This is a genomic window from Amycolatopsis sp. NPDC104587 (assembly GCF_055583645.1).
On record NZ_JBVJNO010000008.1, the window covers coordinates 1 to 56,361 of the forward strand.

Genomic DNA, 56,361 nt, shown 5'->3' on the forward strand with positions numbered 1-56,361 from the left:
CCCCCCCCCCCCCCCCCCCCCCCCCCCCCCCCCCCCCCCCCCCCCCCCCCCCCCCCCCCCCCCCCCCCCCCCCCCCCCCCCCCCCCCCCCCCACGACCGGGACCTAGAGGTGCAGCCAGAGGCCGAGGTGCAGGCCCAGGATGTGGATGTGCCCGTGGTGATGGTGGTGGCCGACGCACAGCACGCAGTGGCGAGCCTGGCTCGCCGCGTCGGAGGACGGCGCGGCCGACGCGGTGCCCACCGCGGGGCCGGCCAGCAGCAGTCCGAGTGCCACCGGGAACGCGGCCAGCGCGGCCCGTCGCCTGGAGGTAGTCATCCCATGATCCCTTCTCCGCACTTCGACGCCGGAATGGCGTCGTGAAAAGTATTCGGTGCGGAGTGGGGAAAACGGCAGGCTGATCACCCGTGATCCGCCCGACCGGATCATGGGAATCATTTTCGGTACTGTTTCCGTGGTACCCGGATGGCCGCAGGAACCCGTCGATCCGGTGAATTCCGGGAAAGGCGGGGGACACGACGTCCCCCGCCCCGTGTCACGCCGGCAGCGCGGCTTCGATGGCCTTGACGACCGCGTCGTCCTCCGGCTCGGTACGAGGCCGGAACCGGGCCAGAACCGCACCGTCGGCGCCGATCAGGAACTTCTCGAAGTTCCACTGGACGTCGCCGGACTCGCCGTCGGCGTCCGAGGTCTTGGTCAGCTCGGCGTAGAGCGGGTGCCGGTCCTCGCCGTTGACGTCGATCTTCTCGAACAGCGGAAACGTGACGCCGTAGGTCGTCGAGCAGAACGTCTGGATCTCCTCCGCACTGCCCGGCTCCTGGCCGGCGAACTGGTTGCACGGAAAACCGACCACGGAGAAGCCCTGGCCGCCGAAGCGTTCCTGGAGCCGTTCCAAGCCGGAGTACTGCGGGGTCAGGCCGCACTTCGACGCGACGTTGACCACGAGCAGCGCCTTGCCGGTCAGCGCGCCCAGCGAGCTGACCTGGCCGTCAAGGGTCTTGAGCGGAATTTCGTGGATCCCCATCCGGTGAGTCCCTTTCAATCGTGCTTCAGCGCCCGGGCGTCGAGGTGCCCGAACGGTCCGTCGTCGGAGCGGTAGGCGGCCGCCAGCTCCTCGGCCCGTGCGCGGTCGCCGCGTCGCAGCAAATCGGCCAAGGCGTCGAAACGCTCGGTGTGCACCGTCGCGCGGCGCTGCGCGTAGTCGGCGGCGGAGTCCTTGGTGACCATGAACGCCCAGTCGCTCTCGAGCGCCAGCATCGCCTCGGCGACGGCCTGGTCGGCGACGGTGTCGCGAGCCGTGGTCGCCAAACCGGCAACGAGGTCGAGCAGCCGCCGCTGCAGGGCGGTGTTCGCGGCCACCATGTCCTTGACCTGCTCGCCGTCCCAGACGCGCCAGTCCTTGCCCGACCCCCACGACGACGCCGGGAGGTCGATCGGCTCGTCGACGTGCCCGGCTTCGGCCGCGCCCTTCAGCGTCGTCACCCGGACCCCGGCCTCGGGCAGCGCGCGCAGCACGCCCTCCAGCCAGGCCGGTCCTTCGTGCCACCAGTGCCCGAACAGCTCCGTGTCGTAAGCGGCGACCACGAGCGCCTCGCGCCCGTGTTGTTTTTTGAGCGAACGGAGCCGCGTCACGACGGTGTCGACGAAGTCCTTGACGTGCAGCCCCAGGATGTCCGCGGCCAGCGACGGGTCGTACGGCGCCTTGTCCGCGGGCTCGACCGTCTTGCCGGTGACGCGCGACGCCTTGAGCCCGACCTCGTGCGCCCACGTGTGGAAGTCGCGGTACGCGGCGTGGCCGGGGTACCCGGCCTTCGGCGACCAGACCCGGTACGTGACCTCGAGGTCCCGGCCGAACGCGAGGACGTCGGTGTCGCCGACCGGGCGCGCGGCGAAGGTCTCGCCGCGCAGCGAGGGGCCGTCGACCAGGAAGCGCCGGACGCCCGCGGCCGCGTAGTCGTTTTCCATACCAGGCGCGTAGCCGCACTCCGGCGCCCAGATTCCCTCGGGCCGCGACCCGAGCCGCAGCGCCGTGTCGGCGAGACCGGCGTTCAGCGCGAACTCGCGCACCCGCGGGTCGAGCAGGGGCTGGAACGGGTGGGCCAGCGGCCCGCCGAGGAGTTCGATCGTCGAATTTTCGACCAACGACCGCAGGACGGGGGAGAAGCCGTGGCGCCAGCGCGTGCCGAGCTCGTCGGCCGCACGGACCGCGGTCCGGTACTCGGCCGCCGCGAGCTCGCGCAACAGCGGGTCGCCTCGCCACAGCGTCGACGCATGTTGGGCGCGCAGCTGCCAGTCGCCGAGCCAGTCATGGCAGGCGCGGATGCTGTACGGGTCGTCGAGCTGCGCGGCGAGCACCGGCGTCACACCCAGGGTCAGCACCTCGCGGCGGCCTTCGGCGGCGAAGCGCTCCAGCAGGTCGACCATCGGCAGGTAGGAGTGCGCCCAGGCCTGGTACAGCCATTCCTCGCCGACCGGCCAGCTCCCGTGGTGCGGCAGCCACGGCAGGTGGCTGTGCACGACCAGGCAAAAGGTGCCTTCGCTCATCGGCGCACCGCCACGGCGACCAGGTCGAGGCTCGCGTCGAGGTCTTCGCCGTGAATGGTGAAGCCCGTCGCCTCGATCGCGGCGACGTCGGCGAGCAGCGCCGCCGGCCAGACGGCGTGACCCGGCAGCGAGCCCATGACGACGTCGAGCTGGGCGTCGATGATCGAACCGCCGTACCGCTCGTCGAGCGCGCGCACGGCCTCGCCGTGATGCAGGCCGTGCAGGGTCTCGACCTCGAAACCCGCGTCGGTGAGGAGCCCGGCCAGCTCCGTCGGCGCTAGCTCGCGAGTGTGGAACGGGTTCAGCGGTGTGTCGCTGTCCGGGGTGAAAGTCAGCCGGTTCGGGGTCGTGACCAGCAGTTTTCCGCCCGGTTTGAGCACGCGCCGGCACTCGGCGAGGAACCCGGCCTGGTCCCACAGGTGCTCGATGACCTGAAAATTGGCCACGACGTCGACCACGGCATTCCGCACCGGCAGGAACGCCAGGTTCGCCGCCGCGACGCCGACCTCGGGATAGCGGCAGGCGACGTGCTCGGTGGTCGGTACGTCGTAGTCCAGCGCGAGCACCCGGCGGGCCGTCGCGGCGATGAGCCCGGCGCCGTAACCCTCACCACAGCCGGCTTCGAGCACCGTCGCGTTCTCGCAAAAAGGGACGAGAGCGGCGTACGCGGCTTCGTGGCGCCTGAACCAGTAATTTTCCTCGGGGATGCCGGGGACGGTCCGTTCGCCGGTCAGGTGCAGCGCCTCGGCCCGGGTGGCTGGGGTGGTCACCTCCGCGACCCTAGCGGTTGTCACGTCCGGCCCGGCCGTGTCGTTCCGTGGTCATGCAAAAGACAATCACCCGTGTTCTGCTCGTCCTCTTCGGCCTCGTCGAGGTCCCGATCGGGTTGTGGCCATTGATCACACCAACCGGCTTCTACCAGGACTTTCCCGGCGTCCGGACGGGCTGGGTCTCGATGGACGGCCCGTTCAACGAGCACCTGCTGCGCGACTTCGGCGGACTCAACCTGGCGCTCGCGGCGACGCTGATCGGCGCCGCCGTGATCGGCACCACAGCCGCGGCCCGGCTGGCTTCGGTCGCGGCACTGCTCTACTGCGTGCCGCACTTCTTCTACCACCTCGGGCACGTGTGGCATTTCGAGACGATCGACCAGGTGCTCATCATCGCGCTGACGGGGCTGACCGTGCTGGTGCCGCTCGTCCTCCTGGTGGTCCCCGGACGCCGGGTCAGTACACCGGCGACACCGTGATGCCGAGCGCGCCGGGGCCCAGGTGCGCGCCGATGACCGTGCTCGCTTCGACGACCATGCTCTCGGCCATCGCGGGCACCCGGCGTTCGATCTGCCGGCCGATCTCGAGCTCGTGGTCGCTCGCGCCGAACCGGGTCACGGCGATGTCGGCGCGGAAACCGCCGGACTTCTTGACCGCGAGGTCGACCATCTTGGCCAGGGCCCGCCGTGTGCCGGGGACGCGGGCCAGCGGCGCGACCTCGCCGTCCGTGACCGTGAGCAGCGGCTTGATCGAGAGCGCGGTGCCGACCATGGCCTGTGCGGCGCCGATCCGCCCGCCCCGGCGGAGGTACTCCAGCGTGTCGACGTAGATGAACTCGGTGCTGGTGAAGCACCGGCGTTCGGCGGCTTCGATGACGCGGTCGGCGTCCGCGCCGGCCGCGGCCGCCCGGGCCGCCGAGACGGCGGCGAAGCCGAGGCTCATGCCGGTGGTGCGGCTGTCGAGGACGTGCACGGGGATGCGGACCTGCTGGGCGGCCTCCCGGGCCGCGCGGACGGTGTCGGACATGCGGCCGGAGATGTGGACGCTGACCATCGCGGTCGCGCCCGAGGCGGCCGCTTCCTGGTAGGTCCAGAAGAACGCCCCCGGGTCCGGGGGCGAGGTGGTGATCATCTGCCCGGCTCTCATCGCGTCGATGACCTCGCCGCGTTCGAAGCGGTTTTCGTCGTCGAAATGACCACCCACGTTCAGCTGGATCTGGACGACCCCGATGGCCCAGCGGGAGGCGACGAGGTCGGGGAGGCAGGAGCTGGAGTCGGTGATGACGGCGATGCGCGCGGGCATGGTGCCGGAGGTTAACCCCTAACGACCTACTGCGAGTAGGCCGTAGTTGGTCCGATCGGACGAACGGCGGTTCGGGTGGGGTAACCGGTCGACTACCGGGACGATGGTCCCACTAGATTGCGCATCCAGGTGAATGGCGTCACCTCGGCGGGTCCTGGCGGCCGAATGCCCCTAATCTACCGGCCAGTAGAGCACTGACCCGTGGTGCTTCCGCGGGCCACAACCGGGAGGTCGAAGAAGACCCATGACCAACATCGTCGTCCTGGTCAAGCAGGTACCGGACACCTACTCGGAGCGGAAGCTCAACGGGTCCGACCACACCCTTGACCGCGAATCCGCCGACGCCGTCCTCGATGAGATCAACGAGAAGGCCGTCGAAGAAGCGCTGAAGATCAAGGAAGCCGGCGAGGGCGAGGTCACCGTGATCTCGGTGGGCCCCGACCGCGCGACCGACGCCATCCGCAAGGCGCTGTCCATGGGCGCCGACAAGGCCATCCACGTCTCCGACGAGGCGCTGCACGGCTCCGACGCCATCGCCACCGCGAAGGTCATCGCCGCCGCGATCGGCAAAGTCGAAGGCTACGACCTGATCATCGCCGGCAACGAGTCCTCCGACGGCCGCGGTGGCGCCGTCCCGGCGATCCTCGCCGAGCTGCTGGGCCTGCCGCAGGTCACCTACGCCCGCGAGGTCACGGTCGACGGCTCGACCGTCAAGGCGACCCGCGAGACCGAGGACGGCCTCACCCACCTCGAGGCGAACCTGCCCGCGGTGGTCAGCGTCGGCGAAAAGATCAACGAGCCGCGCTACCCGTCCTTCAAGGGCATCATGGCCGCGAAGAAGAAGCCGGTCGAGACGTTCACCATCGCCGACCTGGGTGTCGACGCGGGTGAGGTCGGCCTGGCCAACGCGTGGTCCACGGTGACCGAGTCCTCGCCGAAGCCGCCGCGCACCGCCGGCGAGAAGGTCGAGGACGAGGGTGACGGCGGCACGAAGGTCGCCGAGTACCTGGTCGGCCAGAAGCTCATCTGACAACGGCTCTTCGAGGAGGATCCAAGAACATGGCTGAAGTACTCGTCCTCGTCGACCACGTCGACGGTGAGGTCAAGAAGGTCACGCTCGAGCTGCTGACCGCCGCCCGCGCGCTCGGTGAGCCGTCGGCCGTCGTCGTCGGCCCGACCGGGACCGCCGCCAAGGCGAAGCAGGCGCTGGCGTCGCACGGCGCCGCGAAGGTGTATGTCGCGGAAGGCGACGACGCCGCGAACTACCTGGTCACACCCAAGGTGGACGTGCTCGCCGCGCTCGCGCAGCAGGCGTCCCCGGCCGCCGTGCTCGTCACCGCCAGCGGTGAGGGCAAGGAGGTCGCCGCGCGGCTGGCCGTGCGCCTGGGCTCCGGCCTGATCTACGACGCCGTGGGCGTCAACGGCGACGGCGTCATCGACCAGTCCATCTTCGGTGGCGCGTTCTCGGTCAAGTCGAAGGCCGCGAAGGGCACTCCGGTCGTCTCCATCCGCCCGGGTGCGGTCGAGGCCGAGCCCGCCGAGGGCGCGGCGGCCGAGGAGACCGTCGAGGTCCCCGCGATCGACGCGGCGAAGTCCACCAAGGTCACCGGCGTCGAGCCGGTGACCGGCGGTGACCGGCCGGAGCTGACCGAGGCCTCGATCGTGGTCTCCGGTGGCCGTGGTGTCGGCTCGGCGGAGAAGTTCGACGTCGTCGAGAAGCTGGCCGACTCGCTCGGCGCGGCCGTCGGCGCGTCGCGTGCCGCCGTCGACTCCGGTTACTACCCGGCGCAGTTCCAGGTGGGCCAGACCGGCAAGACCGTGTCGCCGCAGCTGTACATCGCGCTCGGCATCTCCGGGGCGATCCAGCACCGCGCCGGCATGCAGACGTCGAAGACGATCATTGCCGTCAACAAGGACGCGGAGGCGCCGATCTTTGAGATCGCCGACTTCGGCATCGTCGGCGACCTGTTCAACGTGGCGCCGCAGCTGACCGAAGCGGTCGAGAAGCGCAAGGGCTGATTGTACGTCCGAAGGGCCTTCCGGGTACGCCCGGAAGGCCCTTCGCGCGTCTCTGTGACCTGAGAGAAGCCTGAGAACCCGCAATTAACTGAACGTGCACTAATCGGTCATCGGATGGCACTCTCCGCGGTTTCCTCCGCGCAGGTAAACCTTGACCATGACGACGTCACAGCTTCTCGTCAGCACTGATCAGGCGGGTGCCGAGCTCCCCGCGGACGCCCCCCGGTACTCCCTCCTCGTCGCTCACGCGAACGAAGAAGTGGTCGCGGCGCAGAAGCTGCGTCACCGGGTTTTCGCCGAGGAAATGGGCGCGCGCCTGCACTCCCCGCAGCCCGGGCTCGATGTCGACGAGTTCGACCAGTTCTGCGACCACCTCGTGGTCCGCGACGACAACACGGGCGAGATCGTCGGCTGCTACCGGATGCTCCCGCCGGAGCGCGCCGCCCAGGCGGGAAAGCTGTACGCCGACAGCGAGTTCGACCTGAGCGCGCTCGACAGCCTGCGGCCGCACCTGGTCGAGACCGGCCGGTCGTGCGTGCACCCGGACCACCGCAGCGGCGCCGTCGTCAGCCTGGTCTGGGCCGGCATCGCCCGCTACATGCTGCTTTCCGGCCACCGCTACCTCGCCGGTTGCGCGTCGGTCCCGCTGGTGGACGGCGGTTCGTTCGCCGCCGGCGTCTGGGACGTCCTGCGCACCAAGCACTACTCGGACGAGGCCACGCGCGTCTCGCCGCTGATCCCGTGGGACGCGTCGGGGATCGAACGCCCCGCTCGCTCGATCCTGCCGCCGCTGATCAAGGGCTATGTCCGCCTGGGCGCCAAGGCCTACGGCCCGCCCGCGCTCGACGCCGACTTCGGGGTCGCGGACTTCTTCGTCGTGCTCGACCTGCACAACGTCGACGAGCGGTACCTGAAGTTCTTCCTCGGGGTCCAGGTATGAGCCACGCCTGGATGCCGACGTCGCCCTGCGGCGACGGCTGCCTGACCGGCGGTGACCCGGTCGTCGGCTTCCCGCGACGGGTGCTGCGCTTCACCGCGGCGATCCTGGTCGTGCTCGCGGCGCTGGCGACGGCGCCGCTGCTGCTGGTCTCGTGGGGCCGCGAGTACCGGGTCCGGCTGATCTTCCAGGGCGTGCTGCGGGCGTTCGGCGTCCGCCTGGACATCCGGGGCGGCGCCGACCTCCGCACCGCGCCGGCCGGGCGTGGCGCGCTGGTGGTCAACAACCACATCTCGTGGCTGGACATCGTCGCGATCAACGCGCTGAGGCCGATGCGCGCGCTGGCCAAGAAGGAGATCGCGAGCTGGCCGGTGCTGGGCGTCCTGGTCCGCCGCGGCGGCAGCATCTTCCTCGACCGCGAGCGGTTGAAGACGCTGCCCGCGACGATGACCGAGCTGGCCGAGGCGCTGCGGTCGGGCTCGCTGGTGAGCGTCACCCCGGAGGGGACGACGTGGTGCGGCCTGGCCTCTGGTCGATTTACGACCGCGACGTTCCAGGCGGCCATCGACGGCGGTGTCCCGGTCCGTCCGATCGCGCTGCGCTACCGCCTGGCCGACGGCCGCGAGACGAGCCGTCCGGCGTTCATCGGCCCCGAGTCGCTGATCGCGTCGCTGCGGCGGGTCGCGTCCCTGCGCGGCCTGGTGCTGGAGGTCCACATCTGCCCGGAGATCGCCCCGGGGCGGGCGGAGACCCGCCGCGAACTGGCGGCTCTCGCGGAGTCGGCCGTCCACTCCGCACTGGGCACGGTCCAGATCCCGGCCCAGCAGCGCCGCCGGGCCCCGCGGCCCGCACCCCTGGCTTCGCCTCCCGCGAAGTGATCCGGGCCCGGTCGCCGCGATCCGGCGACGGGCCCGGGTTGCGGTTCTTCTGACGACGACGGGCCTGTCATCGAGGGATGACAGGCCCGTTCGCGCGTGTTGCCGAAATCCGGCGAACGCTCAGCTCACGGCGAGCGTGAGCTTCCCGCCGGGGTGCCCGCCCTGGCTCTCGGTCTGCGCGGCCGCCGCTTCCGCCAGCGGGTAGCTCTTGCCCTGCGCGATGCCGACTCCGCGGTCGGTCACCCAGGTCGCGATCCCGGTGAGCACTTCGCGCGACTGCTCGCCGCCACTGGAGAAGGTGACACCCAGCTCGAACGCGGCGGCGTCGGCGATGGTGATGATCCGGTCTTTGGTGCCCCGCAGCTCGACGGACCCGGGCAGCACCCCGTGCCCGGCGGCGTCGAAAACGGCGTCCACCGGTCCGGCCACGGCTTCGCGGACCCGCTCGACCCAGCCGTCGCCGTACAGCACCGGCACGACCCCGAGCGACTTCAGGTCGTCGAGGCTTCGGCTTCCGCCGGTGCCGATGACGGTCGCTCCCTGGGCGACGGCCACCTGCGCGGCGAACCGGCCCACCGTGCCGCTGGCGCCGTGGATCAGCAGTGTGTCGCCTTCGCGGACCTCGAGCAGTCCGAGGGCGCGAAGCGCGGTCTCGCCGGCGACCGGCAGCGCGGCCGCGTCCGCCCACGACAGGCTCGCGGGCTTCGGCGCGAGCGTCTTCGCCAGCGCGTACTCGGCGTAGGCACCGGTCTCGGACCAGCCGAAGACCTCGTCACCGACGGCGAACTCCGCGCCCTCGCCCGCGGCGTCGACGACCCCGGCCACCTCGAGACCGGGGGTGTGCGGGAAGGAGACGCCGAAGTTCTGCTGCATGGCGCCGCTGCGGATCTTCCAGTCGATCGGGTTGATGCCGGCGGCCCGGATGGCCAGCCGAACCTGGCCCGGACCGGGCTCCGGCACCGGCACCTCGGACAGCTGCAGGACGTCCGGCCCGCCGTAGGCGGAGAAGGTGATCGCTCGCATGGTGTTTCGGCGCTCCTCGTTCGGTGATCTTCGGTGTTCGAATGTCCTCCTCAGCGAGTCAACCCGCCGGGCGGGCCCGCCGAACCACCCGGACGAGCAGTGTTCACTAGCCGGACGAGCAGGCCGTCCCGAGCTGGGTCCGCCTACCTTGGACGGCATGGATGCTCCCTGGTCGGATCCGCGACACGTCTTGGACGTCGTCGAGCGGCTGCTGTCGGCTCCGCGGCCTCAGCTGCTCCACCGGTTCTCCGCCGAGCTGGGCAAGCTGATCCCGCATCACGCGGCCGCCATGCAGACGGGCGACTGTCCCCGCAGCCCGATCAAGGTCGTCGGCGACGAGACGATCGCCCGCGCGGTGACGAGCGTGGAGCTGCAGCGGCTGGTCGAGCGCAGTGAGCCGGGCCGGGCGCTGGTGGTGGACGGCGTCCTCGGAGGCGTCGAACGGCGTCTCGTCCTGCTCTCTTCGATGCCGCCTGTCGGCAAGGGCGCCGTGCTCGCCGTCGTGCCGGAGAGCTCGGAGCTGCCGCCCGCGGAGCTGGAGCTGGCCGGGCAGCTGTGGCACATCCTCAGCACCGACGCGGGCCAGCGCGCGACCGACCCGGGTCCGGACATCCTGGCCAGCAACCTCGCCGCGGCCACCGCACGAGCCCAGGCGATCACCGACCTGGGCCAGACCCACGCGGCGACCCTGACCACGCTCCTGGCGGTCCTCCGCTCGGGACGGCTCTCCGACACCGTCGCCCGTCGCACCGCGGTCGACCTCGCCACCGACGCGCTGCTGGAGCTGAAGGGTGTCGTCGATCGCGACCAAGCGCTGTCCGCGGAGCAGGCGGGCGCGGCCTTCGCGGTGCTCAAGACCCAGCTCGCCGACCTCGTGCGCCACACCGACGTCGACGTCGACCTGGTGGACCCGGTCGGCGACGCGTCCCTCCCGCAGGACATCGCCCACACGGCGCGGACCCTGACCCGCGGCCTGGTGCTCGCGGCTTTGGACCGTTCCGCGACCACGCGCCTCCGGGCGTCCTGGCGGCCGGACGGATCGGTGCTCCGGATCACCGTCCGCGACGACAGTCCCGAGGTCGCCGACGCGGTCCCGGCCCGAGGCCTGACCGAGCGCCTCACGACCCTCGGCGGCCATTGGGAGGTCGACGCCGTGCCCGGCTGGGGCACGACGGTCACCGCGGTCCTCCCGCTCGGCGTCGCCGAACCGCCGGAGCTGCGTCCTCTCGACCGGCTCAACCCGCGCGAGCTCGAGGTGCTGTCCGGAATCTCGCAGGGCCTGCGCAACCGGCAGATCGCCGAACAACTGCAGCTCAGCGAGCACACGGTCAAGTTCCACGTGCGCAACATCCTCGACAAGCTCGACGTCAGCTCTCGCGGCGAGGCTGCCGCGCTCGCCCGTGACCTGCGGCTGGAACCGGTGACGCACCGCTCCGCTTGAACCGGCTTGACCTCCAGCGGGCTGGAGGTTGCACGCTGCGATCATGACCTCGACGATCGACTCGGCCCCTGGTCGCCGAAGTGTGCTGTGGAGCGCGGAACACCGGCTGACGACGATCGCGCTGTTGCTCGTGGTCACCTTGGTCGCATTCGAGAACATGGGCGTCGCGACGGCGATGCCGACGCTGGTCGCCGAGCTCCATGGCCTGTCGCTGTACTCGTGGCCGTTCACGATCTTCCTGATCTCGAGCGTCGTGGCCACGGTGCTTTCGGGCCGGATCGGCGACCGCCGCGGTCCGTCCCCGGCGTTGCTCGCGGGTCCGGTGCTGTTCGCGGCCGGCCTGGTCGTCGCGGGAACGGCGACCGGGATGGCGACGTTCCTCCTCGGCCGCGCACTGCAGGGCTTCGGCTCGGGTCTGCTCCTGGTCTCGGTATCGCTCCTGATCGCGTTGACGTTCACCGACCACGAGCGCCCGGTGATTTACGCGGCGAACGCCGCTGCCTGGGTCCTGCCGGCGGTCATCGGCCCCTCGGTGGCCGGCGTCCTGACAGTGAGCGTCGGCTGGCGCTGGGTCTTCCTCGGCCTGGTCCCGCTCGTGGTCGCCGGCGTGGTCATGCTGGTGGTGGTCGTCCGCCGCCTGCCGTCGCACACGCCCGCCGCCGACGGTCCCCGCGCGAGCGTGCCCCAGGCGATCATCGCCGCACTCGGGGTCGCGGCCCTGACGTGGGCGGCCCAGCACCAGTCGCTGCTCGCGCTCGGCTACGGCCTGGTCGGCCTCGTGGCCTTGGGCTACGCGCTCCGGAAGCTCCTGCCGGTCGGGACGCTGTCTTCGCGCCCCGGCCTGCCGACGGTCGTCGCCTCGCGCGCACTGATCGCCGGCGCGTATGCCGGGATGGAGGCGTACCTGCCCCTGACGATGAGCGCGGTCCACGGCTACAGCCCGGCCCTCGCCGGCCTGCCGCTGACGATCACGGCATTGGGCTGGTCCGCGGCATCGGCGGCCCAGGGCCGGTTCCTCAACTGGTCGCGTGAGGCGTCCTTGCGAACGGGGTTCTGGCTGGTCGCGGCCGGGCTGGTCCTGTTCGGGCTGGTATCGCAGCCCTGGTTTCCCGGCTGGACCGCGTTCGTGGCCTGCGCGGTCGGCGGCGCCGGCATGGGCATCGCGATGCCGGCGATCTCGGTTCTTCTGCTCCGCTACTCACCCGACGGTGAGCGAGGCTTCAACACCTCGGCGATGCAGCTCGCCGACTGGGTGGGCTCGGCGCTGCTCATCGGTCTGGGCGGCGTCCTGCTGGGTGTAGTGGGCTCGGTCTTCGCCCCGTCCCCGGCGATGGCCCTGCTCACGGTGGCCTTGGTGGCACTCGCGCTGCTGGGCGTCCGGCTGACGGGGCGGTGGCCGTCAAAGGTGTGACAGCCCACTTCTCGGGCCAGGGTGGGCTTCGTCACGCGCTGGAGCGGACTACCCTGAAGGGGCGATGACCTATCTCGACCACGCGGCGACCACTCCGATGTTGCCCGACGCCATAGCGGCGATGACTGAGGCGCTGTCCACCGTGGGCAACGCCTCGGCGCTGCATTCTTCAGGCCGCCGAGCCCGCCGCCTGGTCGAAGAGGCCCGCGAAACGATCGCTGAGGCGCTTGGCGCCCGCCCCTCCGAGGTGATCTTCACCGGCGGCGGCACCGAAAGCGACAACCTCGCGGTCAAGGGCATCTACTGGGCTCGCCACGACAAGCAGGAGCAGCGCCGTCGCATCCTGTGCGGTGCTGCGGAGCACCACGCGGTGCTCGACACCGTCGAATGGCTCGAATCCCACTCCGGCGCCGAGGTCACGCTGCTGGAGGTGGACAGCCAGGGCCGAGTCTCACCTGAGGTCCTGCGCGCCGCGATCGCCGCGGACCCCGAAACCGTGGCGCTGGCAACCGTGATGTGGGCCAACAACGAGGTCGGAACGATCAATCCGATCGCCGAACTCGCCGCGGCCTGCGCCGAATTCGGCATTCCGCTCCACACCGACGCAGTCCAGGCCGTTGGCGCGGTTCCAGTCGACTTCGCGGCAAGCGGTGCGGCGGCCCTCACGCTGACCGGACACAAGCTCGGCGGTCCGTTCGGGGTGGGAGCCCTCCTCCTCGGACGCGACGTGACTTGCGTGCCCGTGCTGCACGGCGGGGGCCAGGAGCGGAGCGTCCGCTCAGGAACTCTCGACGTCCCGGCCATCGTCAGTTTTGCCGCTGCGGTCCAAGCCAGTGTCACGACCCAAGCCGAATACGCGAAGCGTCTCGAGGAGCTCCGAGACGGGCTCGTCGAGACCATTCAGCGTGAAGTCCCCGACGCCGTTCTCAACGGCGGATCCGGCGAGCGGCTACCCAGCCACGCCCACTTCACGTTCCCCGGGTGCGCCGGCGACAGCTTGCTGATGTTGCTCGACGCCAAGGGCATCGAATGTTCGACGGGATCGGCATGTACGGCTGGAGTCGCCCAGCCAAGCCACGTGTTACTTGCCATGGGCGCCGACCCGGCAGCGGCTCGTGGTTCTCTCCGTTTTTCTCTCGGCCACACGTCTACCGCCGCGGACATTGATGCAGTGGCGGCCGAGATCGGCGGAGTCGTCACGCGCGCCCGTCAGGCCGGCCTGGCCGGGATGCGCAAGCAGACCCAGAAGCAAGAGGTGTAAGGCAATGCGGGTTTTGGCCGCGATGAGCGGAGGAGTGGATTCGGCGGTCGCCGCGGCACGCGCGGTCGACGCCGGACACGACGTTGTCGGCGTGCACCTGGCGCTGTCGGCCAAACCAGGCACCTTGCGGACCGGATCGCGCGGGTGCTGCACCATCGAGGACTCGCACGACGCCCGGCGAGCCGCCGATATTCTCGGAATCCCTTTCTACATCTGGGATTTCGCCGAGCGGTTCACCGAAGAGGTCGTCGAGACCTTCATCGGCGAATACGCCGCCGGTCGCACGCCGAATCCGTGTGTCACCTGCAACGAGAAGATCAAGTTCGAGGCTCTCCTCGAAAAGGCGATGGCGCTCGGGTTCGACGCGGTCGCGACGGGCCACTACGCGCGCCTTTCGGTCGTGGACGGCGTGCCCGAGCTACGCCGAAGCGTGGACAGTGGCAAGGACCAGTCCTACGTGCTGGCTTCGCTGACCGCGGAGCAGCTCAGCCACGCCATGTTCCCCTTGGGTGACTCGTGGAAGACGGAGGTGCGGGCCGAGGCGGAGCGACGCGGCTTGTCCGTCGCCAACAAGCCGGACAGCCACGACATCTGCTTCATCCCCGACGGTGACACCAAGAAGTTCTTGGAGAACCGCCTTGGACAGCATCCGGGCGAGCTCGTGGACGCCGAAACAGGCGCGGTGCTCGGTCGACACACCGGGGTACACGGCTTCACGGTCGGGCAGCGCAAGGGCCTCGGGATTGAAGCTCCGGCACCGGACGGCCGTCCTCGTTACGTTCTCTCGCTCGAACCGGTCTCCGGCTCCGTCAAGGTCGGCTCCGCAGCTGGGCTTGGCGTCACCGCGATCGAAGCCGATCGCGCGATCTGGCCGAGTGGCCGACCGCTGACCGAGCCGACCGAGTGTGTAGTCCAGGTCAGGGCGCACGGAGGCATCGTCGATGCGGTTGCCGACGTCGACTCCGAAACGATGTCGCTGCACCTGCGTGAGCCGCTGCGCGGAGTCGCGCCTGGCCAGGTCGTCGTTCTCTACCGACCGGACTCCGAAAACGGGGACGTCGTACTCGGCAGCGCGAAGATCTCGAGCACAAGCTGACGCTTGGTCACCTCCGTGGCTTCCTGCGGGCCTTGTGAGCACGCCGTCGGCCGGAGTGCATCGACGGCGGTGTTGTCGAGTGCACTCGGCCGCCTGGTGTCGCGACGTTCACGGTGCCGTCAGGGGCGACTGCGTAGTCCCAGTCAGGCTGGCCCTTGAGCTTGCGATGTCGCGAGCAGTAGGTGACCGGCTGAGCCGCGACCTCGTCTGGCTCACCTTGCGCTCGTGTCGCCTCGATCCCGCAACTCTGTGCGGGACGTGTGCATCCGGGCTGCCGGCACTCCCTGTCCCGAACCCGGATGAACTCGTCGTGCGCCGGAGTGAGCGGGTAGCGCGTGGGCGAAAGCTCCAGCGCCTGGCCGTTGCGCGGGTCGGTCAAGACTCGCCGCAGCGTCGTGTCGGGTCCGCTGATGATGCGGCGAGCCACTGGAGCCGCGATGGGTCCGCGCCCCGCCAGAGCCGCCGGCAACTGGTTCAAGCCAAGGTACGTTGCCAGGTCGATGTGCAGGAACACCTCGGTTCGCTCGCTCGGGCCACCGGTGCCGCTGAGCAACAGGTCGATGGCGACGTCTGCTCGGAGCTGGTCCAGTGTTCGGGACTCGTCCGGCGTCTTCAGCGCCCGCGCGGCCCGGTCGATGCGGGCGTAGGCGGCCGTCGCTTTGTCAGTCGGTGCGTTGTTGACCGACACATGGGTCACGCCGGTGTCCTGATGATGCAGCGCGAGCCGCCGCTCGTTGAGCTTTCGTTCGTTGCGGAGCGCAGCTCCTTCCGGGTCGGCTTTGGCGGCCGCATAAGCCGCGGCTCGGCGAACTTGGGTCGCGTTCCGGCCCGGAACCCGGTCCTCGAGCATCGCGTCGACGGCCCGCAGGTGATCTCCGGACAGCCATGATGTCGCATCGGTGACCTTCATGGCGCGGTAGAGGTCGAGCCTCCCGCTGTCCATGAGGTTCAGCATGCGGGGAAGGCGTGCGATCAGTGCGGTTGCCGCGGAAACGATTGCACTGGCACGGTGTTCCGTGACGGACAACGCGAGAGCCACTTCCGAGGCTGCGCTGGGTGCCCGTCTTCTGCGCACACTCAGGTCCGCGATCGCCCGTAGCTGAAGGGCCTGCAGCTTGGAGATCTCCGCGTCGGTGTCGCGGATGACATCGACGACTTCCTCGTCTTTCATGCGCTGCAACGCATCCGGCTCGGCGCGGACCGATCTCAGTGTGCCCGGAAGCATGTCGTGCGGTTTCTGGGATGCCGTAGGAGGGGTGAGCTTGCGGAGTGGTTGTGAAGGGGCCATGAACGCGACCGTACGGCGATTCGCAAGAAAAGTCACCGAGGTTCGGAAGAAAGGGTGACGGAAGGGAGCGAACGGCCCTTTCGCGCCCTCCGCGACTTGACGTACTCGAATTGATTCGGGATCGTTCGCGGATGCGCGCGAGTGCGCTGCCGATTCCCAGGGAGGCTCGATCCGAGAAATGTCCGATGTAGACAGACGGAAACGTATGGGATATCGAGAATTCAGCTGCTCAGAGCTTGAGCTTGAAGCCGGTGTGGCTCGGTTCGAAACCGAGGCGCTCGTAGAAGCGGTGAGCCTCCGTCCTGGAGACGTCCGACGTGAGCTGCACGAGTGCACATCCGCGGCGTCGAGACTCGTCGATCGCCCACTGCACGAGATCGCCGCCGAGTCCGGAGCCGCGGTGGTCGGAGCGGATCCGCACTGCCTCGACTTGGCCGCGGAGTGCCCCACGCCTGGCCAGGCCGGGAATGATCGTCAGTTGAAGGGTTCCGACAGCTTCGCCGCCGGCTACGACGACCATCAGAAGCTGGTTCGGATCTGCGTTGATCTCCTCGAAGGCTCGCAGGTAGGGAGCAAGGTCTGCGGGATCGTCGCGGGTTTCGCCGAGCTGGTCGTCGGCCAGCATGTGCACGATCGCGCCGATGTCGTCCCGCTCAGCCCTGCGGATGGTGTAGTCGGTCACGGCGCCAGTATCACAGGGCGCGGGTGAACCCTTGATAGCTGTGCGCGAAGCCGAAGCGTGCGTAGAAGTCTCGCAGGTCGGCGCGGGCGAGCCCGGAATCCAGGTGGAGCCGCGTGCAGCCTCGCCGGCGAGCTTCGTCGATTCCCCAAGTCAGGAGAGCGCTGGTGACGCCACGCCGAACAGCGCGGATGCCTTCGAGCAGGCCACGCGTGGCGCCTTCCCAGGCGAGTCCTCGCAGCACGGTCAGTTGAGCCGTCCCGGCGACGCCGTTGTCGTCCTCGGCCACGACGAGCGTGACGTGCGGCGTGGTCATGAGCTCCCGAAGCGTGGCTGCCAGCGGCTCGCCCGGTGCGCCGAACAGGCGCACGAGCGCCTCGATGTCCGTAGCGCGAGCACGTCTGATGACATCCATTTCGCCCAGTATGCAGGAAGCCGGTCGAGAGTGTAACTGCGACGAGTCGGCTACCCGGGGTGGTCGAGTTGCTCAGGGCATCGAGTAGTGCCGAACACCGTCGACGGCTTGCGTGGTCAGTTTGCCCTGGGACACCAGCAGGTCGAGGTGTGCCGCAGTCTCCAGGACGGCGAGCGTCTGGTTGAACGAGTCCATTTCGGACAGTTTGCGGTTGCGGCGAGTCCAGCCGATCCGGTGTGCGGCTTCGAATGCGGTGCTCGCGCCGGCCGCGATCTGCGAGCCCATCGTGTCGAGGCGTTGCCGGTGATGCTCCAGCAGCTCGTCGACCCGCGTGTGCACGCTTTCGGACACGGGACCGTGCGCGGGAAGCATGCGGCGATCCGGCATGGCGCGCACCAGGCGTAGTGAGGCGATGAAGTCGTTGAGCGGCAACTCGGCCGGGACGGGCTGGAAGCCGATCGAGGGTGTGATGTGCGGTAGCACGTGATCACCGGAGAACAGCAGGCCGGCCGTCTCGTCGACAAAAACGACATGCCCGGTGGTGTGTCCTGGAGTGGCGACGACGTCGAACTCGCGTCCGGGCAGGATCGGGCGAGGTCCTGGAGTCAGCCACTCGTCGGGCGCCTCCCAGAGGTCGGCCTCCGTGTGTCGCCGGTTCGTTCCGAAGTCGCGAGCCAACGCGTCGACGACTTCGCCCGCGCCGGCCTGGAACAGGAGATCGATCTGGGCTTCCATCGGAAGCCGGTCGGGATTGCCCGAGACCTTGAGTGACGGCTCTTCGTCTTGGCCGAGGGCGATCTTCGAGCCGAACTCCCGGCGAAGGACGACAGCTTGGGAGTAGTGGTCACGGTGCACGTGGGTGACGAGGAATTCGCTGACGTCGCCGAGCTCGGCGTTGATGCCGGTGAGGGCGTGCGCGAGCTGTTGCCGCGCTTCGGCCAATGCCCAGCCCGAGTCGACGAGAACCAGCTTCTCGCCATCGGTGACCGCGTAGACGTTGACCGCGCGCAGGCCGTCGTTGGGGAGCGGCAACGGGATCCGGTAGACGCCGGCGGAGACCTCGTAGATTCCGGGCTCGGTCCAGTTCCTGTCGCTGCTTTCCGGCAACGGTTCCACGGTGACCTCCGTCCCGGCGAGACTTCGGCGTCCCGGCCTTTCTTCACCCTGAGCCGTGCCGGGCCCGCTGTCCACCTGGAGAAGCTGAGACGCCGGTCACTCGTTCAGTCGGTGTCCTGCTTCAGGGCGGTGTCGATCGTGAGGGCCGCGGCGACCACCATGCTGGCGAGGGGATCCGGCAGCGGGTGGGGGATCTCCACGACATAGTTGTCGGCCGTGGTGAAGGCAGCCTTGACGAAACCGCCCCAGGTCTTGGTCACCCGGGCGACTTCGGTGTCGGCGTGGTCGCGGATCGAGAAGTTCCAGGCGCGCCAGTTCTCCGCGAAGATCCCGCCGACCGGGCGGCCGTCGACGACGAAGCCGAAGCGGATCTTGCCGAAGACGTTCTCCTGGACGATCTCGCCGATCGGGGTTTCGTCGGCCCTGGTGACGAGGAAACGCGACTTGAACACCTTCGCCGGCCGGGTCACCTTGAGCACGGTGCTGTGGTTGGCGTCGCGGACCTCGAACTTGTGGGTCAGGAACTGGTCGTACTTGGTCAGGAGGCGGATCGCCTTCTTCAACGTGCTCTGGCCGACCTCGACGACTCCGCCGAGCCGGTTGCCCTGCTGGTCGAAGACGCCGAACTCGTTGGCCATCTCGATCAGCTTGGCTCGCTGGTTGACCACCAGGATCGGCTCGGTGAACAGCGTCCCGCCACCGGTTCGCCCGCTGCCCCGGCCACGCGTCGCGCGGCCGACCTGGCTTTGGATGCGGGACGGGTCGTGGCCGAGCTCGATGTCGAGCTCGATCGGCGTCGAGTCGCTCGGTGGCGGCGCCTGGTGGGCCGGTCGGGTGTTGGCCGTCCAGGTCTGTCCGTCCCACCAACGGTGCAGACGGGGGTCCCGCGCGTCGGGGTACCAGCCCGGCTGCGGTGGCGAACTCGTCATGGCCGGTCAGCCTATCCGCGTGAACCCGCCGATGGTGCTCGTAGAAGGAAATGCGGCGAATGTCTGCATCGCGGCGGCCCGGTCGGCGCCGTGGACACGTGGTCGACCAGAATCAGTGGTCGTGACTGAGCGACTTTGGCCCATGGGCGCCGCGACGGCGATCGGTTCGATGCCGGGCACAGATGCCGCGGAGGCGGCCGCGGTCGTCTTCGGCGAGTTGCCCGACTTCCCGCACTTGCCGGAACTTCCGGCCCGCGGTGTCGGTGCGGACATACTCGGCCGGACCGCTGCGCTGCTGGTGGACCTGGCCATCGAGGTCGTGCCGAGCGGCTACCGCGTTGCTGCCCGGCCGGGTCACGACCACCGCCGGGCGGTCGACCTGCTGCGCTGGGATCTCGACGCCGTCCAGGAGGCACGGGAGACGGCCGGTGCCACACCGCCGGTCTTCAAGGTCCAGCTGGCCGGTCCGTGGACGCTGGGCGCCGGGATCGAGCTGCCCCGCGGCCACCGGGTCCTCACCGATCGCGGTGCCATGCGGGACTTCACGTCGTCCCTGCTGGACGGACTCGCCGAACACGTCGCGGAGGTCCAGGCCCGGACTGGGGCGCCGGTGGTCGTCCAGTTCGACGAGCCGTCGTTGCCCACGGTGCTGGCCGGGGGACTGTCGACGCCGTCCGGCTACGGGAACGTTTCGGCAGTGCCGGAGCCCGAGGCCCGCGACCTGCTCGCCACGGTGATCGACGGCGCGAAGAAGATCACCGGCGGCCCGGTGATCCTGCACTGCTGCGCCGCGAAACCGCCGCTCGCTCTGCTGCGTGCGGCCGGCGCGGACGCGCTGGCCTTCGACCTCGCCGCCCTCGACGGTGCTTCCGCGGCCTTCCTCGACGAGATCGGCGAAGTCTGGGACGGCGGCGCGACGCTCTTCCTGGGCGCTGTCCCGACCCCGGCGCCGGCGTCCCCGCTCAACCTGAAAGACGTCGGTGAGCCGGCGTTCCGGCTGGCCGACCGGCTCGGCTTCAACCGCAGCGTCCTCGCCGAACGCGCCGTGCCGACCCCGGCCTGCGGCCTCGCCGGCGCGACACCGGACTGGATGCGCCGGGTCCTCGCGTTGACGCGTGACCTCGGCAAGGCTTTCGTGGAGCCGCCGGAAGGCTGGTGACGGAATCCGCGAACTCGCCGACGGGCGCCCACCCCGGCAAGTAGCGTGTCGGGGTAGCCGATCGAACGAGGACCACCGGTAACCATGCGCCTGTTCCGCCGCAAGAACACCGACGCCGATCCGCCCGACCCGCGCACCGCGTGGCCCGAACAGCGCGTGCCCGAGGACCCCACGGCGGCCGCGGAGGCGTTCTGGCACGGTTGGTTCGAGCTGCTTCCGATGGTCAGCGCGGCGCTCGGAGAGGGTGAGCCGCACCGGGTGGAGCACGAGCTCTGTCAGCTTGTCGAGGCGCTGCACCCGCGGCTGCACTTTTCGCTCGAACGTGGTCGCCGGGCGATCTACGCCCTGGTCGTGACCGGTCAGGAAGACCCGGAAGTGCGGCCGTTCACGGATGCCTGGCGCGTCGCCGCGCCGCCCGAGGACGCGATCTGGGAGTACCATGACTCGGTCCCGCCGGTGCCCGATCCGACCGAGGTCACGGTGAACCTCGGCGCGCACCGGATCGCGCTGGTCGACGTCCGGGTGGTCGCGCAGGTCGACGAGGACGAGCACGTCGTCGACGTCGCCGTCTTCCACCCGGGGTTCGGCGATCTCGACGACGCGACGCGGCAGACCATGACCTTCCTGCCCCTCGACGCGACATTGGGTGAACGTCTCGCCGCCGAACGGTTACGGCGCGTCGAGACCGCGGAAGCCGAGCCGGCCGGCGCGATCACCCTTCTGGAGCTCCGTGACCTGGTCCGCGGACTGGCCGGCGGACCGGACGAAAATGTCGGTGCCGCCGACTAGGCTCACCACCCGTGAGCAGCACCGAATCCCCTCAAGACCAGATCACCGCGGAGGACGTCACCGACGTCCCGGCCGACGTGCGCGAGCGGCACGCCGCCTTCGCGGAGGAACTGCGCAACCACCAGTTCCGCTACTACGTCCTGGACTCGCCGATCATCTCCGACGGGCAGTTCGACGAGCTGCTCGGCGAGCTGCAGCAGATCGAGCAGCAGCACCCGGCGCTGGTCACCCCCGATTCGCCGAGCCAGCGAGTCGGTGGCACGTTCTCGACCGAGTTCACCGCGTACGACCATCTCGAGCGCATGCTCAGCCTCGACAACGTCTTCGACGAGGACGAGTTCCTTGCCTGGGTGGAACGCGTCGAGAAGGAGGTCGGGCGCACCGAGTTCCTCGCCGAGCTGAAGATCGACGGCCTGGCGATCAACCTCTTGTACAAAAACGGTCACCTCACCCGGGCGCTCACCCGGGGTGACGGCCGCACAGGCGAAGACGTGACGCTGAACATGCGCACGCTCGACCAGGTGCCGGAGACGCTCACGGGCACCGACAAGTACCCGGTGCCCGCCTTGGTCGAGGTGCGCGGCGAGGTCTACTTCCGCGTCGAAGACTTCCTCGAACTGAACGCGAAGATGGTCGAAGCGGGCAAGCCGCCGTACGCGAACCCGCGTAACACCGCGGCCGGGTCGCTGCGGCAGAAGGACCCGAAGATCACGCGCGAGCGCCGGCTGCGGCTGATCTGCCACGGCCTCGGCAAACGCGAAGGCTTCGAGCCTGCGCGTCAGTCGGAGGCGTACGACGCGCTGGCCGCGTGGGGGCTGCCGGTCTCGCCGCACAGCAAGGTGCTGACGTCGGCCGAGGAACTCACCGGCCACATCACCTACTGGGGTGAACACCGGCACGACGCCGAGCACGAAATCGACGGCGTGGTCATCAAGGTGGACCGGGTGACGCTGCAGCGTCGGCTGGGCACGACGTCGCGCGCGCCGCGGTGGGCGATCGCCTACAAGTACGCGCCCGAAGAAGCGATCACGACGCTGCTGGACATCCAGGTCAACGTCGGGCGGACGGGCCGGGTGACCCCGTTCGCGGTCACCGAGCCGGTCAAGGTCGCTGGGTCGACCGTCGCGCGCGCCACCCTCCACAACCAGGAAGAGGTCAAGCGCAAGGGTGTGCTCATCGGCGACCGGATCGTCATCCGGAAGGCCGGCGACGTCATTCCCGAGGTCCTCGGGCCGGTCGTGGACGCGCGCACCGGCGACGAACGCGAGTTCGTCATGCCCACCCACTGCCCGGAATGCGGCACCGAGCTCGCCTACCAGAAGGAAGGCGACAAGGACATCCGCTGCCCGAACAGCCGGTTCTGCCGCGCGCAGCTGCGCGAGCGCCTCTTCAGCCTGGCGGGGCGCGGCGCCTTCGACATCGAGGTCCTCGGATACGAGGCAGCGGTCGCGTTGCTGGACGCGCAGGTGGTCGCCGACGAGGGCGATGTCTTCGACCTGAACGAGGACAGCCTCGCCGAGGTCGAGTTGTTCCGCACGAAGGCCGGCGAGTTGTCGGCTAACGCGCGAAAGCTGCTCGCCAACCTCGACGTGGCGAAGAACCGGCCGCTGTGGAAGGTGCTGGTCGCTTTGTCGATCCGGCACGTGGGGCCGACGGCGGCGCAGGCGCTGGCTCGCGAGTTCGGTTCGATCGAAGGCATCGAGCAGGCGACCGAGGAGGAGCTGGCGGACGTCGACGGTGTCGGCCCGACCATCGCCCACGCGACGCAGGAGTGGTTCGAGGTGGGGTGGCACCGGGAGATCGTCGAAAAATGGCGACGCGCCGGCGTGCGCATGGAGGAGGAGCGCGACGAGTCGATCCCGCGCAACCTCGAAGGGCTGTCGATCGTGGTGACGGGCTCGCTCGACGGCTTCTCCCGCGACGAGGCCAAAGAGGTAATCATGGCCCGCGGGGGGAAGGCCGCGGGTTCGGTCTCGAAGAAGACCGCGTTCGTCGTCGTCGGGGACTCGCCTGGCACGAAATACGACAAGGCCGTTCAGCTGAAGGTGCCGGTGCTGGACGAAGGCGGCTTCCGCGTCCTGCTGGAGCGGGGGCCCGAAGCGGCGCAGGAGGTGGCGCTGCCGACCGGTGAGGAAACCGCCGAAGACGAGTCTGGGGAGACGGATGGGTGATGTCGAGATCCGGCCGCCGCGGCCGGAGGAGTACGCCGCGGCGGGCGAGGTCACGGTCCGGGCCTACGACGTTGATGGTCACTTGGCCGGCGACGTCGGTTACGACGCGAAGCTGCGTGACGTCGCGAGCCGGGCCGAGCTGGCCGAGGTGCTCGTCGCCGTCGACGCGGCGGGGGAGGTGCTCGGCACCGTGACTGTCGTGCGGCCGGGTTCGCCGTACGCCGAGATCTCACGTCCGGGGGAGCTGGAGTTCCGGATGCTCGCGGTGGCGCCGTCGGCGCGTGGGCGTTGTGTCGGCGAGGCGCTGACGCGCGCCGTTCTCGACCGTGCGCGGGCGCTGGGGCTCGCCAAGGTGGTGCTGAGCAGCCTTGCGGGGATGCACAGCGCGCACCGGCTCTACGAACGTCTCGGGTTCGCGCGGCTGGCCGAGCGGGACTGGCGGCCGTTCCCGCACATCAGCCTGATCGCCTACCAGATCGACGTCTGACCTGGCGTTTGTCGAAAAAGGGACGAGCCCGCGTGGACTCGTCCCCTTTTCGACAACGCGGAGTTAGCCGTCGAGGACGACCGCGACGATCCCGGCGAGGTGGGCCAGCCGGGCGACCTCGGCCGCGCGGAACGCCGGGCCACCTGGGCGGGCGACGAGCAGCGCCTTGCCCGGCTTCCCGAGCGGGGTCGCGGCCAGCTCGGTGCCGAGCTCCTTCCACGTCTCCGGGATCCAGGCTTCTTCTCCGTCGAGCACCGTCGCGCGCTCGAGTGGCAGCCAGGGCAGGTCGGTGATCGGGGTCTCGGGTGCCGCGCTCGACGAGGCCAGCCGGATCGCGCCGGTTTCCGCGTGTTCGACGATCATCGCCCAGCCCGCGCGCACGATGCGGGGGACGCCCTCCGCGAGGATGTCGAGGCCGCTTTTCGGCTGCGCGGCTATCTCTTCGACGAGTTCGAGTTCACGGTGCGTGTCGAGCACGCCCGCGTAGGGGCGGACCGCGTCCACTTCGACGCCGTCGACGCTCTCGGCCGCCGTGATCAACGCATCGGGCAGCCGGCCGGACGGGAGCTCGACCACGAGGTCGTCGACGGCGATGCCCGTGCCGCGTTCTACGACGTCCACGCTGAGGATGTCGGCGCCTACCGTGCCGAGCGCCGTGGCGACCGCGCCGAGGGTCCCCGGGCTGTCCGGAAGGAGGACCCGGATCAGGAACGACACCACGCGCCCCTCTCACCTCTGGCGTCCCAGCCTTGCCGTGGGACGCTCGATGCCGGTCGCCGATTGTGACAGACCCACCCGGCTCGCGGGACCTGCTGTCCGCCGGGCGGGATGCGAGCGTCGCCGGACGGCACTCGGCTTGCGCCGGGCGTAACCCAGTCGAGTCCGCCCGCGCCGCCACCATAGACTTGCAGCTTCCGAGACAACCCGCACAGCACAACCCGGGAGTCACCCGCGTGCCCAACATTTCCCGAGACGAGGTCGCGCACCTCGCGAAGCTGGCCAGGCTGGCCGTGACCGACGACGAAATCGACGTCTTCGCCGGCCAGCTCGACCAGATCCTGGACTCGGTGGCCAAGGTGAGCGAGGTCGCCGCCGAAGACGTGCCGCCGACGTCGCACGCCGTGCCGCTGACGAACGTCTTCCGACAGGACGTCGTCGTTCCCGGGCTCACGCAGCAGCAGGCGCTGGCCGGGGCGCCGGCCGCCGAAGACGGCCGCTTCCGGGTGCCGCGGATTCTGGGGGAAGAGCAGTGACCGAGCTCATCAAACTGACCGCCGCGGAGCTGGCGGGGAAGATCCGTGCGCGCGAGGTGTCGGCCGTCGAGGTGACCCAGGCGCACCTGGACCGGATCGGCGAGGTCGACGACCACATTCACGCGTTCCTGCACGTCGACACCGAGGGCGCGCTGGCCGCGGCCAAGAAGGTCGACGAGGGGCTCGCCGAGGGCCAGGCGCCGGCGTCGGCGCTGGCCGGGGTGCCGCTCGCGCTGAAGGACGTCCTGACCACCGAGGGCGTGCCGACGACCTGTGGTTCGAAAACGCTCGAAGGCTGGATCCCGCCGTACGACGCCACGGTGACGCGCAAGCTGCGCGAGGCCGGTGTCGTGATTCTCGGCAAGACGAACATGGACGAGTTCGCCATGGGGTCGTCGACGGAGAACTCGGCGTACGGCCCGACGCACAACCCGTGGGACCACGCCCGCATCCCGGGCGGGTCGGGCGGTGGCTCGTCGGCGTCGATCGCGGCCTTCGAGGCGGCCCTCGCCATCGGGACGGACACGGGTGGGTCGATCCGGCAGCCCGGCTCCGTGACCGGCACCGTCGGGGTGAAGCCGACCTACGGCGGCGTCTCGCGCTACGGGCTTGTCGCTTTTTCGTCTTCGCTCGACCAGGCCGGGCCGTGTGCCCGGACCGTGCTCGACGCCGCGCTGCTGCACGAGGTCATCGCCGGGTACGACCCGCGGGACTCGACCTCGATCGACGCGCCGGTGCCGCCCGTTGTCGCTGCCGCTCGGCAGGGGATGACCGGTGACCTGAAGGGCGTCAAGGTCGGCGTCGTGAAGGAGTTCGGCGGCGACGGCTACCAGCCCGGTGTGGAGCGGTCGTTCCAGGCCGCGGTCGAGCAGCTGCGGGCGCTCGGCGCCGAGGTCGTCGAGGTGTCTTGTCCTCATTTCGTCTACGCGCTTCCCGCGTACTACCTGATCGCGCCGAGCGAGTGCTCGTCGAACCTCGCGCGGTTCGACGCCATGCGCTATGGCCTGCGCGTCGCCGACGACGGCACGCACAGCGCCGAAGAGGTCATGTCGCTCACCCGCGAGAAGGGCTTCGGCGCCGAGGTCAAGCGGCGGATCATGCTGGGCACGTACGCGTTGTCGTCCGGCTACTACGACGCCTACTACGGCTCGGCGCAGAAGGTGCGCACGCTGATCACGCGTGACTTCGCCGCTGCGTTCGAAAAGGTCGATGTCCTCGTTTCGCCCACGACGCCGACCACGGCGTTCAAGATCGGCGAGCGCGTCGACGACCCGATGGCGATGTACCTCGCCGACCTGTGCACGATCCCGTCGAACCTGGCCGGCAACGCCGCGATGAGCGTGCCGAGCGGGCTGTCCGACGAGGACGGGCTGCCGGTCGGCCTGCAGATCATGGCCCCGGCGCTGGCCGACGACCGGCTCTACCGGGTCGGCGCCGCCTACGAGGCCGCTCGCGACGCCGCCGCCGGTGGAGCGCTCATCCACAAGGTCCCGGAGCTGGGAGGAACGAAGTGACTGCCGTGGCCGAGTTGATGGACTACGCCGACGTCATCGAACGCTTCGACCCGGTGCTCGGGCTCGAAGTGCACGTCGAGCTGAACACGAACACGAAGATGTTCTGCGGCTGCCCGAACGAGTTCGGCGGCGAGCCGAACACGAAGGTCTGCCCGACCTGTCTCGGGCTGCCCGGCGCGCTGCCGGCGGTCAACGGGAAGGCCGTCGAGGGTGCGATCCGGATCGGTCTCGCGCTGAACTGCGAGATCGCCGAGTGGTGCCGGTTCGCCCGGAAGAACTACTTCTACCCGGACATGCCGAAGAACTTCCAGACGTCGCAGTACGACGAGCCGATCGCCTTCAACGGCTACCTCGACGTCACGCTCGACGACGGCGAGGTCGTGCGCGTGGAGATCGAGCGCGCGCACATGGAGGAGGACACCGGCAAGTCACTGCACGTCGGTGGCGCCACCGGCCGGATCCACGGCGCCGAGCACTCGCTGCTCGACTACAACCGGGCCGGCGTGCCGCTGATCGAGATCGTCACCAAGACGATCGAGGGCACCGGCGAGCGGGCTCCCGAGGTGGCGCGGGCGTACGTGTCCGCGCTGCGTGACCTGCTGCGCGCGCTTGACGTGTCGGACGTCCGGATGGACCAGGGCTCGCTGCGGTGCGACGCGAACGTTTCGCTCATGGCGAAGGACGCGACCGAGTTCGGGACGCGCACCGAGACGAAGAACGTCAACTCGCTGCGCAGTGTCGAACGGGCCGTTCGCTACGAAATGACCCGGCAGGCGGCGATCCTGGCCGACGGCGGGTCGATCAAGCAGGAGACCCGGCACTTCCAGGAGGCCGACGGCTCCACGTCGCCCGGCCGGACGAAGGAGACCGCGGAGGACTACCGGTACTTCCCGGAGCCCGACCTCGTCCCGATCGCACCGTCGCGTGAATGGGTCGAGGAGCTGCGCGGGACGCTTCCGGAGATGCCGTCCGAGCGTCGCAAGCGGATCCAGACGGAGTGGTCACTTTCCGACGAAGCCCTGCGTGACCTGCTGAACGTCGGCGCCGTCGACCTGGTCGCGGCCACGGTCGAGGCCGGCGCTTCGCCGGACGAGGCGCGCGGCTGGTGGGTCAACACCCTCGCCCAGGAGGCGAACGCCCGTGAGGTCGAGCTGGCCGATCTGCCGATCGCGCCGAAGCAGGTGGCCGAGGTCATCGGGCTGGTGTCGTCCGGCGAGCTGACGAACAAGCTGGCCAAGGAAGTCGTCCAGGGCGTGCTCGCCGGTGAGGGCGAGCCGCGCGAAGTTGTCGAGAAGCGTGGGCTGAAGGTCGTCTCGGACGACTCGGCGCTGCTCGCCGCGATCGACGAGGCCCTGGCCGGGCAGCCGGACGTCGCGGAGAAGATCCGCGGCGGCAAGGTGGCCGCGGCGGGCGCGATCGTCGGCGCGGTCATGAAGGCGACCAAGGGGCAGGCCGACGCCAAGCGGGTCCGCGAGCTGATCATCGAGCGCGTCGGCTCCTGACGTTGTCGTCGTTTTTCGTCAAAAGCGTCACTTGGCGCGAGTGGCTCGGCTTGGCGGCCGGGCTGCTCGCGCTGGGCTCGACGTTCCTGCCGTGGACCACGCTGAGCACCACCAGACCGGACATCGAAGACGTCCTCGCGCAGCTGCAGCACAGTGACGTCGTCCGCGACGCCTGGCACTCGGGCTTCTTCGCCTGGTGCCCGCCGCTGCCGTTGCTGCTGGCCGGGCTGGTCGTGGTCTTTTTCGGGCGAATCCGGACCATGCGGGTCAGCGGCCTGCCGCACCTGTGGCTGGTGGTCGCCGCGGCGGCGCTGCTGCTGATGGTGCTGGGCTGGGTCACGCTCGACTGGCAGTTCGACGCCGACCAGCGCGGCATCTTCGACGCCGCCGGGATCGCCATCAGTGCGGGCTTCGGGCGGTTCCTCGGCTTGTTCGCCGCGCTTGTCTCGGGTGTGGCTGCTTTTCTGGACATGAGGGCGATGCGGGTGGAGACCCGGCAGCCGCGGAAACGTGAGCCTCGCAGCAAGACCCGCTGATCGCCGGGCGTTGCTGATGCGCCGCTCCGCGATGCCGGCCTGGACCACCCGGCCAAGCCACCCGGTCGAGCCGCCGGGCGGGAGTCCGCCCGAGCATCTCGGCGGGGTCCGCCGCTCCGCGATCCCGGCTGCGGTGGGTGGCTGAGTCGTCCGTTCGGTCGGCCGTCCTGGGTGACAACGTTGACACCTCGGCCCGGGCGTTGCGTGAGAAAGCGCTTTCTGAGACGGTCGAAGTGGCGGTCGCGAGCGTCGGACCCCGTGGGGCGACAGATCCGCGGGATGGGGCGCCGAGATCCGCGGCACGCGGCGGCCGGGTGCGGGCGCGGCGGGAAGGTGCTGGGGAGGAGGTCCGGAGTTGGCTCAGGGAAAGCACTTACGCGTTGCCATCGTCGGGGCGGGAGGCATTGCCGACAGCCATCACGCCGCCTACCGGGCTCATCACGGCGACACAGACCTCGTGGCCGTCGCCGACATCGATGAGAGCCGGGCCGTCGCCTTCTGCGCCGGGACCGAGCACGCCAAGCCTTATCGCGATCTCGGCACTTTGCTCGCCGAGCAGGAACCCGATCTCGTGTCGATCTGCACGCCGCCCGGGCTGCACGTCGGGCAGACCAAGCTGGCGCTGGAGAGCGGCGCCTGGGTCTGGTGTGAGAAGCCGCCGTGCCGGTCGCTCGCCGAGTACGACGAGATGGCCGGGGCCGAGCGGGAGGGCGGGCCGTACGTCTCCTTCGTTTACCAACAGCGCTCCGGCTCGGGCGCCGCGCACTTCCGGGAGCTGCTCTACCAGGGTGCGCTGGGGCGCCCGCTCGTCGCGCACTGCCAGACCACCTGGTACCGCGATGCCGGCTACTACGCCGTGCCGTGGCGGGGGCGGTGGGAGACCGAGGGTGGCGGGCCGGCCATGGGGCACGGCATCCACCAGATGGATCTGCTGCTCCACCTGCTCGGTGACTGGGCCAAGGTGCGGGCCATGGTCGCGCGGCTCGTGCACGACGTCGAGACCGAAGACGTCTCCACCGCGCTCGTCCGGTTCGAGTCGGGGGCGCTGGCGACCGTGGTCAACAGTGTCGTTTCGCCGGACGAGGTGAGCCGGATCCGGATCGACTGTGAGCGGGCCACCGCCGAGCTCACCCACCTCTACGGACACGGCAACGACGACTGGCGCTACACCCCCGACCTCGGCGCGCGGCCGGCCGGCGACGTGCGCAGTTCGCACGCTGCCGCCCTGGCACCGGTTCTTGCCGCTTTTCGGCAACGGCGGCGGCCTCCCTGCAGTGGGGGTGACGGGCGGCGGGTGCTGGAGTTCGTCGCGGCGTTGTACAAGTCCGCGCACACCGGGCTCGGGGTGCGACGCGGGGAGATCGGGGCCGGGGACGTCTTCTACCGGTCGATGGCGGGGGACCCGCGGTGAGCGCGCCCATCACCGTGACGCACCGGCACGGGGACCACGTGAGCGTCGAGGCGGCCGGGGTGCAGCTGATGTCCTATGTGTACAAGCCCGACCCCGTGGCCTACGAGTCCCGCAAGCCCTACACCCACCCGCTGCGCACCCTGCGCGGCCGGCGCGTCAGCGGCTACCGGCCCGCCGACCACCGCTGGCACAAGGGCCTGCAGATGACGGCGAGCCACCTCTCCGGCCAGAACTTCTGGGGTGGCCACACCTACGTCCCCGGTGACTGGTACCAGGACCTGCCCGACCGGATCGGCTCGATGCGGCACGACGACTTCGCCGCCTTCGCCGTCGACGGGGACCGGCTGAGTGTCTCCGAACGGCTCACCTGGATGGCCAACGGCGGTGACGCCTGGGCGCGGGAACGGCGGGACATCGTCGTCCACTCCGTCGAGCCGGACGAAGGCGCGTGGGCCATCGACTGGGCGATCGAGCTGACCAACGTCCGCGACGCGCCGCTGGTGTTCGGCAGCCCGACCACCGCCGGCCGGGAGCTGGCCGGGTACACCGGGCTGCACTGGCGCGGGCCGCGGGACTTCAGCGGTGGGCGCGTCCTCGGGCCCGGTGACCTCGGTGGGGATGCCATGATGGGTGCGCAGGCGCCGTGGCTTGCGTTTGTCGGTGAACACGACGACGTCGACGCGCACTCGACGCTGCTCTTCGCCCACGCGCCCGAGAACGACCGGGCGATCCACGAGTCGCACTGGTTCGTCCGTTCCCAGGGCACGCCGACGGTGGCCATCTCGTGGGCGTTCTTCGAAGAGTTCGCCCTGCCGCCGGGGGAGAGTTTCACTTATCGCTACCGGATCGTCGTCGCCGACGGGGCTTGGGACCGCGACCGGGTGACGCGGTACCTCGAGAGTCACGGATTCTGAAGGGCCGGCCATGGACGAATTCCCTCTACCGGGTGGCATCGGGGTCTCGCACCTGCGGGCCTACGACTGGGAAGCCGAGGACGGCGTCTGCGGCGGCAGCCCGCACCTGCACCTCGCCTGCACCGAGGCCTACGTCGTCACGGGCGGCCAGGGCGCGGTCCAGACGCTGAGCGTCGGCGGTTACGCCGAGACGCCGCTGGAGGCCGGGGTGATCGCGTGGTTCGCGCCGGGGACCGTGCACCGGATGGTGCAGGGCGGCGGCCTGCGGGTAACCGTGCTCATGCAGAACAGCGGGCTGCCCGAGGCCGGGGACGCCGTGTTCACGTTTCCGCCCGAGGTGCTCGCCGATCCCGTCGCCTACGCCGAGGCGGCGGCGTTGCCGAAAACCGACGACGCGGCCCGGCGACGCCGTGACCTGGCAGTTCGTGGCTATCTGCCGTTGCGGGAGGCGCTCCTGGACGGCGACGCCGAGCCGCTGCGGGCGTTCCACCGGGCGGCCGTCGCGCTCGTGTCGCCGAAAATCGGCGACTGGGTTCCGCGCTGGCAGGCCGGGGCGCTCAAGGCTGCTGAGCTGACCGGCGTCCACCTCAAGGCGCTCGCCGACGGCGACGGGAGCCACCTCGAGCAGTCGGGGGTGCGGGTCGCGATGCCGTCGAACCCGGACGGCTTCGGCATGTGCGGACGGCGCGCCGAATACGACATCCACTGAGACAAGTCCTCGACCAGGAAGGCCGGCCATGAACCAGACCAGTATCGGAGTGCTGCTCAACGGGGTCACCGGCCGGATGGGCTACCGGCAGCACCTGCTCCGGTCGGTGCTGGCCATCCGCGACCAGGGCGGGGTCGAGCTGCCCGACGGCAGCCGCGTGCAGCTCGAGCCGATCCTCGCCGGGCGCAACGCCGCGAAGCTCAAGGACCTCGCCGACCGGCACGGGCTCACGGCGTGGACGACCGACGTCGGCTCGGCGCTGGCCGACGTCCAGATCTACTTCGACGCCCAGCTGACGTCGGCGCGTGAGCCGGCCGTGCGTGCCGCGATCGCCGCGGGCAAGCACGTCTACGCCGAGAAGCCGCTGGCCGAGACGCTGACGTCCGCGCTGGAGCTCGCTGGGCTCGCGCGGGACGCCGGGATCTGCCACGGCGTCGTGCACGACAAGCTCTTCCTGCCCGGCCTGCGAAAGCTGCGGCGGCTCGTCGAAGGTGGGTTCTTCGGACGAATCCTCTCGGTGCGCGGCGAGTTCGGGTACTGGGTGTTCGAGGGTGACTGGCAGGAGGCGCAGCGGCCGAGCTGGAACTACCGCGCCGAGGACGGCGGCGGCATCGTGCTCGACATGTTCTGCCACTGGAACTACGTGCTGGAGCACCTCTTCGGCCGCGTTTCGGCCGTGACCGCAAAAGCGACCACGCACATCCCGCGCCGGTGGGACGAGCAGGGTGACGCCTACGCGGCGACGGCGGACGACGCCGCGTACGGGATCTTCGAGCTCGAATCGGGGGCCATCGCGCAGATCAACTCGTCGTGGGCCGTGCGGGTCTTCCGCGACGAGCTCGTCGAGTTCCAGGTCGACGGCACCGAGGGCAGCGCGGTCGCGGGCCTGCGGCGCTGCCGCGTCCAGCACCGGTCCGCGACGCCGAAGCCGGTCTGGAACCCGGACCTCCCGGCCACCGAGCCGTTCCGCGACCAGTGGCAGGAGGTGCCGGACAACGCCGAGTTCGACAACGGCTTCAAGGCGCAGTGGGAGGAGTTCGTCCGGGACGTGGTCGCCGGACGGCAACACCGCTACGACTTCTTCTCGGCCGCGCGCGGGCTGCAGCTGGCGGAAGCCGGGCTGACGTCGTCGGCCGAGGGCCGGCGGGTGGAGCTGAAGCCCTAGTCGGACCCGCGGGAACCGGGGCGCTTCGAGGACGCGGTAGTGGTGGCTGTCGCCACCCCGCGTGGTCGGTCAGGACGCGGAAGCCGGACTCGTGGAGAACGCTGCCCAAGGTCCGGACGATGATCTCGCGGACCGTGTTCGGGAAACAGACCGCTGCGCACGTCTTGGGTCAGGACCGGCTCGGCGAGCTCCCGCCAGCCGGCGACCATGCCGTCCGGGGCTTTGGAGACCGGGCCGTCGTGCAGGTGCTGTTCCCGCTAGAACCGGAAGGGACCGGTCACCGGGTCAGTCCCGGCCGTTTCCGCCGCCGGAGGTCGCCGGGGTGATCAGCACGACGCGGTCGTCGCTCGACACCGGGGCGCCGCCGTCCTTGTTGACCGTGCCCGCCACCGCGAGCTGCGGGTTGATCATGCTCATCCCGGCGAGGCGCCCGTAGGTCACCGGCGGTTTGCCGGTCTTGCCGTCCATGACGACCAGGGGCTTCCCGGTGACCGCGCCTTCCTTCGACACCGGGACGTCCTGCAGGTTGCCCGCCAGCGACGTGGCGACCCCGACGTAGCCGGTCGAGTCGACGAAGTCCGCGCAGCCCGCGACGCCCGGTTTCTCCGTCCACGTCCACGCCGGCACCGTGAGCGGCTGCCCGGCCTGCACCCGGTAGAGGGCGTCCTTGTCGGCGAGCCGGTCGGTGACCCAGATCCGGCCGCCGTCGGCGGACGCGCACAGCCCGCCGGGCGCGTGCAGGCCGGCCGTGAGCACGAGCGAGCCGTTCGGGTTGCCCGCGGCGGCCTTGCCGGACGTGTCGATCCGCAGGATCTTGCCGGCGAGGGAGTTCGGGTCGGCGGCGGCGTTCGGGTTGCCCGCGTCGCCGGTCGCGACCAGCAGCGCGCCCTGGCCGTCGGTGCTGATGGTGCCGCGGTTGCCGGTCGCGCCCTTCGGGATGCCGGTGAGCACCGGCTTCGCCGGCTGGCCCTTCGCGAAGCGCACGACGCGGTTGTCGGCCGCCGTCGTCACATAAGCGAACACGAGCTGGTCCTCGACGTACGACGGCGAGAGCGCGAGCCCGGTCAGGCCGCCGTCACCGGCCGCCTGGACGTCGAGCTTCGCGAAGTCGGTGGCGTCCTTGCCCGCCGTCGCGAGCATCACCCGGCCGCTCTTGCGCTCGCCCGCCAGCGCGCTCGGGGTGGAGCCGTCGCCGGGCAGCCCGGCGACCGCGGCGACGGTGTCCAGGCAGGTCGTGATCACCGCGGGGTCGAAGTCCTTGCAGCCCTGGGGCGGCGGCACGGGGGTGGCCGGCTGGCCGGGACGCGCCTGCTTGCCGTCGCCGCCGGAGTCCGCGCCGGGGCCCTGGACCTCGGGCGGCGACTCGGGGCTGGCGACCGGCGCGGGGCTGAACGTCTGGCCCGCCGCGGTGTCGTCGAACCGCGCGCACCCGGCGGGCAGCAGGGCGCCGCAGGCGAAGATCGCCAGCAGGGCCGTCCGGTAGCGGGTTCGCATGATTCACCAGCCTAGGGCCCGGTGCGTGAACCATGGGTGAGCACTCCTCGATTACGTTGGGGATCATGACGCTGACCGTGCTGGTGCCCGACGACGAGGGCCTGACCGTGCTCGCCGAGGTCCCGCGGGTCCTGCCCGTGCGCTACCAGTGGGGCGAGCCGGTGCCGCCGGAGGCCGCGAAGGCCGAGGTGCTGATCCCCGGCAAGCACCCGCCGGGCGACGAGCTCTGGCGCGCGCTGCCGAACCTGAAGCTGATCCAGCTGCTCGCCGCGGGCGCCGAGGACTGGGTCGGCAAGGTGCCCGACGGTGTCCTGCTCTCCACCTGCCGCGGCGCACACGGCGGGAGCACCGCCGAGTGGGTCGTCGCCGCGCTGTTGTCGATGTACCGGAAGCTGGACGTCTTCGCCGCCGCGCAGCGCGAGGGCCGCTGGGAGCGGCAGACCGCCGACACGCTGCAGGGCAAGCGCGTGCTGGTCGTCGGCGCCGGTGACCTGGGACAACACCTGCGGCGACGCCTGGAGCCGTTCGACGCGCGCTGCACGATGGTCGGGATGACCGCGCGGGAGGGGGTGCACGGCGTGCGCGAGCTGCCGGGGCTGCTCGGCCTGCACGACGTCGTGGTGCTGATGGTGCCGCTGACCTCGCGCACCCGCGGGATGGTGGACGCGGAGTTCCTCGCCGAGATGCGGGACGGCGCGGTGCTGGTCAACGTCGCCCGGGGCGCCGTCGTGGACACCGGCGCCTTGGTCGCCGAACTGACCACGGGCCGGTTGCGTGCCGCTCTCGACGTCACCGACCCCGAGCCGCCGCCCGCCGGGCACCCGCTGTGGACGGCGCCGGGGCTGCTGCTGACGCCGCACGTCGGCGGGGCCGTGCGCGGGGTCCGGGGCCGCTCGTACGCCGTCGCCGCGGCCGAAATCGCGCGGTACGCCGGGGGCGAGCTGCCCGACAACCTCGTGCACGGGGAGTACTAGCGCGGCGGCTCGCCACGCCGGTGCGGATCCCCTACCCTTCGCGCGTGAGCAGTGGAGACGATTTTTCGCAGCAGCCCACCAGCCTGCTGTCGGGCGTCGAGGACGACAGCGCCGACGACGGCCCTCGGCAGGGCGGGCTCGGGCTCGGCCTGCTGATCCTGCGGCTGGCGCTCGGCGTGACGATGGGCGCGCACGGCCTGCAGCACCTGTTCGGCCTGTTCGGCGGGCCGGGCATCGGCGGGTTCGCGCGGGTGCTGGAGACGTTCGGCTACCACAAGCAGACGACGCTGCTGGCGTGGATCGCCGGCGTCACCGAGGTCGGCGGCGGAGTGCTGGTGATCGTCGGGCTGTTCACGCCGCTGGCCGCGGCCGGCCTGCTGGGGGTCGCGGCGAACGTCGTCTACGCGAAGTTCCACGGCGGGTTCTTCGAGCAGCAGGGGCAGGGGTTCGAGTTCGAGCTGCTGCTGGGCGCGTCGGCACTGAGCCTGCTGTTCACCGGCGCCGGGCCGATCTCGCTGGAGCGGAACACCCCGTGGCGGCGACGGCCGTTGCCGCTGGGGCTGGTTTCGCTGCTGCTCGCCGCCGCGGCTGCGGTGGTGGTCATCGTTCTGACGCGGTGAGGCTGGGGACAACCCCGGTTTCCCGGCCCGAAACTGTCGGTGCCTGCCGGTAACGTTGAAACCGGGGGTCCCCCTCGCGGCCTGGGCCGGATTTACTTGTTCACGTCGCGGACCGCGCCGGTGTCGGCCGAGGTCGCCATGCGGGCGTACGCGCGCAGGGCCGCCGTCACCGGGCGCTGGCGCTCCTTCGGCTGCCACGGGCGCTCCGAGGCCTCCATCTTCGAGCGGCGCTCGGCCAGGATCTCCGGGTCGACCAGCAGCTCCAGGCGACGCTCGTGGATGTCCAGCAGGATCCGGTCGCCGTTCTCCACCAGGGCGATCAGGCCGCCCGCCGCGGCCTCCGGGGAGATGTGGCCGACCGAGATCCCCGACGAGCCGCCCGAGAAGCGGCCGTCCGTGATCAGGGCGCACTTCTTGCCCAGGCCCGAACCCTTGAGGAACGCCGTCGGGTGCAGCATCTCCTGCATGCCCGGGCCGCCCGCCGGACCTTCGTAGCGGATCACCAGGACCTCGCCCGGCTGGATCTCCTTCTTGAGGATCGCCGACACGGCCTCCTCCTGGCTCTCCAGCACCCGCGCCGGGCCCTCGAAGTGCCAGAGGTCCTCGTCGATGCCCGCGGCCTTGATCACCGCGCCGTTCTCGGCGAGGTTGCCGCGCAGGATCGCCAGGCCGCCGTCCTTCGTGTACGCGTGCTCGACGTCGCGGATGCAGCCGCCCGCCGCGTCCGTGTCCAGCGACGACCAGCGGTTCTCCGTCGAGAACGCCTGCGTCGTGCGGACGCCGCCCGGCGCCGCGTGGAACAGCTCCAGGGCAGTGGCAGAAGGCGACTCGGCCCGGATGTCCCAGGTGGAAAGCCAGGAGTCGATGTCGTCGGAGTGCACCGAGCGGACGTCGGTGTTCAGCAGCCCGCCGCGGTACAGCTCGCCCAGGATGGCCGGGATTCCGCCCGCCCGGTGGACGTCTTCCATGTGGTAGTCCGAGTTCGGCGCCACCTTCGACAGGCACGGCACGCGGCGGCCGATCGCGTCGATGTCGGCGATCGTGAAGTCGACCTCGCCCTCCTGCGCGGCGGCGAGGATGTGCAGCACCGTGTTCGTCGAGCCGCCCATGGCCATGTCGAGGGCCATCGCGTTCTCGAACGCCGCCTTCGACGCGATCGAGCGCGGCAGCACCGAGTCGTCGTCCTGCTCGTACCACTTGCGGCACAGCTCGACGACCGTGCGTCCGGCCTCCTCGAACAGCGCGCGGCGCGCGGCGTGCGTCGCCAGCGTGGAGCCGTTGCCCGGCAGGGAGAGGCCGAGCGCCTCGGTGAGGCAGTTCATCGAGTTCGCGGTGAACATGCCGGAGCACGAGCCGCAGGTCGGACACGCCGAGCGCTCGACGATCGACAGACCGTCTTCGTCGACCTCGGGGCTGGCCGACGCCGCGATCGCGGTGATCAGGTCGGTCGGCGCCTGCGCGACACCGCCCACGACCACGGCCTTTCCGGCTTCCATCGGGCCGCCGGAGACGAACACGACCGGGATGTTCAGCCGCATCGCGGCGTTGAGCATGCCCGGGGTGATCTTGTCACAGTTGGAGATGCAGACGAGGGCGTCGGCCTGGTGCGCGTTGACCATGTACTCGACCGAGTCGGCGATGATCTCGCGCGAGGGCAGCGAGTAGAGCATGCCGGAGTGGCCCATGGCGATGCCGTCGTCGACGGCGATCGTGTGGAACTCGCGCGCGACACCGCCGGCTTCCTTGACCGCGTCGGCGACGATCTCGCCGAGGTCCTTGAGGTGCACGTGGCCGGGCACGAACTGCGTGTAGGAGTTGGCGATCGCGACGATCGGCTTGCCGAAGTCGCTGTCGGTCATGCCGGTGGCGCGCCAGAGCGAGCGGGCGCCCGCCGCGTTGCGGCCGTGGGTGGTGGTCCGGGAACGGAGAGGCGGCACGGCGAACTCCCAGGTCGGATGGTGGGCCAGGCGGAGGTTCGGGACACTCCGGCGAAACTGGTCCTACCAATTTAACCTGTCCGGCGCAGCCGGTCCGTTGAGGGTGGTGGTGGGGCGGGGACCGGGTGGACCACGGGCGTCCGGGGTCACTCGCTGGGCGAGGTCTCCGGCTTCGCGGGCTTGATGTCCTCGGGCTCCAGCAGCCCGCTCGGGTCGGCCACCAGCCCTTCGCTGACCAGCGACAGCACCGGCAGGTGCCGCGTGCGGACCGTCGGCAGCGGCACCTTCGTGTCGTCCTTCAGCACCGCCTGGACGCGCGACTTGGTGATCGCGAGGCCCTTCAGCGCCGACCACGGCACGTCGCGCTTGCCGAACATCGTCCGGGTCGACAGGCCTTCGCGGTTCGCGATCGTGCGCGTCCGGATCACGAAGACGAGCAGCACGATCGGGAAGATGTAGAGCCACTGCAGGTACGGGATCTCCCCGAGAGCGATCGGCGTCACACAGATCGTCAGGAGGGCGATCGCCATGTACGACGTGCGGGGGATGCGGAAGACGGCCTTCCGGCCTTCGTCCTGCTCTTTTTCGGCCACGCCGAAATGGTGCACCGCCGCTCCGGGCCGCCCGAACCCGGGTGACGTCTGCCGGGCGGGTGTCCACAATGCGGACTCACCATCCCGCAGAGTTGACACTCGCGAGACCTTCGGACTAGCGTCACCCGCGTGACACCGCTGACCGGCCTCGTACTTCCCAAGCGCGTCGACGCTTAGGGAAGACTTTCCGCTGCGTCGACGCGCGACCCTCGTGCGACCTTACGGTCGGCGAGGGTTTTTTGTTGCCCGAGGCAAGAGAATCCTGGCCCCACCGCACAAAACCGACCCGAACGAGTGACACCGAGACCCACGAGGCAGACCCCGATGACCAGTGCCACAAATCCGACGAAGCCGGGCCCCACGCCCGGCGCTCCCGGAGCACGTCCGAAGCCGGCGCCACCGGCGGGAACCCCGGTGCGCGTCACCGGCGCCCAGTCGCTCGTGCGTTCGCTCGAGGCGGTCGGCGCCGAGGTGGTCTTCGGCATTCCGGGCGGCACGATCCTGCCGGCCTACGACCCGCTGCTGGACTCGACGAAGGTCCGCCACGTCCTGGTCCGCCACGAGCAGGGCGCGGGCCACGCGGCCACCGGGTACGCGCAGGCCACCGGCAAGGTCGGCGTCTGCATGGCGACGTCGGGCCCGGGCGCGACCAACCTGGTCACCCCGCTCGCCGACGCCAACATGGACTCCGTCCCGGTCGTGGCCATCACCGGCCAGCAGAGCCGGGCGCTGATCGGCACCGACGCGTTCCAGGAAGCCGACATCTGCGGCATCACCATGCCGATCACCAAGCACAACTTCCTCGTCACGGACCCCGCGGAGATCCCGCGGACGATCGCCGAGGCGTTCCACCTGGCGTCCACGGGCCGACCCGGCCCGGTGCTGGTGGACATCCCCAAGGACGTGCTGCAGGAGATGACGTCGTTCTCCTGGCCGACCGAGCTGCGGCTGCCGGGCTACCGCCCCACGCTGCGCCCGCACGGCAAGCAGGTCCGCGAAGCCGCGAAGCTCGTCGCGAAGTCGCGCCGCCCGGTGCTGTACGTCGGGGGTGGCGTCATCAAGGCGGAGGCGCACGAGCAGCTGAAGCAGCTCGCCGAGCTGACGAACATCCCCGTCGTCACCACGCTGATGGCGCGCGGCGCGTTCCCCGACTCGCACCCGCAGCACCTCGGCATGCCGGGCATGCACGGCTCGGTCGCCGCCGTCGCCGCGATGCAGCGCGCCGACCTGCTGATCGCGCTCGGCGCGCGGTTCGACGACCGCGTCACCGGGCAGCTGTCGTCGTTCGCCCCGGACGCCGCGATCGTGCACGCCGACATCGACCCGGCCGAGATCTCCAAGAACCGCAAGGCCGACGTCCCGATCGTGGGCGACTGCAAGGAGATCATCGGTGAGCTGATCACCGCCGTGCAGACGGAGTTCGAGCACGGCGGCCAGCCGGACCTGACCGACTGGTGGACCCAGGCCGACGACTGGCGCAAGACCTACCCGGCCGGGTACGAGTGGCCCGACGACGGTTCGCTGTCGCCGCAGTACGTCATCGAGCGGATCGGTGAGCTCGTCGGGCCGGACGCGGTGTACGCCGCCGGGGTCGGCCAGCACCAGATGTGGGCCGCGCAGTTCGTCAAGTACGAGAACCCGCGCACCTGGATCAACTCCGGCGGTCTCGGCACCATGGGCTACGCGGTGCCCGCGGCGATGGGCGCGCAGTTCGGCGTCCCCGGCACCCCGGTGTGGGCGATCGACGGCGACGGCTGCTTCCAGATGACCAACCAGGAGCTGGCCACCTGCGCCATCGAGGGCGCGCCGATCAAGGTCGCCGTCATCAACAACGGCAACCTGGGCATGGTCCGGCAGTGGCAGAACCTCTTCTACTCGGAGCGGTACTCCAACACCGACCTCGGCACGCACAAGCACCGCATCCCGGACTTCGTGCTGCTGGCCGAGGCGCTCGGCTGCGCGGGCCTGCGCTGCGAGACGAAGGAAGACGTCGACGCCACCATCCGCCGCGCGATGGAGATCAACGACCGCCCCGTCGTGATCGACTTCGTCGTGGGGAAGGATGCCCAGGTGTGGCCGATGGTCGCCGCGGGCACCGGCAACGACGAGATCATGGCGGTCCGGGGCATCCGGCCGCTGTTCGACGACGACGAGGTTTCGGTCGAGACGGTCCAGGAAGACACAGCAGCCCATGCCGCTGGGGAAGGTGAGCGCTGAGATGACCGTCCACACCCTGAGCGTCCTGGTCGAGAACAAGCCCGGTGTGCTCGCGCGCGTCTCGGGCCTGTTCTCCCGCCGCGGGTTCAACATCGAGTCCCTCGCCGTCGGGCCCACGGAAAACCCCGAGGTGTCCCGCATGACGATCGTGGTCGCCGTGGAAGAGCTACCGCTCGAACAGGTGACGAAGCAGCTCAACAAGCTGGTCAACGTGATCAAGATCGTCGAGCTGGAGCAGTCGACCGCCGTGCAGCGCGAACTGCTGCTCGTGAAGGTTCGCGCCGACAACACCGTGCGCAGCCAGGTCCTCGAAACCGTCCAGCTCTTCCGCGCCAAGGTGGTGGACGTCTCTCCCGAGGCACTCACCGTCGAGGCGACCGGGACGTCCGACAAGATCGGTGCGCTGCTGCGGATGCTGGAGCCGTATGGCATCCGCGAGCTCGTGCAGTCCGGCATGGTCGCGGTGGGCCGAGGCGCCCGTTCGATCACCGCCACCTCCCCGCGTTGAGAATGTAAGTCAGGAAAGGAAGCAGTAACCCCCATGGCAGTGGAAATCTTCTACGACGACGACGCCGACCTCTCGATCATCCAGGGGCGCAAGGTCGCCGTGATCGGCTACGGCAGCCAGGGCCACGCCCACTCGCTGAGCCTGCGCGACTCCGGCGTCGACGTCCGCATCGGCCTGCCCGAGGGGTCCAAGTCGCGGGCGAAGGCCGAGGAGCAGGGCCTGCGTGTGCTGTCCCCGGCCGAGGCGTCGGCCGAGGCCGACCTGATCATGATCCTGGCTCCGGACACGAAGCAGCGCTTCATCTACGAGCAGGACATCGCGCCGAACCTCAAGGACGGCGACGCGATCTTCTTCGGGCACGGCTTCAACATCCGCTACGACCTGATCAAGCCGCCGGCAGGCGTGGACGTCGCCATGGTCGCCCCCAAGGGCCCGGGTCACCTCGTGCGCCGCCAGTTCGTCGACGGCAAGGGTGTCCCGGCGCTCATCGCGGTCGAGCAGGACGCCACCGGCAACGCCCAGGCGCTCGCGCTCTCCTACGCGGCCGCCATCGGTGGCGCCCGCGCCGGTGTTATCAAGACGACCTTCACCGAGGAGACCGAGACCGACCTCTTCGGCGAGCAGGCCGTGCTCTGCGGTGGCGCGTCCGCGCTGGTGCAGACCGGGTTCGAGGTGCTCACCGAGGCCGGCTACGCCCCGGAGATCGCCTACTTCGAGGTGCTGCACGAGCTGAAGCTGATCGTCGACCTCATGTACGAGGGCGGCATCGCGCGCCAGCGCTACTCGATCTCCGACACCGCCGAGTACGGCGACCTGACCCGCGGCCCGCGCGTCATCTCGCCGGCGGTCAAGGAAGAGATGAAGAAGATCCTCGGCGAGATCCAGGACGGCACGTTCGCCCGCGAGTGGGTCGCCGAGGACGAGGCCGGCCGGCCGAACTTCACCAAGCTCGAGGAGCAGGGCAACCAGCACCCGATCGAGGCGACCGGCAAGAAGCTGCGCGACCTGATGTCGTGGGTGGACCGGCCGATCACCGAGACCGCCTGAGTCTTTTTTCCAGGACGCTGAAGGGGACGCCCGCTCCGGGCGTCCCCTTCAGTGCTTTCAGTGGCCGTTTCGCTACGCTTGCGACATGAGTGAGCAGCCGGTCGACGACAAGGCGCACATCCGGCACCACCTGGACTTCACCCAGGCCGACTGGATCCGGGCCGAGCCCGAGGGGGTCACCCTCGACGACTGCGTCGAGTACGCCTTCATCGAGCACACCGACGGTGTCACCTACACCGCAATGCGGCAGTCGTCGAAGCCGGACGGCGTCATCCTCGTCTTCACGCCGGGGGAGTGGGACGCGTTCGTGAAGGGCGTCCGCGACGGCGAGTTCGACCTGCCCGAGGACCTCGCGGAGGCCTAGACCTTCGCCGCCAGCCCGGGGATCTGGCCGAGGTCCCCGGCGATGCCGAGGTGGTCGCCGTAGTCGCGGGACTCGACGACCAGGCCGTCTCGCACGCGCATCGAGAAGATGTTGGCGATCCGCACCGGCTTCCCGGCGTATTCGCCCTGGTAGGCGAACTCGCCGATCAGCACCTCCGGATCGGCGCCGTGGTAGGTGACCAGGTCCGCGACCGCGAACCGGGGGTTCAGCGCCTTGCCCGCCGTGAAGTGCTCGCGCAGCTCGTCCCGCGTCCGCACCACGGCCGATCCCGGCAGGAACGGGTGCGTCACATGGGTTTCTTCCGCGTACAGGTCCGGGAGCTCGTCCCAGCGGCCGCCGGCCACGCCGTGCACCAGCTTTTCGAACACCGTGCCCGCGCTCTCCGGTGTGACCGGTGACAGCTCCCGGGGCGGCGCCTGTTCGTACGCCTTGACGAGCTGGTCGACGCCGTCGTCGAGCACGGCCAGCCGCAGGTAGTCGTGGTAGTCGCGGGAATGGACGATCAGGCCGTCGCGCACGCGCAGCACCTGGATGTTGGCCGTCGTGGTCGACCGGCCGGTTTCGACGGACTCGGCGTCGTAGTCGTATTCGGCGACGATCACCTCGGGGTCTGTGGTCTCGTGGACGACCACGTTCCTGCGCTTGAGCCGGACGGACGCGGCGAGAGTGCCGACGAAACGCTCGTGGACGGCGTCGCGGCCTTCGAGGCGCGTCGGCCGCGGGACGGCCTGGGGGTGTTCGACGACGGTGTCCTCGGCGTAGAGCGCGGACAGCTCGGCGAAGCGCCCTTCGCTGATGCCGTCGGACAGGGCGTCGAAGACGTCTCGGGGGCTGGTCATGAGTCCTCCCAGTGGGCAAAACGGAGTCTGTAGTCCGTCTCCGAAGATACGGACTACAGACTCCGGTTGTCTACAGGGTGCGCAGGAGCTCGTGCGCGGCCGGCTGCTCGCAGTGCTCCGCCCAGCCTTCCGGCGTGCTGTCGAAGAGACCATCGCGCGCGCCGAGGTCGGCGCCGCCGTCGACGAGGAGCCGGATCGCTTCGAGGTGCCCGGACTGAGCGGCCAGATGCAAGGCCGTCACGTGCTCGCCGTGTCCCGGGCCGCCGAAGGTGCCAGGCCGGTTCACGTCGGCGCCGAGGTCCAGCAGCGTCCGAATCGCGGCGAGCTTGCCCGTTGCCGCCGCCCAGGCGAGCGCGGTGCCGCGGTAGACGTCCGCGTCGACATCGGCGCCGTGCTCGGCCAGGGTGCGCAAGGCGTCGGCGCGGTTGTTGCGGGCCGCCCACGCGACGGCTTCGTCGCGGACTTCGGCCGGGTCGTCCGTCGGCCGCCACTTCGGGAAACCGCTGTGCGGGCGGTAGAACCCGCGGTGAGCACCGGCGGCGGGGTTTCCGGGTCGCAGGAGCTCGCCGAGGAGGTCTGCGTGGCCGAGCCCGGCCGCGACGCGCAGGTTGCCGGGCGCCAGGCTGCGAGCGGCCAGTTTCCCCGCCGCCAGGCGATGCCCCCAGAACAGCGCGACGACCAGGGGAGTGCCGCCGTCGCCGCGCGCGGAAACGTCGACCGGGGCGCCCGCCGCGAGCAGGACGTCGACAAGTCGCGCGCGGTTGCTGTAGGCGGCCTGGTGCAGCGGCGTCCAGCCGTGGACGTTGCCGTGTGCCGGGTCGGCGCCGTGGTCGAGGAGGATCCGGCTGAGCCGCTCGTCGTGAGTCGCCCCGGCCATGCCGAGCAGGTCGTTGCCGTTGGTGCCGCGGGCGGTGACCAGGCCGGGGAACTCCGTCAGGAGCGCCTCCAGGGCCTCGGGATCCCGCGCTTCGACCGCGCGGTAGGCCCGCGCGAACGGCTCCCCACTGTCCACAAGGGACTTGACGTGGTTCTGGAGTGCGCGCCAGGAGTCAAAACCGTGCTCACGCGCGACGACCGTGAAGGCGCCCGCCTGGGTCAGCGGCTGGGCCCAGCGTTCGAACGGCTCGCGAGCGCCGGGTGTCTCGTCCTCGGCCGAGGCGAGCAGGCCGAGCGCGCGCTCGGCGTAGTAGTGGACGTCCTGGTGGTACGGGTGCTGCAGCGTTTCGCCGTGTTCGGTGACGCGCCGGACGTACGCCTGCAGCTTCGGCCAGCTCGGGAAGCCGTGGTCCCGGGCGATCCGGAACTGCGCTTCGGAGAGCTTGACGCCTTCGGCGCGTGCGACGTCCTTCGCGCGTTTGCGCAGCTGGACCAGGCTGGGTCGGGCGGGCAGTGTGCCCATCGTGCCTTCCTTCCCTCGTCGCCCGTGGTCCGCCGGCACCGGGCAGGAAAGAAGGTGCGGAGCTGGTGGTGCGGTGGAGCGGGGGTGGGCTCGGCCCTTTCCGCGGACGGGGCGCGGCCCTCACCGCGCCCCGTCACCCTACCCCCGCGTGCGGGAAGGGGCATCGAGCGTGACGGGAGGGGCATCACGCGTGATCGGAAGGGCATCACGCGTGATTGGAGGGGCATCGAGCGTGATGCCCCTCCAATCACAGGTGATGCCCGTCAGGACACGAGTGATGCCCCTCGGATCACGTCGGCCAGGCGGCGGTAGGAGTCCTTCGTAGGGGCCAGGATCTGGACGCAGACGTGGTCGGCGCCCGCGTCGAGGTGGGCCCGGATCCGGTCGGCCGCCGCCTGTTCACCGGTCGCGACGATCGCGTCGACCAGGCGGTCGCTGCCGCCGTCGGCGAGGTCCTCGTCGGTGAAACCGAGCCGGCGCAGGTTCGTGCGGTGGTGCTGCGCCAGCGTCACGTACCCGGCGACGTGCTCTCGGGCGACGTCCGGCGCGGCGTCCAGGAGCACCGCCTGCTCGACGGCCAGGTACTTGCCCGGGCCGAGCCGGTCGCGCGCCATCGCCGTGTGCTCCGGCGGGACGAAGTACGGGTGGGCGCCGTCGGCGCGCTCGGCCGCCAGGTCCAACAGCTTCGGGCCCAGCGCCGCGAGCACCTTCAGCGGCCGCGGGGACGGCGGGGGCAGGCCGGGCAGCTCCGCCGCGTCCATCCCGTCCAGGTACTCGCGCAACGCCGTCAGCGGCCGCGCGCCCGGCCGGTGTCCGCCCAGCCCCGCGACGAACCGGCCCGGGTAGGCCTCGCCCAGGGCCCGGATCGCGCCTTCCGCCGCGAGCGGCGAACGCTGGTCGAACCGCGCGACCCCGGTCGCCACCGTGAGGCGTGACGTCGCCGCGAGCAGCAGGGCCGCCTGCGTGAACGCCTCCCGGCCGGCGTACTCGCCGAACCAGACGGCGTCGAAACCCAGCTCTTCGAGCTCGGCCGCCGTCTCGCGCACCTCGGAGACCGGCGCGCCGTCGAAGAACCGCCAGATCCCGACGCTCATCGGAGCACCGCCGGGGCCAGCTCGGCCAGGATGTCCACAGTGGACTCGAAGGTGGCCGCCGACGGCGTCAGGAGCACGTGGTCCGCGCCCGCGTCGAGCAGCTCGTCCAGGCGCTTCGCGATGGTTCCGCCGTCACCCCAGAGGACGAGGTCGTCGACGAACCGGTCGCTCGGCCCGCCGATGTCGGATTCGGTGTAACCGAGCCGTTTCCAGCCCGCGAGGTAGGCCGTGACGGCGTACTCGCGCAACTGCGCCACCTGCCGCCGCACGCTCTCCCGTGCGTCCTCGCGGGTGCCGAGCAGCACCGTCTGCTGGGGGATCAGCAGCTTGTCCGGCCCGAGGACCTCCCGGGCGTGCGGCGTGTGCCCGACGGGCTGGGCGAACGGGTGCGCGCCGTCGGCGTGGTCGCGCGACAGCTCCAGCATCTTCGGCCCGACGGCGGCCAGCACGCGCGGAAACGCCACCGTGGACGGGTTTTCGGCCGCGGCGGTGTCCATTTCGGACAGGTAGGCGCGCATCCGGTCGATCGGCCGGTACTCCTCGCCGCGCTTCGCCGCCTGGAACGCGTGCCCGATGCCGACCCCGAGCACGAACCGGCCGGGGTGGGCCTGGGCGAGGGTGGCGCCGCCCTTTTCGGCGGTCACCCCGGGCCGCGCCCAGACGTTGGCGATGCCGGTGCCGAGCACGACGTCCGGCACCGACGCGAGCAGGTCGCCGAACGCCGCGAACACTTCGCGGCCGCCCGGTCCTTCGCCGCTCCAGACCGAGCGGTAGCCGAGCCCGGCCAGCCGCCGGGTGGCCGCGCGCTCGACGTCCGCGGGGGTGTTCAGGGGTGCGCTCGGAAGCCAGGCGCCGATCGCGCCGAGCCGGGCGCGGGTGTCTTCGACCAGGGTCATCCTCGTCCCTCCAGTAATGTGAGGCTGCCTCCGGTTAATATACGGAGGCAGCCTCCGATTGGCTACCCGGTAGGGTCGGAAGGGCGATGACCGAAGTCAAGCCGATGCGCGCGGACGCCCGCCGCAACTACGAGCGCCTCCTGGAAGAGGCCCAGCGCGCCTTCGCCGAACACGGCGTCGAGGCGTCCCTGGAAGACATCGCGCGCCGCGCCGGGGTCGGCATCGGCACGCTCTACCGCCACTTCCCGACCCGCGAGGCCCTGCTCGAAACGTTGCTCCGGGCCCGGTTCGACGGCCAGGCTGAGCGGGCACGCGAGCTGCTCACCCACCCCGAGCCGTTGCGTGCGCTCCAGACCTGGCTGGCCGGTTTGGGGGACACCACCGGGACCTTCCGCGGCCTGGTCGAACTGACCGCCGACGCGCTGAACGACGAAACGTCACGCTTGTACGCTTCGTGCCACACAATGCGCGAGGCCGGTTCCCATCTAGTGGAACGTGCGAAGCGGGCGGGCGAGCTGCGCGCGGACGTCACGACGAACGAGCTGCTTCTGGTGCTCCACGCGGCTTCCTGGGCGGGCGCGCACCTGCCCGGCGAGGAAGGCATGCAGCGCCTGCTGGCTCTTGTTTTCGAGGGATTACGAGCGAGTTAACACCATGGGAAGCCAGGGGGCGGTCCAGCGGGTTAAACTCCGCCTCGACCGGGGCACAACGACGTGCTGATTCCGTCTGTCGACACACAGCGTCCTGGAAGTGACCAGATAGTGGGAGCCGCATCGTGAGCAAGCCCAGCAAGCCCGTCGTCCTCATCGCGGAAAAGCTCGCCCCCTCCGTGCTGAGTGTGTTCGGTGACGAGGTGGAGGTCCGGCACGTCGACGGCACGGACCGAGCCGCGCTGCTGGAGGCGGTGAAGAGCGCCGACGCGCTCCTGGTCCGGTCCGCGACCAAGGTCGACGCCGAGGTCCTCGGCGCCACCACGCAGCTCAAGGTCGTCGCCCGCGCCGGGGTCGGCCTGGACAACGTCGAGGTCCCCGCCGCCACCGAGCGCGGTGTCCTCGTCGTGAACGCCCCGACGTCGAACATCGTCTCCGCCGCCGAGCACGCCGTCGCGCTGCTGCTGGCGGTCGCGCGCCGGGTCCCGGCCGCCGACCAGAGCCTCCGCGGCGGCGAGTGGAAGCGCAGCTCGTTCTCCGGCGTCGAGCTGCAGGGCAAGACCGTCGGTGTGGTCGGCCTCGGCAAGATCGGCCAGCTGTTCGCGCAGCGCCTCGCCGCGTTCGACACGAAGCTGATCGCCTACGACCCCTACGTCTCGGCCGCGCGCGCCGCGCAGCTGGGCATCGAGCTCGTCACCCTCGACGAGCTGCTGACCCGCGCCGACGCCATCTCCATCCACCTGCCGAAGACGCCGGAGACCAAGGGCCTCATCGACGCCGAGGCGCTGAAGAAGACCAAGCCGGGCGTCATCATCGTGAACGCCGCCCGCGGCGGCCTGATCGTCGAGCAGGACCTGGCCGACGCGCTGCGCGCGGGTCACGTCGGCGGCGCCGGCGTCGACGTCTTCGTCACCGAGCCGACCACGGCCAGCCCGCTGTTCGAGCTGCCGAACGTCGTCGTCACCCCGCACCTGGGCGCGTCCACCGCCGAGGCGCAGGACCGCGCGGGCACCGACGTCGCGAGGTCGGTGCTGCTGGCCCTGCGCGGCGACTTCGTGCCGGACGCGGTGAACGTCTCCGGCGGCGGCGCCGTCGGCGAGCACGTCCGCCCGTACCTGTCGCTGGTGCAGAAGCTCGGCATGCTGCTCACCGCGCTGAACCCGAAGGCGCCGAGCACGGTCGACGTCGTGGTCAAGGGCGAGATCTCCGCCGAGGACACCGGCGTGCTGCAGCTCGCGGCGCTGCGCGGGGTCTTCACCGGCGTGGTCGAGGACCAGGTCACGTTCGTCAACGCGCCTCAGCTCGCCGAGAAGCTCGGCGTTCAGGTGCAGCTGACCACCGAGTCGGAGAGCCCCAAGTTCCGCAGCCTGGTCACCGTCCGCGCGGTGCACGCCGACGGCCAGGTGCTGACGGTCTCCGGTTCCTGCACCGGCCTGGACGAGGTCGAGAAGCTCGTCGAAGTCAACGGCCGCGGCTTCGACCTGCGCGCCGAGGGCACCGTGCTGCTGGTCGAGTACCCGGACCGCCCGGGTGTGATGGGCCGCGTCGGCACGCTGCTCGGCGAGGCCGGCATCAACATCGAGGCCGCGCAGATCAGCCAGACCACCGACGGCTCCGACGCGGTTATGCTGCTGCGCGTCGACCGCCACATCGACGCGCACCTGCTGGAGCCGATCGGCGCCTCGGTGGGCGCGCACACGATCCGCGCCGTCGACTTCAACTGACCCGAAACGGTGAAGGCCCCTTCACCCCGAAGGGGCCTTCACCGGGCAATCACATTCACATAACGGAGTCCTTTGCCTACGTAAGTAGGTGATTTGGGGCATTAGGTTCTCCCCGCGAGGTCGAACCACGCGCCGTCGAGGGCACGGCGCGGTTGCCGTGCTTCACCGTCGGGGGTGCCAGGAGCGGCAGGCAGGTTCGGGTCCAGACCTCGAGTAAGGGGACGACCCATGAGCAGATCCCGCTTACCCGCTCGGGTCACGACGGCGTTCTTCGCCGTCGTGCTGGCCGCCGCGCTGGGCGCGCCGGTCGCGAGCGCCGCAACAGTGTCCACTAAAGATGTACCGCTCGCGGACGGCGTCGCACCGGCGAAGATCGACGACGCGAAACTGCAGGGCAAGCTTTCCCCCCGCCTGGGCGCCGCGCAGGGCCGCGTGACCGCGTTCGTCGAGCTGGCGAAGAAGCCCGCCGTCGACGCGTTCACCGCCGCGCAGCCGCAGGGCAAGGAACAGGCGAAGCGGGCCGCCCGCGCCGCCAAGAACGACACGACGGCGGCGGTGAACTCGGTGCTCGGCCAGCTGCGCTCGGCCGACGCCCAGCCGCAGGTCGTCACCCAGACCGCCAACGCCGTCCCCGGTGTGGTCGTCACCGCGGACGCCGCGAAGCTGCGTGAAGTCGCGAAGCGCGCGGACGTCGTTTCGGTGCGCACGGTCGTGCCGAAGACCCGCACCAACGCCAGCGCCGAGCAGCTGACGAACACGCTCGCGGCCTGGCAGCAGACCGGCAAGTTCGGCGACAACGTCCGCGTCGGCGTCATCGACGACGGCATCGACTACACCCACGCCGACTTCGGCGGCCCCGGCACGCAGGCCGCGTACAAGGGCGTCGACAGCACCAAGCCGACCCCGCTCTTCCCGAGCGCGAAGGTGGTCGGCGGCACCGACCTCGTCGGCAACGACTACGACGCCGCGACGCCGGGCAAGACCACCCCGAAGCCGGACCCGAACCCGCTCGCCTGCGGTGAGCACGGCACGCACGTGGCCGGCACCATCGGCGGCTTCGGCGTCACCGCGGACGGCAAGACCTTCAAGGGCGACTACCAGAAGCTGGACGCCAAGAAGGTCGACGCGATGAAGATCGGCCCGGGCACGGCGCCGAAGTCGCTCCTCTACGCCATCAAGGTGTTCGGCTGCGCGGGCTCGACGAACGTCACCTCGCAGGCCCTGGACTGGGCGCTCGACCCGGACGGCGACGGCGACTTCACCGACCACCTCGACATCGTCAACCTGTCGCTGGGCTCCGACTTCGGCGCCCCGGACGACCCGGACTCGCTGTTCGTGCGCAAGCTCGCCGCGAACAACGTGCTGCCGGTGATCTCCGCGGGCAACGGCGGCGACATCAACGACATCGCGGGCTCGCCGGGCAACACGCCCGAGGCGCTGACCGTGGCCAGCACCCGCGACGCGGGCGTCCTGCGTGACGCCGCCGAGGCGAAGGCCCCGGCGAACGCCGCGGGTCAGAAGACCGGCCAGTACAGCCAGAACTACACCGGTTACGACACGCTGGACCTGACCGCGCCGGTCGTCACGCTGTCGGCGGCGAACAACGCCGGCTGCGCGCCGTACTCCGCCGCGGACAAGGCGAAGGCCGCCGGCAAGTTCGTTTGGCTGGAGTGGGACGACAACGACTCGACCCGCGCCTGCGGTTCGGCGGCCCGGGCGAACAACGCCCAGGCGGCCGGGGCGAAGGGCGCGCTGTTGTCGTCCACTTTGGAGCACTTCAGCGCGGGCATCGCGGGCAACGCGGCGATCCCGATGTTCCAGTTCACCGGGTCCGCGACCAAGACGCTGCGCGCGGCGCTGACCGCGGGCACGCTGCAGCTCCGGCTCTACGGCGCCGGGCGCGCCTCGATCCAGACCTACGACAAGACGATCGTGGACACCCCGAGCTCGTTCACCTCGCGCGGCACCCGCGGCCCGGCGCTCAAGCCGGACGTCGCCGCGCCGGGTGACACGATCACCTCGGCGTTCCGCGGCAGCGGCAACGGCCGGACGGTCCTGAGCGGCACGTCGATGGCCGCCCCGCACACCGCGGGCATCACCGCGCTGGTCCGCCAGTCCCACCCGGACTGGTCGGTCGAGGAGGTCAAGGCCTCGGTCATCGACACCGCCGGCCACGACGTCTCCGACGGCGCGGGCCACACCTTCGCGCCGCAGCGCGTCGGCAGCGGCCGGATCGACGCCAAGGCGGCACTGGACAACCAGGTGCTCGCCTACGTCCAGGACGACCCGGGCGCGGTGAGCGTCAGCTTCGGGACCGTCGAGGCGGCCGGGCCGGTGACGCTGTCGAAGACGATCAAGCTGGTCAACAAGGGTGTCACCCCGGCCGAGTACACCGTGGCCTACCAGGCGGTCAACGCGCTGCCGAGTGTCGAGTACACAGTGGACACGCCGTCGGTGAAGCTCTCGCCGCGCGGCACCGCCAAGGTCAAGGTGACGCTGAAGATCGCCGACCCGAAGGCCCTGCGCAAGGTCATGGACCCGACCATGCAGGCCACCCAGGCCGGCCTGGCGCGGCAGTTCGTCGCCGACGCTTCCGGCCGCGTCGCCTTCACCCCGAAGAGCGGGGCCAAGGTGCCGCTGCGGGTTTCGGTTTACGCCGCGCCCAAGCCGGTGTCGACGATTTCGACGCCGCAGTCGGTGAAGTTCGGCCCGGACGCCACCCAGGCCGTGCTGAACCTGACCGGCAAGGGTGTCGACCAGGGCAGCGGCGCGCAGCGCTACCGCTCGCTGATCAGCGTGCTCGAGCTGCAGGCGGAGTCCCCGCAGCTGCCCGAGTGCGACGCGGACGTCGTCACCGACTGCACGGTGAACAAGACGGCCAAGGGCGGCGACCTCCGGTACGTCGGCGCGGCTTCCACCGCGCCGCTGGCGAAGGCGCAGGGTGAGCCGGAGAACGCGGTCCTCGCGTTCGGCCTGTCCACCTGGGGCGACTGGGCGAACATCGGCAGCAACACCTCGCCGTTCGTCGACATCGACACCACCGGGGACGGGCAGCCGGACTTCGAGACCTACGTGACCAAGGCGACGGCGACCGACGTCCTGCTGGCCGTCACGGTCGCGCTGACCCCGGGCTTCCCGCAGGTGGACGTCCAGGCCGTCAACGGGCAGCTCGGCGACGTCGACACGAACGTGTTCGACACGAACGTGCTGACGCTGCCGGTTTCGCTGTCCGCATTGGGCATCGACGCGAACGCCGAGTCCCACCGCATCTCCTACACGGTGGGCGTCAGCGGCTTCTACGTCGCTCCGGGCACGACGAACGGGCTGATCGACTACGTCGGCACGCCGCTTTCGTTCGACGCGCTCGCGCCGGGTTATGCGGTGCAGGGCGGCGGTGACGCCGCGCTGGGCTACGTCGCGAAGCCGGGCACGGCGCTGGTCGTCACCCGCAACGCGGAGTCGGCCGCGGCGGACAAGGCGCTCGGGCTGCTCGCCATCGAGCACCACAACGCCGCGGGGAACCGGGCGAACGTGGTCAAGGTGGACGCGGCCGCGGCCACCGCCCGTCAGCCGATCGGGGCTGGTCGGCGCTAGTCCCCGGCAAGATCGATTTTTGCAGGAACAGGGCGTCCCCGGTGGTTTTCCGCCGGGGGCGCCCGCCTCGTTGTTCACCCGAACGGGTGTCTCACCCTGCGGGAGGATGCGGCATAAGGGTGGTGCGGCTACGGCGGTTTGTCTACGGCCGGTAACCTTCCGGCTGCTGGCGTTTTGTTGCGGTGGGCCATCGGTGCATCCGGTGGCCACGTCGACGGAGGTGTGTGGATGCGGCTCGCGGTGATCCCAGGTGACGGGATCGGGCCCGAGGTGGTCTCCGAGGCGCTGAAGGTGCTCGGCGAGGTAGTACCGACGGCGGAGATCACGAACTACGACCTCGGCGCCGCGCGGTGGCACGCGACCGGTGAGCTGCTCCCGGAGTCGGTGCTCGGCGAACTCCGCCAGCACGACGCGATCCTGCTGGGCGCGGTCGGCGACCCGACGGTGCCGAGCGGAATCCTGGAGCGCGGCCTGCTGCTGCGCCTGCGCTTCGAGATGGACCACCACGTCAACCTGCGCCCGGCGCGGCTGTACCCGGGTGTCCGGGGGCCGCTGGCCGACGCGGGCGACGTCGACATGGTCGTGGTGCGCGAAGGGACCGAAGGCCCGTACGCGGGCACTGGTGGCCTGATCCGCAAGGACACCGAGCACGAGATCGCGACGGAGGTCAGCACCAACACGGCCTACGGCGTCCGGCGCGTGGTCGCCGACGCGTTCGCCCGCGCCGAGGCCCGCCCGCGCAAGCACCTGACGCTGGTGCACAAGACCAACGTGCTGTCGTTCGCCGGCTCGCTGTGGTCGCGGATCGTCGAAGAGGTCTCGCTGGAGCACCCGGAGGTGACGGTCGCGTACTCCCATGTGGACGCGGCGACCATCCACCTGGTGACCGACCCGTCCCGGTTCGACGTGATCGTGACGGACAACCTGTTCGGCGACATCCTCACCGACCTCGCGGCGGCGGTGACCGGCGGCATCGGCCTGGCGGCGAGCGGCAACCTGGACATGACCCGCCGCAACCCGAGCATGTTCGAGCCGGTCCACGGGTCCGCGCCGGACATCGCGGGCCAGGGGCTCGCCGACCCGACGGCCGCGGTGTTGTCGGTGGCGCTGCTGCTGGACCACCTGGGGCAGAAGGAAGCGGCGCGGCGCATCGAGGCCTCGGTGGCGTTCGATCTGGCGACGCGGGACCAGGCTTCCCCGGGCGCGACGACGGCGATCGGCGACCGGCTGGCGGCCTTGGTTTCTTCCAACGTGCGCACCGCGGGCTGATTTTCGCTTCGGAAAGGCCCCGCACTTCGGTGCGGGGCCTTTTTCGTGCGCGGGGGCTTTTCCCGGATGGTGGGAGCTTGACCCAGGTTGTGGACTTTCGTCAAAACCCTGTGGCATGATGCGACCGTGACCAGCTTCGCGATCATTATCATCGAGCGCGCCGGACGATAGCTCCCCAAGAGCCCCGGCGCGCAACCTCTCGCACCCCTGCGGGAGGTTTTTTTGTTGCCTCGAAACGCCCGAACTCGCTAGGAGAAGACCGTGACCCGCCAGGAGCCCGCCGATACCCCGCTCGGCGATGCCTTCCACCTCTACGACACGACCCTGCGCGACGGTGCGCAGCGTGAGGGCATCTCCTACTCCGTCCAGGACAAGCTGGCCGTCGCGCGGCTGCTGGACGAGCTGGGCGTCGGGTTCGTCGAAGGCGGCTGGCCGGGCGCGCTGCCCAAGGACACGGAGTTCTTCGCCCGCGCCGCGAAGGGCGAGCTGAAGCTGAACCACGCGGCGCTCGTCGCGTTCGGCGCGACCCGCAAGGCCGGCACCACCGCCGACGTCGATCCGCAGGTCCGGGCGCTGCTCGACAGCGAAGCACCCGTCATCACCCTCGTCGCGAAGTCCGATCTGCGGCACATCGAACGCGCCCTCCGCGTCGACGTCGACGAGGCCTGTGCGATGGTCCGCGACACGGTCGCTTTCCTCGTCAAGGAAGGCCGGCGCGTCTTCCTCGACGCCGAGCACTTCTTCGACGGCTACGCACATTCCCCCGAAACCTCGCTCAAGGTCCTCGACGCCGCCGCGCACGCGGGCGCCGACGTCCTCGTCCTCTGCGACACCAACGGCGGGCAGCTGCCGCTCGGCCTCGCCGAGACTGTCAAAACCATCAAGGAAAAGACGGGATTCCGCCTCGGGATCCACTGTCAGGACGACACTTCCTGCGCCGTGGCGAACTCCGTCGCCGCGGTGCAGGCCGGCGTGACGCACGTCCAGTGCACCGCCAACGGTTACGGGGAGCGGGCCGGCAACGCCGACCTCTTCGCCGTGACGGGAAACCTGGTGACCAAGCTCGGGATGGACGTCCTCCCGACCGGAGGCGCCGCCGAGCTCACCCGGGTCTCCCATGCCCTTGCCGAAATCGCCAACCTCGCCCCCTACACCCACCAGGCCTACGTAGGGGCGTCGGCTTTCGCTCACAAGGCGGGACTGCACGCGAGCGCGATCAAGGTGGATCCGTTGTTGTACAACCACATCGATCCGTCTTCCGTCGGCAACGACATGCGGGTTCTGGTCACCGAGATGGCCGGCAGGGCCAGCCTCGAGCTCAAGGGACGTGAGCTCGGGGTCGACCTTGCCGGCCGGCCCGAAGCGCTGACGAGCGCGATCACGAAGGTCAAGCGCCTCGAATCCGAAGGCTGGTCCTTCGAAGCCGCCGACGCCTCCCTCGAACTCCTGCTGCGCCAGGAGGCCGACGTCCCGGCCGAGGCGCCGTTCGAGCTGGAGTCCTACCGCGTGGTGCTCGACCACCGCCCGGACGGCGAGGTCATGGCCGAGGCGACGGTCAAGGTGCACGTCGGCGGCCAGCGCGTCATCGCGACCGCCGAGGGCATCGGGCCGGTGCACGCGCTCGACGCCGCGCTGCGGAAAGCCCTCTCGCCGCACCTGTCCTGGTTGGACACTGTGGAGCTCGCCGACTACAAGGTGCGCATCCTCCAGGGCCACCCCGGCACCGACGCGGTGACGCGCGTGCTGGTCGAGAGCACCGACGGCGAACGCGAGTGGACCACCGTCGGCGTGCACGGGAACATCGTCGAAGCCAGCTGGCTGGCCTTGTGCGACGCGCTCGTGCACAAGAGCACGACCGTGGCCTGAGTCACGCGCTGGGCGCACGTAGACTGACCGCGTGCGCCTAGCCCGTATTGCTCATCCCGGTGGTGTCGCGTTCGCTTCGGTCGAAGGGGACGGTGACGACGCCCAGGTCCTGGAGATCGCCGAGCACCCGTTCGGCAACCCCAACTTCACCGGCAAACGGTGGCCGCTGGCCGACGTCCGGCTGCTCGCGCCGATCCTGCCGTCCAAGGTGATCGCCGTCGGCCGCAACTACGCCAAGCACGCGGCCGAGTTCGGCAACGAGGTGCCCAGCGCCCCGATGCTGTTCCTCAAGCCGTCCACCACGGTCGTCGGCCCGAACGCGCCGATCCGCCGTCCCTCGGACGTCGGGCGCGTGGACTTCGAGGGCGAGCTGGCCATCGTCATCGGCCAGCCGGTGAAGAACGTGCCCGCCGCCCGCGCGGCGAGCGTGATCCTCGGCTACACGGTCGCGAACGACGTGAGCGCCCGCGACCTGCAGAAGTCCGACGGCCAGTGGGGCCGCGCCAAGGGCTTCGACACGTTCTGCCCGCTCGGCCCG

Annotated in this window: 52 protein-coding genes (1 of these 52 only partly in view); 33 read left to right on the top strand and 19 right to left on the bottom strand. The window is 70.3% G+C overall.

Going from position 1 to position 56,361, the window contains the following annotated elements:
• Positions 1 to 103 precede the first annotated feature (103 nt).
• The 4 genes from ACZ61C_RS24900 to ACZ61C_RS24915 all read right to left on the bottom strand — a co-directional run bounded on the left by ACZ61C_RS24900 (position 104) and on the right by ACZ61C_RS24915 (position 3,312).
• Complete coding sequence (locus tag ACZ61C_RS24900; protein ID WP_465310225.1) at positions 104 to 316, bottom strand: hypothetical protein; 213 nt, start codon at positions 314 to 316, stop codon at positions 104 to 106.
• Between the two features lie 217 nt (positions 317 to 533).
• Positions 534 to 1,022 (bottom strand): glutathione peroxidase, encoded by a 489-nt coding sequence (locus tag ACZ61C_RS24905; RefSeq protein WP_465310226.1) that lies wholly within the window; start codon positions 1,020 to 1,022, stop codon positions 534 to 536.
• Positions 1,023 to 1,036: 14 nt separating this feature from the next.
• On the bottom strand, positions 1,037 to 2,542 hold the full coding sequence (locus tag ACZ61C_RS24910) for a 1,4-alpha-glucan branching protein domain-containing protein (RefSeq protein WP_465310227.1): 1,506 nt from the start codon (positions 2,540 to 2,542) through the stop codon (positions 1,037 to 1,039).
• Positions 2,539 to 3,312, bottom strand: coding sequence for a class I SAM-dependent methyltransferase (locus tag ACZ61C_RS24915; protein ID WP_465310228.1), 774 nt, complete (start codon positions 3,310 to 3,312; stop codon positions 2,539 to 2,541). Before ACZ61C_RS24915 ends, ACZ61C_RS24910 begins: the two co-directional genes overlap by 4 nt.
• Before the next feature lie 53 nt (positions 3,313 to 3,365).
• Between ACZ61C_RS24915 and ACZ61C_RS24920 the strand changes: the two genes are divergently transcribed.
• On the top strand, positions 3,366 to 3,791 hold the full coding sequence (locus tag ACZ61C_RS24920) for a hypothetical protein (protein WP_465310229.1): 426 nt from the start codon (positions 3,366 to 3,368) through the stop codon (positions 3,789 to 3,791).
• On the opposite strand, the gene ACZ61C_RS24925 is transcribed toward ACZ61C_RS24920, so the two are convergent.
• Positions 3,769 to 4,614 (bottom strand): DegV family protein, encoded by an 846-nt coding sequence (locus ACZ61C_RS24925; RefSeq protein ID WP_465310230.1) that lies wholly within the window; start codon positions 4,612 to 4,614, stop codon positions 3,769 to 3,771. The genes ACZ61C_RS24920 and ACZ61C_RS24925 overlap by 23 nt on opposite strands.
• Positions 4,615 to 4,858: 244 nt before the next feature.
• Between ACZ61C_RS24925 and ACZ61C_RS24930 the strand changes: the two genes are divergently transcribed.
• The 4 genes from ACZ61C_RS24930 to ACZ61C_RS24945 all read left to right on the top strand — a co-directional run bounded on the left by ACZ61C_RS24930 (position 4,859) and on the right by ACZ61C_RS24945 (position 8,448).
• Positions 4,859 to 5,644 (top strand): electron transfer flavoprotein subunit beta/FixA family protein, encoded by a 786-nt coding sequence (locus tag ACZ61C_RS24930; protein WP_465310231.1) that lies wholly within the window; start codon positions 4,859 to 4,861, stop codon positions 5,642 to 5,644.
• Between the two features lie 29 nt (positions 5,645 to 5,673).
• The gene (locus tag ACZ61C_RS24935; RefSeq protein WP_465310232.1) at positions 5,674 to 6,633 is read left to right on the top strand and encodes an electron transfer flavoprotein subunit alpha/FixB family protein; all 960 of its coding nucleotides are present in this window, start codon (positions 5,674 to 5,676) and stop codon (positions 6,631 to 6,633) included.
• Positions 6,634 to 6,790: 157 nt separating this feature from the next.
• The gene (locus ACZ61C_RS24940; RefSeq protein WP_465310233.1) at positions 6,791 to 7,573 is read left to right on the top strand and encodes a GNAT family N-acetyltransferase; all 783 of its coding nucleotides are present in this window, start codon (positions 6,791 to 6,793) and stop codon (positions 7,571 to 7,573) included.
• On the top strand, positions 7,570 to 8,448 hold the full coding sequence (locus tag ACZ61C_RS24945; RefSeq protein ID WP_465310234.1) for a lysophospholipid acyltransferase family protein: 879 nt from the start codon (positions 7,570 to 7,572) through the stop codon (positions 8,446 to 8,448). Before ACZ61C_RS24940 ends, ACZ61C_RS24945 begins: the two co-directional genes overlap by 4 nt.
• 120 nt (positions 8,449 to 8,568) lie before the next feature.
• Here the strand turns inward: ACZ61C_RS24945 and ACZ61C_RS24950 are convergent, their stop codons facing one another.
• Positions 8,569 to 9,471, bottom strand: coding sequence for an NADP-dependent oxidoreductase (locus ACZ61C_RS24950; RefSeq protein ID WP_465310235.1), 903 nt, complete (start codon positions 9,469 to 9,471; stop codon positions 8,569 to 8,571).
• Between the two features lie 157 nt (positions 9,472 to 9,628).
• Here ACZ61C_RS24950 and ACZ61C_RS24955 point away from each other — a divergent pair, with 157 nt between their 5' ends.
• From ACZ61C_RS24955 to mnmA, 4 genes are all read left to right on the top strand, one after another.
• Complete coding sequence (locus ACZ61C_RS24955; RefSeq protein WP_465310236.1) at positions 9,629 to 10,912, top strand: helix-turn-helix transcriptional regulator; 1,284 nt, start codon at positions 9,629 to 9,631, stop codon at positions 10,910 to 10,912.
• 43 nt (positions 10,913 to 10,955) lie between these two features.
• Entirely contained in the window at positions 10,956 to 12,323 is a 1,368-nt protein-coding gene (locus tag ACZ61C_RS24960) for an MFS transporter (RefSeq protein ID WP_465310237.1), read from the top strand.
• 64 nt (positions 12,324 to 12,387) lie between these two features.
• Entirely contained in the window at positions 12,388 to 13,584 is a 1,197-nt protein-coding gene (locus ACZ61C_RS24965; RefSeq protein ID WP_465310238.1) for a cysteine desulfurase family protein, read from the top strand.
• 4 nt (positions 13,585 to 13,588) lie between these two features.
• Complete coding sequence (gene mnmA, locus ACZ61C_RS24970; RefSeq protein WP_465310239.1) at positions 13,589 to 14,680, top strand: tRNA 2-thiouridine(34) synthase MnmA; 1,092 nt, start codon at positions 13,589 to 13,591, stop codon at positions 14,678 to 14,680.
• Positions 14,681 to 14,687: 7 nt separating this feature from the next.
• Here mnmA and ACZ61C_RS24975 read toward each other — a convergent pair whose 3' ends face one another.
• The 5 genes from ACZ61C_RS24975 to ACZ61C_RS24995 form a co-directional block, all read right to left on the bottom strand.
• Positions 14,688 to 15,968 (bottom strand): DUF222 domain-containing protein, encoded by a 1,281-nt coding sequence (locus ACZ61C_RS24975; protein WP_465310240.1) that lies wholly within the window; start codon positions 15,966 to 15,968, stop codon positions 14,688 to 14,690.
• Positions 15,969 to 16,197: 229 nt separating this feature from the next.
• Positions 16,198 to 16,650, bottom strand: a complete 453-nt coding sequence (locus tag ACZ61C_RS24980; RefSeq protein WP_465310241.1) for a GNAT family N-acetyltransferase — start codon at positions 16,648 to 16,650, stop codon at positions 16,198 to 16,200.
• A gap of 10 nt (positions 16,651 to 16,660) precedes the next feature.
• Positions 16,661 to 17,062 carry a GNAT family N-acetyltransferase gene (locus ACZ61C_RS24985; RefSeq protein ID WP_465310242.1) on the bottom strand — a complete coding sequence of 134 codons (402 nt, stop codon included), beginning with the start codon at positions 17,060 to 17,062 and terminating at the stop codon, positions 16,661 to 16,663.
• A 72-nt stretch (positions 17,063 to 17,134) separates the two neighbouring features.
• Positions 17,135 to 18,178, bottom strand: coding sequence for an MBL fold metallo-hydrolase (locus ACZ61C_RS24990; RefSeq protein WP_465310243.1), 1,044 nt, complete (start codon positions 18,176 to 18,178; stop codon positions 17,135 to 17,137).
• A gap of 104 nt (positions 18,179 to 18,282) precedes the next feature.
• Entirely contained in the window at positions 18,283 to 19,107 is an 825-nt protein-coding gene (locus ACZ61C_RS24995) for an LURP-one-related family protein (RefSeq protein WP_465310244.1), read from the bottom strand.
• Between the two features lie 121 nt (positions 19,108 to 19,228).
• Between ACZ61C_RS24995 and ACZ61C_RS25000 the strand changes: the two genes are divergently transcribed.
• From ACZ61C_RS25000 to ACZ61C_RS25015, 4 genes are all read left to right on the top strand, one after another.
• Positions 19,229 to 20,266, top strand: a complete 1,038-nt coding sequence (locus tag ACZ61C_RS25000) for a uroporphyrinogen decarboxylase/cobalamine-independent methonine synthase family protein (RefSeq protein ID WP_465310245.1) — start codon at positions 19,229 to 19,231, stop codon at positions 20,264 to 20,266.
• An 84-nt stretch (positions 20,267 to 20,350) separates the two neighbouring features.
• Entirely contained in the window at positions 20,351 to 21,055 is a 705-nt protein-coding gene (locus ACZ61C_RS25005) for a hypothetical protein (RefSeq protein ID WP_465310246.1), read from the top strand.
• An 11-nt stretch (positions 21,056 to 21,066) separates the two neighbouring features.
• Positions 21,067 to 23,226, top strand: a complete 2,160-nt coding sequence (gene ligA / locus ACZ61C_RS25010; protein WP_465310247.1) for an NAD-dependent DNA ligase LigA — start codon at positions 21,067 to 21,069, stop codon at positions 23,224 to 23,226.
• Positions 23,219 to 23,713 carry a GNAT family N-acetyltransferase gene (locus tag ACZ61C_RS25015; RefSeq protein WP_465310248.1) on the top strand — a complete coding sequence of 165 codons (495 nt, stop codon included), beginning with the start codon at positions 23,219 to 23,221 and terminating at the stop codon, positions 23,711 to 23,713. Before ligA ends, ACZ61C_RS25015 begins: the two co-directional genes overlap by 8 nt.
• Before the next feature lie 63 nt (positions 23,714 to 23,776).
• Here ACZ61C_RS25015 and ACZ61C_RS25020 read toward each other — a convergent pair whose 3' ends face one another.
• Positions 23,777 to 24,430 (bottom strand): ACT domain-containing protein, encoded by a 654-nt coding sequence (locus tag ACZ61C_RS25020; RefSeq protein WP_465310722.1) that lies wholly within the window; start codon positions 24,428 to 24,430, stop codon positions 23,777 to 23,779.
• Positions 24,431 to 24,666: 236 nt separating this feature from the next.
• Between ACZ61C_RS25020 and gatC the strand changes: the two genes are divergently transcribed.
• The 8 genes from gatC to ACZ61C_RS25060 all read left to right on the top strand — a co-directional run bounded on the left by gatC (position 24,667) and on the right by ACZ61C_RS25060 (position 32,717).
• Complete coding sequence (gene gatC, locus ACZ61C_RS25025; RefSeq protein WP_465310249.1) at positions 24,667 to 24,966, top strand: Asp-tRNA(Asn)/Glu-tRNA(Gln) amidotransferase subunit GatC; 300 nt, start codon at positions 24,667 to 24,669, stop codon at positions 24,964 to 24,966.
• A complete protein-coding gene (gene gatA / locus ACZ61C_RS25030) occupies positions 24,963 to 26,480 on the top strand; it encodes an Asp-tRNA(Asn)/Glu-tRNA(Gln) amidotransferase subunit GatA (RefSeq protein ID WP_465310250.1) in 1,518 nt (505 codons plus the stop codon). Before gatC ends, gatA begins: the two co-directional genes overlap by 4 nt.
• Positions 26,477 to 27,982, top strand: a complete 1,506-nt coding sequence (gene gatB / locus ACZ61C_RS25035; protein ID WP_465310251.1) for an Asp-tRNA(Asn)/Glu-tRNA(Gln) amidotransferase subunit GatB — start codon at positions 26,477 to 26,479, stop codon at positions 27,980 to 27,982. Before gatA ends, gatB begins: the two co-directional genes overlap by 4 nt.
• 2 nt (positions 27,983 to 27,984) lie before the next feature.
• Entirely contained in the window at positions 27,985 to 28,518 is a 534-nt protein-coding gene (locus ACZ61C_RS25040) for a hypothetical protein (protein ID WP_465310252.1), read from the top strand.
• A gap of 355 nt (positions 28,519 to 28,873) precedes the next feature.
• The gene (locus tag ACZ61C_RS25045) at positions 28,874 to 29,929 is read left to right on the top strand and encodes a Gfo/Idh/MocA family protein (protein ID WP_465310253.1); all 1,056 of its coding nucleotides are present in this window, start codon (positions 28,874 to 28,876) and stop codon (positions 29,927 to 29,929) included.
• The gene (locus ACZ61C_RS25050; RefSeq protein WP_465310254.1) at positions 29,926 to 30,843 is read left to right on the top strand and encodes a DUF6807 domain-containing protein; all 918 of its coding nucleotides are present in this window, start codon (positions 29,926 to 29,928) and stop codon (positions 30,841 to 30,843) included. Before ACZ61C_RS25045 ends, ACZ61C_RS25050 begins: the two co-directional genes overlap by 4 nt.
• Positions 30,844 to 30,853: 10 nt before the next feature.
• Positions 30,854 to 31,552 (top strand): cupin, encoded by a 699-nt coding sequence (locus tag ACZ61C_RS25055; RefSeq protein WP_465310255.1) that lies wholly within the window; start codon positions 30,854 to 30,856, stop codon positions 31,550 to 31,552.
• 28 nt (positions 31,553 to 31,580) lie between these two features.
• Positions 31,581 to 32,717, top strand: a complete 1,137-nt coding sequence (locus ACZ61C_RS25060) for a Gfo/Idh/MocA family protein (protein ID WP_465310256.1) — start codon at positions 31,581 to 31,583, stop codon at positions 32,715 to 32,717.
• Positions 32,718 to 33,002: 285 nt separating this feature from the next.
• On the opposite strand, the gene ACZ61C_RS25065 is transcribed toward ACZ61C_RS25060, so the two are convergent.
• On the bottom strand, positions 33,003 to 34,211 hold the full coding sequence (locus ACZ61C_RS25065) for a PQQ-dependent sugar dehydrogenase (RefSeq protein WP_465310257.1): 1,209 nt from the start codon (positions 34,209 to 34,211) through the stop codon (positions 33,003 to 33,005).
• 65 nt (positions 34,212 to 34,276) lie between these two features.
• Between ACZ61C_RS25065 and ACZ61C_RS25070 the strand changes: the two genes are divergently transcribed.
• Both ACZ61C_RS25070 and ACZ61C_RS25075 read left to right on the top strand, forming a co-directional pair.
• Positions 34,277 to 35,185: a 2-hydroxyacid dehydrogenase gene (locus ACZ61C_RS25070; RefSeq protein WP_465310258.1), complete on the top strand. Its 909-nt coding sequence runs from the start codon at positions 34,277 to 34,279 to the stop codon at positions 35,183 to 35,185.
• 44 nt (positions 35,186 to 35,229) lie between these two features.
• Entirely contained in the window at positions 35,230 to 35,805 is a 576-nt protein-coding gene (locus tag ACZ61C_RS25075; RefSeq protein ID WP_465310259.1) for a DoxX family membrane protein, read from the top strand.
• 92 nt (positions 35,806 to 35,897) lie between these two features.
• Here ACZ61C_RS25075 and ilvD read toward each other — a convergent pair whose 3' ends face one another.
• Together ilvD and ACZ61C_RS25085 are read right to left on the bottom strand one after the other, a co-directional pair.
• The gene (gene ilvD / locus ACZ61C_RS25080; protein WP_465310260.1) at positions 35,898 to 37,742 is read right to left on the bottom strand and encodes a dihydroxy-acid dehydratase; all 1,845 of its coding nucleotides are present in this window, start codon (positions 37,740 to 37,742) and stop codon (positions 35,898 to 35,900) included.
• 146 nt (positions 37,743 to 37,888) lie between these two features.
• On the bottom strand, positions 37,889 to 38,335 hold the full coding sequence (locus tag ACZ61C_RS25085) for a PH domain-containing protein (protein WP_465310261.1): 447 nt from the start codon (positions 38,333 to 38,335) through the stop codon (positions 37,889 to 37,891).
• A 414-nt stretch (positions 38,336 to 38,749) separates the two neighbouring features.
• On the opposite strand from ACZ61C_RS25085, the gene ACZ61C_RS25090 reads away from it, so the two are divergent.
• From ACZ61C_RS25090 to ACZ61C_RS25105, 4 genes are all read left to right on the top strand, one after another.
• On the top strand, positions 38,750 to 40,552 hold the full coding sequence (locus ACZ61C_RS25090; RefSeq protein ID WP_465310262.1) for an acetolactate synthase large subunit: 1,803 nt from the start codon (positions 38,750 to 38,752) through the stop codon (positions 40,550 to 40,552).
• A 1-nt stretch (position 40,553) separates the two neighbouring features.
• Entirely contained in the window at positions 40,554 to 41,060 is a 507-nt protein-coding gene (gene ilvN, locus ACZ61C_RS25095; protein WP_086842284.1) for an acetolactate synthase small subunit, read from the top strand.
• 33 nt (positions 41,061 to 41,093) lie between these two features.
• A complete protein-coding gene (gene ilvC / locus ACZ61C_RS25100) occupies positions 41,094 to 42,107 on the top strand; it encodes a ketol-acid reductoisomerase (RefSeq protein ID WP_465310263.1) in 1,014 nt (337 codons plus the stop codon).
• Between the two features lie 85 nt (positions 42,108 to 42,192).
• Positions 42,193 to 42,471, top strand: coding sequence for a DUF397 domain-containing protein (locus ACZ61C_RS25105; protein WP_465310264.1), 279 nt, complete (start codon positions 42,193 to 42,195; stop codon positions 42,469 to 42,471).
• Here the strand turns inward: ACZ61C_RS25105 and ACZ61C_RS25110 are convergent.
• From ACZ61C_RS25110 to ACZ61C_RS25125, 4 genes are all read right to left on the bottom strand, one after another.
• The gene (locus ACZ61C_RS25110) at positions 42,468 to 43,331 is read right to left on the bottom strand and encodes a nuclear transport factor 2 family protein (RefSeq protein WP_465310265.1); all 864 of its coding nucleotides are present in this window, start codon (positions 43,329 to 43,331) and stop codon (positions 42,468 to 42,470) included. The genes ACZ61C_RS25105 and ACZ61C_RS25110 overlap by 4 nt on opposite strands.
• A gap of 70 nt (positions 43,332 to 43,401) precedes the next feature.
• Positions 43,402 to 44,730 carry an ankyrin repeat domain-containing protein gene (locus tag ACZ61C_RS25115; RefSeq protein WP_465310266.1) on the bottom strand — a complete coding sequence of 443 codons (1,329 nt, stop codon included), beginning with the start codon at positions 44,728 to 44,730 and terminating at the stop codon, positions 43,402 to 43,404.
• 263 nt (positions 44,731 to 44,993) lie between these two features.
• Positions 44,994 to 45,824 (bottom strand): TIGR03620 family F420-dependent LLM class oxidoreductase, encoded by an 831-nt coding sequence (locus ACZ61C_RS25120; RefSeq protein WP_465310267.1) that lies wholly within the window; start codon positions 45,822 to 45,824, stop codon positions 44,994 to 44,996.
• Positions 45,821 to 46,720 carry a TIGR03620 family F420-dependent LLM class oxidoreductase gene (locus ACZ61C_RS25125; RefSeq protein WP_465310268.1) on the bottom strand — a complete coding sequence of 300 codons (900 nt, stop codon included), beginning with the start codon at positions 46,718 to 46,720 and terminating at the stop codon, positions 45,821 to 45,823. Before ACZ61C_RS25125 ends, ACZ61C_RS25120 begins: the two co-directional genes overlap by 4 nt.
• A gap of 86 nt (positions 46,721 to 46,806) precedes the next feature.
• On the opposite strand from ACZ61C_RS25125, the gene ACZ61C_RS25130 reads away from it, so the two are divergent.
• The 6 genes from ACZ61C_RS25130 to ACZ61C_RS25155 form a co-directional block, all read left to right on the top strand.
• On the top strand, positions 46,807 to 47,370 hold the full coding sequence (locus tag ACZ61C_RS25130) for a TetR/AcrR family transcriptional regulator (RefSeq protein ID WP_465310269.1): 564 nt from the start codon (positions 46,807 to 46,809) through the stop codon (positions 47,368 to 47,370).
• A gap of 125 nt (positions 47,371 to 47,495) precedes the next feature.
• A complete protein-coding gene (gene serA / locus ACZ61C_RS25135; protein ID WP_465310270.1) occupies positions 47,496 to 49,094 on the top strand; it encodes a phosphoglycerate dehydrogenase in 1,599 nt (532 codons plus the stop codon).
• 228 nt (positions 49,095 to 49,322) lie between these two features.
• Complete coding sequence (locus ACZ61C_RS25140; RefSeq protein WP_465310271.1) at positions 49,323 to 52,688, top strand: S8 family peptidase; 3,366 nt, start codon at positions 49,323 to 49,325, stop codon at positions 52,686 to 52,688.
• Between the two features lie 228 nt (positions 52,689 to 52,916).
• Positions 52,917 to 53,957, top strand: a complete 1,041-nt coding sequence (locus ACZ61C_RS25145; protein ID WP_285484547.1) for a 3-isopropylmalate dehydrogenase — start codon at positions 52,917 to 52,919, stop codon at positions 53,955 to 53,957.
• 261 nt (positions 53,958 to 54,218) lie between these two features.
• On the top strand, positions 54,219 to 55,823 hold the full coding sequence (gene cimA, locus ACZ61C_RS25150; RefSeq protein WP_465310272.1) for a citramalate synthase: 1,605 nt from the start codon (positions 54,219 to 54,221) through the stop codon (positions 55,821 to 55,823).
• Between the two features lie 31 nt (positions 55,824 to 55,854).
• On the top strand, positions 55,855 to 56,361 hold the 5' portion of the coding sequence (locus ACZ61C_RS25155) for a fumarylacetoacetate hydrolase family protein (RefSeq protein ID WP_465310273.1). It continues 264 nt past the right edge of the window; 507 of the gene's 771 nt are visible here — the first part of the coding sequence; its start codon is at positions 55,855 to 55,857; its stop codon lies off the right edge, out of view.

Bases quoted from the DNA above. Each gene is read 5' to 3' on its own strand.
- ACZ61C_RS24900 (WP_465310225.1), bottom strand. From the start codon at position 316: ATGACTACCTCCAGGCGACGGGCCGCGCTGGCCGCGTTCCCGGTGGCA.
- ACZ61C_RS24905 (WP_465310226.1), bottom strand. From the start codon at position 1,022: ATGGGGATCCACGAAATTCCGCTCAAGACCCTTGACGGCCAGGTCAGC.
- ACZ61C_RS24910 (WP_465310227.1), bottom strand. From the start codon at position 2,542: ATGAGCGAAGGCACCTTTTGCCTGGTCGTGCACAGCCACCTGCCGTGG.
- ACZ61C_RS24920 (WP_465310229.1), top strand. From the start codon at position 3,366: ATGCAAAAGACAATCACCCGTGTTCTGCTCGTCCTCTTCGGCCTCGTC.
- ACZ61C_RS24925 (WP_465310230.1), bottom strand. From the start codon at position 4,614: ATGCCCGCGCGCATCGCCGTCATCACCGACTCCAGCTCCTGCCTCCCC.
- ACZ61C_RS24930 (WP_465310231.1), top strand. From the start codon at position 4,859: ATGACCAACATCGTCGTCCTGGTCAAGCAGGTACCGGACACCTACTCG.
- ACZ61C_RS24935 (WP_465310232.1), top strand. From the start codon at position 5,674: ATGGCTGAAGTACTCGTCCTCGTCGACCACGTCGACGGTGAGGTCAAG.
- ACZ61C_RS24940 (WP_465310233.1), top strand. From the start codon at position 6,791: ATGACGACGTCACAGCTTCTCGTCAGCACTGATCAGGCGGGTGCCGAG.
- ACZ61C_RS24945 (WP_465310234.1), top strand. From the start codon at position 7,570: ATGAGCCACGCCTGGATGCCGACGTCGCCCTGCGGCGACGGCTGCCTG.
- ACZ61C_RS24950 (WP_465310235.1), bottom strand. From the start codon at position 9,471: ATGCGAGCGATCACCTTCTCCGCCTACGGCGGGCCGGACGTCCTGCAG.
- ACZ61C_RS24955 (WP_465310236.1), top strand. From the start codon at position 9,629: ATGGATGCTCCCTGGTCGGATCCGCGACACGTCTTGGACGTCGTCGAG.
- ACZ61C_RS24960 (WP_465310237.1), top strand. From the start codon at position 10,956: ATGACCTCGACGATCGACTCGGCCCCTGGTCGCCGAAGTGTGCTGTGG.
- ACZ61C_RS24965 (WP_465310238.1), top strand. From the start codon at position 12,388: ATGACCTATCTCGACCACGCGGCGACCACTCCGATGTTGCCCGACGCC.
- mnmA (WP_465310239.1), top strand. From the start codon at position 13,589: ATGCGGGTTTTGGCCGCGATGAGCGGAGGAGTGGATTCGGCGGTCGCC.
- ACZ61C_RS24975 (WP_465310240.1), bottom strand. From the start codon at position 15,968: ATGGCCCCTTCACAACCACTCCGCAAGCTCACCCCTCCTACGGCATCC.
- ACZ61C_RS24985 (WP_465310242.1), bottom strand. From the start codon at position 17,062: ATGGATGTCATCAGACGTGCTCGCGCTACGGACATCGAGGCGCTCGTG.
- ACZ61C_RS24995 (WP_465310244.1), bottom strand. From the start codon at position 19,107: ATGACGAGTTCGCCACCGCAGCCGGGCTGGTACCCCGACGCGCGGGAC.
- ACZ61C_RS25005 (WP_465310246.1), top strand. From the start codon at position 20,351: ATGCGCCTGTTCCGCCGCAAGAACACCGACGCCGATCCGCCCGACCCG.
- ACZ61C_RS25015 (WP_465310248.1), top strand. From the start codon at position 23,219: ATGGGTGATGTCGAGATCCGGCCGCCGCGGCCGGAGGAGTACGCCGCG.
- ACZ61C_RS25055 (WP_465310255.1), top strand. From the start codon at position 30,854: ATGGACGAATTCCCTCTACCGGGTGGCATCGGGGTCTCGCACCTGCGG.
- ACZ61C_RS25060 (WP_465310256.1), top strand. From the start codon at position 31,581: ATGAACCAGACCAGTATCGGAGTGCTGCTCAACGGGGTCACCGGCCGG.
- ACZ61C_RS25065 (WP_465310257.1), bottom strand. From the start codon at position 34,211: ATGCGAACCCGCTACCGGACGGCCCTGCTGGCGATCTTCGCCTGCGGC.
- ACZ61C_RS25070 (WP_465310258.1), top strand. From the start codon at position 34,277: ATGACGCTGACCGTGCTGGTGCCCGACGACGAGGGCCTGACCGTGCTC.
- ilvN (WP_086842284.1), top strand. From the start codon at position 40,554: ATGACCGTCCACACCCTGAGCGTCCTGGTCGAGAACAAGCCCGGTGTG.
- ilvC (WP_465310263.1), top strand. From the start codon at position 41,094: ATGGCAGTGGAAATCTTCTACGACGACGACGCCGACCTCTCGATCATC.
- ACZ61C_RS25105 (WP_465310264.1), top strand. From the start codon at position 42,193: ATGAGTGAGCAGCCGGTCGACGACAAGGCGCACATCCGGCACCACCTG.
- ACZ61C_RS25110 (WP_465310265.1), bottom strand. From the start codon at position 43,331: ATGACCAGCCCCCGAGACGTCTTCGACGCCCTGTCCGACGGCATCAGC.
- ACZ61C_RS25115 (WP_465310266.1), bottom strand. From the start codon at position 44,730: ATGGGCACACTGCCCGCCCGACCCAGCCTGGTCCAGCTGCGCAAACGC.
- ACZ61C_RS25120 (WP_465310267.1), bottom strand. From the start codon at position 45,824: ATGAGCGTCGGGATCTGGCGGTTCTTCGACGGCGCGCCGGTCTCCGAG.
- ACZ61C_RS25125 (WP_465310268.1), bottom strand. From the start codon at position 46,720: ATGACCCTGGTCGAAGACACCCGCGCCCGGCTCGGCGCGATCGGCGCC.
- ACZ61C_RS25130 (WP_465310269.1), top strand. From the start codon at position 46,807: ATGACCGAAGTCAAGCCGATGCGCGCGGACGCCCGCCGCAACTACGAG.
- ACZ61C_RS25140 (WP_465310271.1), top strand. From the start codon at position 49,323: ATGAGCAGATCCCGCTTACCCGCTCGGGTCACGACGGCGTTCTTCGCC.
- ACZ61C_RS25145 (WP_285484547.1), top strand. From the start codon at position 52,917: ATGCGGCTCGCGGTGATCCCAGGTGACGGGATCGGGCCCGAGGTGGTC.